We start from the raw sequence: 41785 nt of genomic DNA on the forward strand, positions 1-41785 counted from the left end.
GAGATAATTTAATAGGTACAAGTGAAGTACAAAAAATAGGGGTCTATTTACCACCTTCGTATTCCAGCTCTGATCAAATGTACCCGGTCGTTTATTTCTTGAACGGATATACTGTTGAAATTGGCGAATACCCGAAAACGGAAGCTTTTAATAGGTATATGAAATATAATGAGAATCATGAATTCATCTTAGTAGAATTGAGCGGTCATAACTTGTTTGAAGGATCGATGTACGCCAATTCCCCGGTCTTGGGAAATTGGGAGGATTTTGTCGTAAGAGATGTCATTAATTATGTTGACAGGCATTACAGAACTTTGCCAAAAAGAGAATCTCGTGGAATAAGTGGACATTCAATGGGCGGAGGTGGAACAATCAATATCAGCTTAAGGCATCCCGAGGTGTTTTCAGTAGCATATGCCATGAGTTCTGCTGTTTTTGCAAATGACGATTTATTGGATGGTATGTTTAGCAACGATTCAGTTTTGGCACAGGTTCAAGCCTTATCCGATAAAATGGAAAAAGTAAGTGATGAGGACTTTGCCACATCCTTGCAGCAAGAATTAAAATCCTACGACAGAAATGTGAAGGGCATGGTAGGTATACTTGCCTTTGGATCTGCATTCTCTCCTGATTCTTCAAAGCCTTTAAAAATTGCATTCCCGTTTACAATGAATGCTGATGGTACCTTTGCCAAGACAGAGGAAGTCCTAGAGAAATGGGTAGCTGGTTTTGGAAATTTGGAAGAAAAAGTAAAGAAATACAAAAATAATCTAACGCAGTACAAAAAATTTGTTTTGAGCTGCGGGTATCAGGACGAAATGCCCGGATTATTCGAAGGTTCAGTTTATTTCTCCAGGTTGTTAAAAGAAGAAAAAATACCACATAGCACCTGCTGGTACACTGGCAAACATAGTGACAAGGTCAGTGAACAACTCATCAGTGAGGTATTTCCCCTCATGTCAGGATACCTACTTGGTGAAAAGTAATATGATAGGTTGATTTTGAGTTAGTTTTTTTAAAGAGCGCAGCTTGTCTGCGCTTTTTCACTTTTTTTTCCAATCCCATCCATTATTGTAAAATTCAGATTATGTACCAAAACATTCGCACAATGAAACGAACAAATCCCGATAAGACCATTAAAGAGGATTACAATCCGACCTACCGCAAAGCGTTGTTTTTTTTTATTTTTTTGACATTTTTATGTATAGTTCGTAGCCAAGACGCTGAGGTGCTTTGCATCGAAAATGAATCCATAAGGGTATTAATAAGTGAAAAAGGGGCTGAGTTACAAAGTATACGGGGTAAAATCAGCAAGTTTGAATATCTATGGCAGGGCAATGGTGAATATTGGGCGGACAGGGCTCCAATAATGTTTCCAGTAAATGTCAGATTCAGGGACAACGAATTTTATTTTCGGAACGTCAAATACGATATGCCGAAAATGGGAATTATAAAAGAGAGCTTTATGACAGTAAAACATAAATCAAATGATGAGATCACATTAAGTTTTGTTCCCAACAAAGAAATATTGCACAAAAACTATCCCTTTTTGTTCAAAATCTCGGTTCGATATAAATTGACCGATAATACCATCTTGAACGAATACATTGTTACAAATAACGACACCCATAATATGTATTTTGCACTTGGGGGGCATCCTGGGTTTAATCTGTCACTTGGTCAACCAAATGATAGAAAAACGCATGAGTTATTTTTTTTCAAATCATCCTCTTTCCGAAGAGGACTAATTAAAAATAGTCTTCTGACCGATTCTGCAGTTCCCTTTTTACAAGATGAGAAAACCCTAAGGCTCAATGATGACAGGATACCTAATACTGGAATTTTCATCAAAGATTCAGCTATCACTAAAATTGGTCTGGCAAGATTGGGCAAAAAGCCATACGTAAGTTTGCTTCTGGGCAATTTTCCCAATGTCAATATTTGGAGCCCACCGGGATATCCATTTGTGTGCATAGAACCCATGGTCTCCCACCATGATTTTGAGGATTCCCCAAAGGATATCGAAAAAAAAAGTCATCTAGTTAAATTAGGCCCGGGCGAAAGCGTTACATACTATTATTCAATAGAAATAAACCAAAACCCTTAAAACTTTGACGTGTTAAATTCTGGGGAGATTTTAATTTTTGCTATAAGTTGTTTTGGTTCAACCCCACAAAAATCCTATCTGGAGCAGATTATCAATATTCTAACATCATAAACCGGTAATTTTTTTTACACATACAAGGTCAATCTATTGTTCAATCATTATACTTCAGACAACAACATCTTAACTAAGGTAACATTATGGAGCAATTTTTAAATGTAGGATTGGGTGTAGGTATCTTAATGCTGTTCGTTCTTCTTTTTAAACAGAAAAAGGAAAGGGAGGATTATTTTTTTTGTCATGGATTTCAATAGTGTTACTTCAGATTATTTTTTACGAAATAACGATTTATCAATTTCAATTGACAGGCTTGCTGGCGGTAGTTGGTTTTGCTCTTCCATTGCTGTCCGCCCCTCTTTTATTTTTGTATATCACATCGTTAACCGGACGGAAATTGAGCAAAATAACTATTTGTCTTCATTTAAGTGTTTTTGTTTTGTATGTATTAATAGTTTTTTCCATCGGACTGTTTACAGAGGCGAGTATAATGACAAATACAGGTTATCTGGAAATTGATACGAATCTCTACTTTTTTAGGGACTATTACGCTATTCCGTTGGCCATATCGGGAATAACATATGGGATTTGGGATCTTTAGCTTTTAAAACAACACAGGAAACGAATTTTTGAAGTTTTTTCATATGATGAAAAAATCAACCTAAAGTGGATTCAGTATATGGTTTACTTATATTTCTTTTTAGTACTTATTGTAAGTTTTCTAATATTTGGGGCAAGTCAGTATGGAATTTTTGAAGTTTCTGATGCCTTTGCGTTTCTTGGAATTGCCTTGAACGCTTTATTGATTACGTTCGGATTTTACGGTTTTAAACAGACCGAAGTTTTTCTAAACATGAATTCCTATCAACCTTATGAAAAGAGTAGTTTTCATCCTTTCCAATTGGGGCTATCTTATCAAAATTTTTAAATGTTTGACACAAATTTTATAAGTTTGTTTAATGTCTGAACAAAAAAACATACTTTGTCTCAAGTCCCTTAATGTTGATCATGATAGTCCTGTCCCCTTACATCTTCAAGTTGAGGAAATCCTTCGTGATATGATAAACGACCCAGAATATCAAAATGGCAAATTTCTACCTAAGGAAGTTGACCTGTCCAAACGACTTGGAATTTCCAGGAATACCATTAGACAGGCCACCAATAGGTTGGTTCAAGAAAAGTTGTTGACAAGAAAAAAAGGCGTTGGCACCAAGGTGGCAAAAAAACTGGTCGAGACCAAACTTTCCAATTGGGTCAGTTTTAGTCAAGAAATGCATGCCCAAGGCATTAATTTTAGAAATTATGAAATCAAGGTTTCAAAAATTAAGGCAGATGCTGAAATTTCGGAACAATTGGAAGTGAAAGAGGAGCAAGAACTCTTTAAACTGGAAAGACTACGCGGCTTGGACAACGGCCCTTTTGTTTATTTCATCAGTTATTTTCACCCTAGGGTAGGCATTACGGGAGATGAGGATTTTGAGCGTCACCTCTACGACATTTTGGAACACGAATACCATACCATTCCTGTTTTATCCAGAGAGCAGATCAGTGCTATTCTGGCCAATAAATTCATTGCGGTGAAATTGGGGGTTCCGGTAAATTCGCCCATTCTTCAAAGAAAGCGGGTAGTTTACGACCCTGGAAATAGACCTATAGAATACAACATAGGTTATTACAGGGCCGATCAATTTACTTACAGTATAGATATTAAACGATAACTCACCGTTCTAATGGGATTTCCAGGAACCTTGGTCGGTATAAATTAGGGTCTTTTAAAATGTCGGCCCAAAAATCAAATGAATTCACATTGTAGCTAGCTAAAAGCGTTCCCGGTTTAGATAGGTGGGGATAAGCTTTGGCATTATAAGTAAAATAGGTCTCATTAGTTTCATTTTCCGTTGTCCTATAAACTATTTCGGGTTCCCCGAATGGCCCAACGAGAGACTCTCCAATTTGTACGGCTACTTCTGGTCCCATTGTAAACCGTTGGTAAGTCAATACAATTCTACCATCAGATAAAGGGGATACGCTCATTTCATTGGAAACATCCTTGGCTATCATAATTGCTTCTTCCATTTCTTCCACCCAATCTTGACCGTTCCAAAATTTCCAGTGATCAAACTTTGTCAAATACTCGGGCAATACCCTTGCGACCAACAGGCCCTTGGTACCTTCTTGGTTGGACACCGCATATGTATAGATATGGCCATCGGGGTCCGGAGCTCCCGCTGATTCCGTGTTCACATAAATGGCACTGCCAAATGAAGTTTGGGTTGCTGAATCAAAAAATGGAGTTTCCAATTGGGTATGATCTAAATACGGAGGCGTACTGTTCTTGGGTATTTGTAATAAATTTACGCCAACTTGTTCAAAATTAAAACCTCCTATACCCGTGGTATCCTTTTCCCGAACCGGGTAAGCAAAAACATATAGGTTTTCGTCTCCCTCTGTGTTTACAAACCCATCTCCCAACCAATAATAATCATGTGGTCTGGAGTTTGGTGTTTTGGGCTTAAAAAGTGCTTTGGCCTGTTGACCCTCGCTTTCTTTCCAATGGAACGTAATATTATCTGCATTTGGTTCTTTGCCTTTCAGGATTCCCACGGAGTTATTGATCATTAAAAAATCTTCCGGCTGTAAGCTTTGCCCATCATGATGCCCGATCATGGTGTCCCCAAAAGTAAAAAGTGTGACCGTGCTATCTGTTGCGGCAACAAATTCTTTGCCATCCATAGGAATTCCAAAAATGCCATCTCCCCCAAACCATCCTTCATTTTTAATAAAGAGTTGGCTCCATTTAGGGGATGTTACAGCAACAATAGTCTCTGGTTCTTCATTATTATCCGCTATCGGTTTTTCTTTTGTTTTGTCTTTGCAGCCTACACTCGTCATAACAATTGACAAAATACTTACCCTAATTGTCATTCCATTTATCCAGTTTTTCATATGTTTTTTTTAAGTCCAGTACTCGTTTACTTATATTTTACTTTTATAAATCTAGGGTGATATATACTCGCGTCTTTTTGAATATCTTCCCAGAAGTTTAGCGTAATTGTATTGTAACTGACCAACAGTTCCCCGGGTTTTGATAAATGATAATGCGCTTTTGCGTTGTACGGGAAAAGTCCTTTTTCCTTGTATTCCGGGCAAGTATACACCTCATGGATTTCACCAAAGGGCCCCACAGGACTTGTCCCCACACGTATACCTACCTTATCGGAAAGGCCCAAAACCGTAAACGTGAGTAAAAAATTGCCGTCTTCTGTTGGAGTTACGCTGAGTTCGTTGGAAACTGCATTTGTTATTTCCACGACCTCTTCCTTTTGCACCCCCCATGTTTTACCGTTCCAGAATCGCCATTCATTTATATTCTCAATATTTTCTGGTCTGACCCTTGCGGCTATCAAGGACTTTTGCCGTTCCATGATACCATAGATGTAAACATATCCATCTGGGTTTGGGGCATTGGCTTGTTTAGTGTTCACGAAAAGTCCGCTACCGAAATATACCCGCCCTTCTGTTGGGTGTACAAACCCTAAATCGGTTGCGATTTGAGTTGACTTGGAGATTCCCTCTTTAGTAGGGTTATCAACTTTTAACAATGTTATGTTGGTCTGTTCAAAATCAAAAACATTGGGACCAGTTTTATGTACATGATAGGCAAATAGGTAGAGCGCATTGTCCTTATGATGGTTTATAACCCCATCCCCCAACCAGAAATACTCATTGGCTTTGGCATTTCTATTATTTGGAACAAAATAGGATGTTGGCTTCCCATCACCATCCAAATTGTACTCAAAATCAATGGCCGATTTCTTTGGTTCCAGCCCCTTCATCCATGCGGTGGTATTGTTCACCATAACATTACCGGGTTTTGGCACATTGTTTACAACCTCTCCAACATAGGTGTCACTAAAAATAAAGAGGGTCTCTTTTTCTCCGTCTCCTTGATTTTCCACACCATCTAAAGGAATGGTAAATATGCCATCTGCCCCAAACCAACCCGAGGTACGCTCCATTAACGCTGTCCATTCGGGGGCCGGCGCTGCCTGAAAGTCATATGAACCGATATCCTGCACCGACTTTTCTTGCGCCGAAATCCGATTAGTGGACAACAATAATACAATTAGAAAGCTTCCTATTTTATATTTAAAATGCATGGGGATCGTATTGATATGTTTTCTTGGAAGTGCCCAACTCAAAACTATCGGTTCGGAAAGGAAACGCGGGCAGTCCTTCGGCATTTGTCAAGTCCAATTGTCCGGGATTATCAGACCAAGCGTACCTTACATACTTTGGATTTTTGATATTTTCATGGTACACCTTTACCGTGTTCGTAGTTACCAACTCTGCTTTGGCCCATTTGAACTCGCCATTCTTCCCAGCTATGGCAAAGCCCCTTAAATAGCCATACTTGTCCTTACTAACCAATTTACCTCCATGGGTCTCAAACTCGACCAAAATGGATGTATCGGTTAGACTATGGGATTTGTAAACAGGGCCTCTTTTAAGTATGTCCCCATAATTGTAATGTTTGGCCAACAATGCCAATCTTCTTCCTACTTCTTTTTTATTATAAGGGTGGATGTCATTGGCCTCACCAATATCTATGGCAGTAACAATGTCAACATTTTCCAAAGCAGTAGCTTTCATTTGGGACTCGCGGAGTTCTGCCCAGTTACTATTTGTAGGTGTTTTATCCTCTTGTCGGTAATTGGCCAATTGAACTACCAAAAAAGATATTTTGGGATGGTTCCATTTTTCTCGCCAATCTTGGATCATAGCTGGCAGCAAAGAACCATATTCCACTGCTCTGGACGCATTGGATTCTCCTTGATACCAAATTACCCCTGCTATGGGCAATTTATGTAAGGGAGCTATACTGGCATTGTACAAGAGCATAGGGTGCGAGAATGGACTGCCATTGGACACTTCAGGTTGCGGAAACCGATTACTGTCTATACTCACTCCTTTTTTGTACTTCCAAGTTCCGTTGAGGATGGAATTGCCCCAAAAGGCATTGGTGTAGATTCCTCCCTTCCCGCCAACATCAAAAACACGTACGGTGAGTATATTTCCCTTTTCCCGAAGAATGTCTTTGGATGCGGAATAATTCCTGAAATTGCTTTTCCCAAAAGACTCCCCTATCTGTACCCCATTGACCCATACCCTATCATAATCATCAATTTGGTTGAGAACAATATTGAAATCATTCTTTAATTGGTCAGTATCCAAATCAAAAGTACGCTTGAACCAAATGCTCCCATCGTGTGACCCATATCCAAAATCAGACCAAAAAGCGGGCAAGGTACATTCTTCCCAATCCGAATAGTCATACCCTTGCTCGTACCACTTTTCTTCTATCCCGGGTCCTTTCAAGTAATATTTGTCATCCCATTTTTTTCTGAACTTCTTAAACTCCAAATCCAAGGTTTCAAAACTTTTATTGATTTTGGATACTTTTCCAGTGACCTCATCAAACTGAGGAAAGGTTTTAAGAACATCCATCCCCATCCATGTCTCAATGGCCGTGGCCCCAAGATTACTGCTAACCAGTCCAATGGGAATGTCTTTCTCCTTGACCAATTCTTTTCCGAAAAAATATCCGACGGCACTGAAGTTTTTAGCCGTTTCCTTGGTCACTTCCTGCCAAATTGCATTGGACACTTTTTCCCTAGGGAGATAATCCCGGTCTACCCACACAGAGCATAGCCTAAGATTGGGGACATCATAATCATCATCCGCGGTTTCGGTGTAATTTAGCATATTGGGCGTATACTGCATATTGGATTGCCCTGCACAAAGCCAAAGATCACCAACCAACAGGTTATCCAAGACCAGTTTTTCCCCATTTCCTTCTTCGATCTCCAGAATAAAAGGTCCTCCATGGGGCATTGGATCTAGTGTCACCTTCCAGGCTCCACTTTTATTGGATTTGACCCTATGGATTTGTCCACCGATGGAGACGGTCAACCCGGCTTTTGGTTTGGCTGTTCCCGTAATGGGAATATTTACATTACGGGGCAATACCATATTGGATGAAAAAACTGGCGGTAATTCTATTTGCCCCCACATCAACATGGGTATAAGTAAGAGAATTGACCACAATAGCTTTGAGCATGTTCTTATCATAATAACTTTATTTTTTCCAACCCATTTCAATTTCTTCCAAAGTCTTGCCCTTGGTCTCAGGAATCATTTTATATGTGAATCCCCATAGGAAAATGGCATTGACCATAAACAACCAAAATGTATAGGAAGGTCCTAGGTCACTCAATAAAACGGGGGTGAATTGTGATATTAGCATAACCCCTATCCATAGTACCATTACACATATGGACATGGCCACCCCGCGCACTTTTGTTGGAAAAATTTCCGAAATCAACACCCATGGGATAGGCCCTAAGGAAGATGCAAAACAAGCTACAAAACCCAATATGAAAATGAGCAGCCATGGTCCTTGAAGAGCATCAAATCGATATAAGCCCCCAATGACCAACAAACATATTATCATACCCATTATTCCCCATAACAATAGTTTTCTTCTCCCTGCTTTATCTATATATTTAATGGCTACAAAGGTGAATACGGAGTTTATCACGCCAATAAGAACCGTTTGCATAAGGGCAGAGTCCACCCCAAAACCAGCAGATTTCAATATTTCCGGAGCGTAATACATAATGGCATTTATACCGGTAATCTGTGAAAAAAGTGCAAGGACAATCCCAATAATGATCGCGGTCCTGAATCCCTTTTCGAACAATTCCGACAATTTGCCCTTTTCCTGTTGGAGGGCCGTCTTTATTTCTTGATGGACTTTTAGTGCTTCTTCCTTCGGATTCAATCTTTCCAAGATTTGAAGGGCAACTGCATTGTTTCCATTTTTGGAGAGCCACCTTGGGCTTTCGGGCACGAAAAACAAGGCCACCAAAAACAATATGGCTGGTATAGCCTCTGACCCCAGCATATAACGCCATCCATATTCAATATTCCAAGTTTCATCGCCTGATTGCGCCACTAAATAATTGCAGAAATACACTATGATAATTCCCAAAACGATTCCCAACTGGTACAGAGAGACCAAAGAACCTCTTTTTTCCGCCGGTGAAATCTCCGAAATATACAAAGGTGAAAGCATGGAAGCCGCACCAACTCCTACACCTCCAATGATCCTTGTAATCACCAAAAGTGTGAAACTTGGTGCCAACAAACAACCAACGGCAGACAGGGCAAATAGCAACGCTGTGATGATCAAGGCCTTTTTACGGCCAATCCTATCGGCTGTATACCCAGCTGTCAAGGCTCCAATAACACAGCCCACAATGGCACTGGACACTGCCCACCCTTTTAGTGAAGGGGTCAGGGAGAACTTCGTTTCCATAAAACCGATAGCTCCGGAGATCACAGCAGTGTCATATCCGAACAAAAATCCGCCCAGGGCCCCAATGGCCGTAATCTTTAAAAGGTAATTGTTTTTTTGTGCTTCCATACTCTACTGTTGATTATAGGCCCGTTTTTACTGATCTCCAGTTTAACATTGGATTGGACCACTTTGGCAGTTCCTGTACCCAAATTTTTGATGGTATAACTACCCGCGGCAGCTGGAACCACAAATGTCTCCGCATAGTGCACATCCATACTTCTTCCATTGGCCATAACATTGATTTTGGTACCCTCCACTAAATTAAGGATATGACACTGCACATTGGTCGATACGGTCATTTCACTATCTAGTTCATATCTATGGATTTCGTAAAAATGCTTAGAGTGTGTAGGCAGCTTAATCATTTTCCAGTCATCACCAGACTGCAACACCTCTGGTTTGGAGATATACTCCGCTTGCACCTTATCTCCCTGACATTCCATATTGAGGTTTTCTACACCACGCTTTATGTTCAACGGCCTTGGTTTTCCATCCAAATCCATTCGCATCCAATCATACATCTTAAATGTAAAGATGTAAGGTGTACTACTGATTTCCAAAACCAAGTTACCAATTCCGGAACAATGTACCGTTCCGTTTGGTATAAGGAAGAGGTCGTGTTTTTTTGCCTCAAAGGTTTGGACATAATCCTCAACCGGCATAGGTTTTGCTTCACTATGACTCTGTTCCAAGGCATTGCGGAATTCTTCTTTTTGAACGCCTTCGTTGAACCCTAAATAGACTTTCGCTCCAGGTTCCGCATCCAATATGTAATAGGTTTCATCCTGAGTGAAATTATGTCCAAAATTTTCTCGCATATACGCAACCGTGGGATGACATTGTAGGGATAGATTTTGTCCATTAACCGTATCCAAGTAATCAAATCGAATAGGGAATTCGGTACCAAAAATACTTGCAGCTTCACCCAAAATAGCCTGATTGTCCTGGAACATCAAAAAATCAAAGGATATTTCCAGCCTCACTCCATTTTTAGAGATTACAATTCCATTTTCCGGGGCGATCAACTCAAAGGACCAGGCATAATTAGGTACGTCTTGGGCCAACTCACCAAATCTCTCCTTCATCCAATCGCCTCCCCAAATTCCAGGGGAAAACCAAGGTCTTGGTCTAAAGGCATGTGATGCCATTTCTTGTAGTCCCTTCCTCAAGGTATTGCCGTCACACCAAGTAATGTCACTCCCAAACTGTCCATCAACAACAAAATCAATATCCTTTAAAAGTTGTTGCTTGTGTTTATTGAGTACCTGCCAATCAATAAAGTACATCCGCTTGTACTGTTGTTTGTTATCCTCAACCATGACATTGCCCAAATTGGCAACTTGTCCAGCTCTGGAACGGAACTGTATTTCGTTCTTGGGTACATCTATATAGATAATGGTCCCTTTCTGCCCACTTAAGGCCGCCCCTGGTCCATAAAAAATATTTAGTATTCCCTCCATCGGCTGGATTGAGTTTAGCTTCTGGTTATCAAAGAAATCTTTAAGGTTACCTGGATAGATTTTACCAAAAACTGGGTCGTCCCCACCCAAAAACGGTTCAACCATATTATTTATGACATCAGCTTCCTTATATGCCGAGGCCATATCATAGCTCATATGTTCCACCTTTCTTGTTTGAAGTGCTGCGGAAATCTGGGCCATGAACTCTTCCCAGTATGCGCCCATATAACCATCTATGAGAACACACCCCTCTTTGGGAAGTTCGTCAATAAGGCTTTCCACACCCATGGAAACGGTCCCTGTTGCAATTTCAAAAGAGGGGTACACCGTATAGCCTTCATCTTTTCTAGACTCATCTGCTCGCATTGGCATCACATACTGCTCCGTTTTTCTTTTTGTGTTCAATTTATTCTGTTTAATGGTTAAATGAATGACGGCACCTACTATGGCCGCGTTGGCCGTGCCTTTTGTAATTCGAATATTTTGGGGGGTCGCAAAACACGTTTCGAATGCGTTGTTGAACAAGTGATAACTTTTTGAGATACTGCCGCCAATAACAAGGGCATCCGGTTTGAACGAGCCAGAAAGTGAACACATCACTTCTCCCAAATGTTGTCCATATTGTTCAAAAATGTCTCTTGCTTTTTCAGAGGTTACCGCATGGTCTGCTATTTGTTTCACATTGTCCACGGACTCTCCAAAAGTTTTGAAAAAAGTATCCAAAAACCATTGGGTAGAAATCCAGTCCTCAACTCTTTTCCCCTTAAAGGGAAGGTTGTAAATATTGCCATCCTCGGGTATATGGTCGCTATTTGTAACCACTTTTCCATCGACCACAAATCCTGACCCAATTCCCGTGCCCAGCGTTACCCCTAGGACTTTACCGCTATGCAAATTATTGGAATAGGTCTCACCAAGTACAAAGCTATCGGCATCATTAAGGAAGGCTATCTGTTCAATAGATTCCAAGGTGTCTTGTAGATGGGACCACAAGAACAGTTTAATATTGACCCCATATAGGGAATCAAATTTATTTAGCCCAAAGATGTATGAAACACCTTGTCCATAATCGAATGGACCGGGTACGGATATTCCAATGCCCTTGATCGGTTTTTGAAAATTTGTAATGGTCTGCTTTATAGCCCGGATCAATTGGTTCAATACAGGCAGGGCCGATAATCCACTATCCACAGGAAAACGCTCTACTGTTCCTGTTAACAAAGACATCTTATCGGTATCGACAACACCCATGGCAAAATGGCTGCCACCTATATCTATACCGAGGTAGTACGTATTTTTATCCTGCATGAAGCTTTAATCTTGATTGGTTTTAAACGCTATTTCGGCATTCTTCGGCAAAACAATCTTTTTGGTGGATTGCGATAAATAACCCGCACCGTTATAGAATTCTATTTTTCTTTTTATTCCCTTTTCCAAAGTAATTGTCCCAGATTGCACATTCGCCGGAACTGCTGTTATATTGTCAAGCTCTTTCTGAATTCTATGGACTTGAAGGCTATCCATGTTGCATGAAGAAACCAAAAGTTCCCCATCTTGCCCCACGACCCTGACCAAGGCCCGGGCATTCCCATGTATTAAAAAACCAGTGGCCTTATGGTCCATAGGCACAAAGTTCCCTTTTCCATCCCCTTTTAAAACAAGCCCTAGAAAAGCATCGTTCTGCCCATAACCCACTTCGTAATCGTAGAAATTTCCAATGAGGACCGCATCGAGATTGCCATCTTGATCTAAATCAGTAATATCGGTACCCATAACCGAGGCCCATTGAGCTTCCTTTGGTAATTCCTTTAATTTGAATTTACCTTCTCCAAGGTTCTCAACATATATGCTTTTTAGCTGTCTTACTTCTTTCTTAATAGGGTTTTCCTCCATACTGTTCAAAAGAAGGTCCTTGATCTCTAGATCGGCATAGGAACGGTAGTTTTTATATCTACTTTTAATGGAAACCATTTGTTCCGCCAATAAATCCCTGGATGCCAAAGGATAACTTTTAAAGCCTCCTTCAGGACTCAAACTATATTGAGAAATAAGTGGGTCTATCTTCCCATCCCTATCAAAATCACCTACATATAGCTCCATAGGATATTCTTCTGTTGCACTATAGACACTGTTCAACCCTTGATTTCCAATGATGTAATCCGTATCTCCATCATTATCAAAATCCCCGCCATTGATGCTATTCCACCAACCTGTTGAAATGGGTAATTCTATCTTTTCGAAGCTTTCTTTTTGATTTAGATAAATAGTTATTGGCATCCACTTTCCAACAACCATAAGATCGGTCCGACCATCATTGTCCACATCCGTCCAAAGTGCCGAGGACACCATGCCCAACTCTTGTTCACCCAATCTGTCCGCAGTTACATCAGAGAATTTGCCTTCATTATTTTCCAATACATAGCTTTTGGGCGACACCCCATAACTTCCAGGAACCACCATTCCACCAACAAAAAGATCAAGGTCTCCATCCTGATCATAGTCCGAAGCAACTGCACAGCTCCCGCTTGTACTCATATTGGGTAAAGCGTCAACGGACAAGGATAAATTTCCTTGACCATCATTTAAGTACAATCTATCCTGATAATATCCCGGTTTCATCAATGAAAACTCAGACCCCCCACTAACCACGTAGAGATCATTATCACCATCATTGTCCGCATCAAACCATAAACTGCCAACATCTTCGTGTTCAGCATCCATCCCCAAAGTATTGGCGATAAATTTCCCGTCCATGATTTGTATATGCAGTTGACCGGGAAAGCCATGTGAACCCCCTATAAAAATATCATCCAGACCATCCCCATTGGCATCGGCAACTGCAAGTGAGGGTCCACTAGTAGAGAATTTCTGTGGAATAAGTGGTTCTATATCAAAATCTGAAAATGGAATTTCTTGGTGTTCAAACTGGAGCAACCCATCCACCTTTGCAAACATTCGTCCCTCTTCTAAATCCCTTTTCGGCAAGACTGTTTCGGAAGCATCGGTATATCGAAGTGTTGCGATGGAATCCATGACTGAATTGCCATAAGATTTTCTCTTTCCATCTGGCCAAACTACCACAAGACTGTCCTTTTTCTTATGCTTTTGAAAAGCAAAATACAGTGAAGGCGCCACACTGGATTGAAACCCGCGTGTGGTGTAGTTTTCCAAAAATTGAACACTACCATCTGCATAAACCCATACTTTCGCCCCTATCCCATTTGGGTTGGCTTGTGGACCTTCAAAATTTAATTTTAACCCATTACGTCTTTCATTTCCTTTATGGGACGATGTGTTTTCCAGTACACTTGCTTTTTCATTAATGTTATTGGTAACAATGTCCAAATCTCCATCATTGTCCAGGTCTGCGTACACCGCACCATTTGAAAATCCTAGCGACCCTGGTGCCCATTTTAATGATGTATCTTCAAAATTCAGGCCTCCGTTGTTCTTATAAAAGTAGTTTTGGAGTGGAACCTCTGGTAATTTGTTTATACTGGCCAAATATATACTGTCCGCTTCCTCTCGGGTCCTAAATTTGAACTGTTTCCTTCGATAAACAATAAAATCCAGATCGGTCATATCTTTCAGATAGCCCGTGGTAATGAACATATCCTTAAGACCGTCCCCATCATAATCCGCCATTAGCCCTCCCCAACTCCAGTCGGTGCTACTTATTCCCATAAGTTGGCCCACCTCACTGAACGGGGCATGCTCGCCATTGTTCAACTGGAAGGTGTTTCTCATGTATTGGGGTTGATATCCCAAACTTTTACTGAATTCAAATAAATTATAATTGGGTTTGTTCAGCATTAGCTTTCTGCGGCGATTATCCGACGGCAACATGTCCAATACTAAAATATCGGTAAGGCCATCGTTGTTGATATCCGCAATATCGTTGCCCATGCCATTATGGCTCTGATGGCTGAGATATGCCTTGGTCCGATCTATAAATGTTCCATCACCTTGATTGATGTAGAGAATATCATTGGAAATAAAATCGTTGGACACATAGATATCGGGGTACCCATCTTGATTTAGATCGCTTATCCCAACACCAAGGCCAAATCCCTCAATAGTAATACCTGCTTCTTGGGAAAACTCTGTAAACGTTGGATGCCCTAATGACCCCACACCATCGTTTCTGTATAGTTTGTCGGTACTTTCAGATTCACCGTTCAGTTTTCTTGGTACAGGATTGTTCATTCCTGTCATTTGGTGCATATGGTTGAGTAAATACATATCCAGATCACCGTCCAGATCATAATCGAAAAAGGCTGCTTGTGTGGAATAAGCGGGGTCTGCCAAACCATATTCTTGGGCCATTTCAACAAAGGTTCCATCCTTTTGGTTAATATATAGCAGGTTCTTACGTTGGTCAGGATCTAAATGCCCGGATCTGCACACATATATGTCCAACCAACCATCTGTATTAATATCCACCATGCTCACACCAGAAGACCATCCTTCTGATGCCAGACCGGATTCCTTGGTAACATCCTTAAACTTTAACCCGCCTTGATTGAGGTACAGTTGATTGGAAACTTGGTTTCCGGTAAAAAAAAGATCATCCCATCCGTCGTTATTTATATCACCCACAGCCACACCACCGCCATTGAAATAGTAGATATAGTTAAGGATATTCAAATCATCATCCAAAGGAAGATCATTGGAAAAATGGATCCCAGAGACTTTGGCCGCCACTGGCTGGAAGAGGTTTTCCCCCCGCTTTGTACCTTCTGTGCACGACGCACCCAAAATCAAGAGTACAAAAGACAAAATCCCAGATGTCACAATCCCTTTTTTCATTGTCGATCCCTTCTTTTGATGGAAGGTTCCTTTATTCTATGCGTTCAATCTTGAATTCCCCAATTGGTATTTGGTTCGGGCCCTAGCTGTAGAATGAGCTCTCCCCCTTTTTGAAATACATCGTGCGTGAACCAATACTTTTGGAGCGGCCTATTGTTCAATGTCGCCCCTTGGATATAGGTATTCTCCTTACTGTTGTCCAAAGTTTTGATGATAAACTCCTCTCCTTCGTAGTACGTTGGATTGAGTTTTATGGTTATCTCGTCAAAGATGGGACTCGTAATTTCGTAGGTCGGTGTGATGGAATTGTTCCCTGTTAAGCTAAAAAGCCCCATGGACATCAAGGCACTAACACCACTCATCTGACCTTGGTCTTCATCATGGCCTCCGTATCCTTGATCTACAGTTGTTGCTCCGTAAGCTTGCTCATTTACCCTTCTCACCCAATATTGTGTGAGCCACGGTTTTTGAACATGGTTAAAAACATGCGCATTGGAACAACCTGGTTGATTGGCATAACTGACGTAGCCATCGGAATACCCAAATACAAAATCTTCGGGAGCGGCTTGCTCAAAGGCAAAGTTGAGCTTGTCGGCAAGGGCATCGTTCCCCCCCATAAGCTGCGACAATTTGGATATGCCATGGGAGACCGACCAGGTTCCCTGCCATCCGTTGGTCTCTACCCAACCTTGACCGGATACTAAATCCGTGTGTACCCAATTACCTGACTTATCCTTGGGCAATAATAATTTTGAGTCGGAATGAAACAATTTGGTCCATCCTTCCGCTCTCTTGGAGAAATAAGCTTGGTCTTTTGTCCTGCCCATTTTTTTTGCCATTTGGGACAGGGACCAATCTTGAAAAGCCCACTCCAATGTTTTGCCAGCGTTACCTGGGCAATACCCGTTTTCTATGTAAAACTCAAGGTCTTCCGCAGAGTCGCTCATCATACCTCCGGGCATGTGATTGTTTTTCATGACCTGAAACGCTTGTCTTGGACTTGTTTTGGTCATCAAATCTTTCATGTAGGTGCTCACCAGCATATTTGTTGCCGGGTTTCCTGTCATTATATACGAATATCCACCTGCTATGGCGCCTCTAGGTAGCAACCCACCATTATCCGCATATTGGACCAAGGAGGCCGAAAAATCATCTAAAATTTCGGGCCAGGCCAATCCCCAAACAATGTTCAGGTTCCATTGGGTTAGCCAAAGGGCATCAAAATTGTACATATTGAACTTAGACTCCCCATCTTTTCCTTTTGGGAGCGACCTTACTTTTAAATCGGCCTTGGTAAAGTTTCCATGACGTTCTCCCTGGGTATAATCGGGATAATCACCACTAACATCATTAAGGATCCTTCTTCCCAAAAGTATATGCCATAAGTCGGTATAAAACTTTTCACGTTGCTGCTCGGTTCCTCCCTTAACCGCAATTCTACCCAGTTTTTCTTCCCATATTTTGAAGGCATCTTTTTTGTAACGGTCAAATTCCCAATGGGGTGCTTCTGTTTGAAGATTTTTGCGGGCATTTTCCACAGAGGTATATGAAATGGCAATTTTCATTTGAACTTCGCCCCCAGCCTCTACATCATAATTGGCAGCAATTCCAGTAGTGGGCGCATCCCAATAGCTCTGGGTAATTCCGGCAAAAACGACCGAATCCCTACGGGTCATGGTATCGCTCCCCTTTATAGAGTTGATATTGTTGAATCTTTCTTTGTCCTTCCATCCATCCAAGGATTTGAAGGATTTATCAAATTGAATCACAAAAAACACCTTGACCTTTTCCGGACCACCCCAAAACCTACCCGCTGAATCAAAGGAACCTTCCAACTCATTTTGGTTGACCTTGCGAACATCTGCATTGATCATGGTAGAGTTCCCTAGATATCCCCCTAAATTTGTCAAGATACTGGCCTTGTCCGCTTTTGTGTATTTAAACCGATATAAGGTAGTACGCTTGGTACTGGTAAGCTCTGTCCACACATGGTGCTCTTTAAGATATAGGCGTTGATATCCGGGCATGGCTATTTCATCATCATGACTAAAACTGGACTTCCAACCTTGATCACCCAAAGTGGGGTCTATGTTTCCCAATGTTGGCATAATCTGTATTCCGGAAAGACACCAACCATGAATCTGTTCGAACCCCAACACCTCTGTGGAATTATAGTTGTATCCTCCCCCATATTGATTTTTATTTCGAGTTACAGGTGCTGCAGCTACCATTCCCATTGGGTATGCCCCGGGTGTGAAGAAAAAATAACGTCCCTTGGCGGATTCTATAAACGGGTTTACCCAAAACAAAGGGTTTTCGCTATCTGTTGGTGATGCGAACACCTCTATTTCGGAAAGTCCCAGGTTAAGCCCTTCTCCATCGGTTACCTCAAAACGTACCCATTCAACAGTTTTAACAGGAAACTCAATTCTTTTGGCATTGCCGTTGTTTGGGATGGTGGTTACCCTAATAACGGAACCATCACTAAACTTAAGGACACCTCCTGCGGTATGTTCGTCCAGACCCGGCCGATCATAAATAACTATGGCATTTATGCTTCGAGGTCTGTCCCATTCCATTTGAAGCCAAGGCAATAGGTTGGCTCCCCATGCCTTTCGCTCTCCTTTACTGGCCCACTCACCCATACCGTCCAATCGAATTACACCATCAACCAATTTGGAGGCTTCACTTCCCTGTAGTTCTGAGGAAACCTTGAGTGTGGCATAACTTGCAATATTATCCGAAGCAAGCAAGCAAGGGCTTCCAAAGATGATCAAAAATATAAATGTGATCTTAAGGCCTTGAAAAAATGTTTTGTCCATATTAGTACCCAGAGTTCTGTGTCAAGTTTTGGTTGATATCCCTTTCGCGTTGTGGAATAGGAAGTAAATTATGTCTGGCCGCCACGGGCACTCCAGGTTTTGCATCGGAAACTTTCTCTTCCAACTTGCCAAATCGAACCAAATCGAACCAACGATGACCTTCCCACGTCAGCTCTTTTTTGCGTTCTTCCAATATAGCTTCCTTAAAAGCTTCGTAACCCATGGTCGATAGATCGGGAAGTACATTGCGTTCCACCCCATCAGCAAATCTTGCCCTTTTCCGCACTTGATTGATGGCATCCAATGCAGCAGGAGTGCTCCCATTGTTCTGCTCATTCAACACTTCGGCATACATGAGCAATATGTCTGCATAACGGATAAGCTGAAGGTCATTGGCCGTATTGTTCACCAAAGGTTCTGCTTCCCGATCCCAATATTTTACAATGTGTGGGGTATCAAATTCCACCAATTCCCCATTGATCATATCTTGGGTCATAAAGGTGATTTCCTTTCGTCTATCTTCATCATCAAAAGAATTGTACAGGGACATTGTGGGTATCTCAAGTCCACCACCATTCGGCCTTCCACCGTACACACCGCCAGGAAGTGTCCGGTATACAAGATGCCCTCCTTCCCAAAGGGTGGTGAACAAATCCGTACCCTCCAAAAAGCTTATGGCAAACAGTACTTCTTTTCCGTTGTTGTTCGCTATTTTGAAGACATCCGCATAATCTTCCCAAAGTCCAAACCGACCACTGGACATAATTTCTTCCAACTTGGTTTTGGCCAATTGAAGGTCTTCACCATGTTGTAGTGCCGCTTTGGCCATATAAGCTTTGGCCGTCCAACTTGTGGGCCTGCCGTTATCCAAGCCTGTTTGCTCTGTTGGGAGGCTGTTTTCGGCCATGGTCAAATCTGCAAAAATCTGGGCGTATACTTCAGATATTTCCGCCCTACCCTGGAAAGCACTGGAGGTAAATACTTTCTGTGGTTCCAATTGCAATGGAACTTCTCCAAAGAAACGCACCAATTCAAAATAAAGCAATCCACGCAAGAAATGCGCCTCTCCCAATAAATCGTCCTTGGTACCCTCATCCATATCCACGTCCGGAATATTAATTATGGCCATATTTGCTGCATTGATTCCTAAGTACAGGTTGGACCAAATCTCCAATGCTATGGTGTTTTCCGGTGTATGGGCCATCGCAGAGAGCTGGTTGTAACCATCCCCTCTATTAAAGCTGGTTTCACCTTCGTCGGATAGGAGTGCATTGGCCGTCCAATAATTGGCAAAGTACAATCCCTTGGAGTTCAGGGTTTCATCAAAAGTGGCCCCCAGGTGCCCATAAATACCATTGATGGCCAACTTGGCATCTTGTTCTGTTTGATAAAATGTATCCTCAGTATAAAAGGTCTTCACTTCTTCTTCCAAGGAGCTTTCACAACCCAAGATCAAAATCAGGGCAGCGAAGTAAATTCTATAATTTTTGAATTGTTTCATGATTTTGATTTTTTAAAAGTTTACGTTAAGACCTAATAAATAAGTTCTAGAGGTTGGATATCCTCCAAAATCCGCCCCAGCACTTAAATTGTTGTTCTGTCCTCCAAAACTTACTTCGGGGTCTACACCGCTATAGTTGGTTATGGTGAACAAATTTTTCCCAGTGAGATAAAACCTAAGTTTGTTGATTTTCATTCTGGACAGGAACTTGGTTGGTATGGAATATCCCAACGTGGCCGATTTTAACCTTAAATAGGAGCCGTCTTCAACATAATAATCCGAAAACACTATATTTCTAGGACCATCTGCTGCTCTAGTGTAGGTGTTGCTTGGATTTTCCGGTGTCCATCTATTGGAAAATGCTTCCAACAAAACATTGCCCTGCCCATTCAGGTTTTCAAGGTTTATCCGATTGAAGTTGGCAATTTCATTGCCATAAACCCCCTGCATGAATATATTAAGGTCCCAGTTCTTCCAAGTGACCGTATTGTTGATACCAAATGTGTATTCTGGAACAGGGTTCCCTATAAAAGTCCTATCGTTGTCGGCATCTATTACGCCATCGCCATTCAAGTCTTTATACTTTCGTTCCCCTGGGGTAAAAGTGTCCGTTGCAAACATCGGGGTGGTAGCGGGGTCATCATCCAGCTGAATGATTCCATCCGAAACATAACCGTAGAATGCCCCGATCTCACCACCCTCTTCCAGTAGCTGCCAATTGGTAATTCCCAAAATCCCAAAACCTGTGGGAATATTGTCCAAACCGGCCAGATCCAATATTTTGTTCTTGTTATAAGCTCCGGTTATGTTCATGTCCCAATTAAATTCCCCTTTGAACAATTGTGCATTGATGCCCAATTCAATTCCTTCGTTTCGTACACTTCCTGCATTGACCACACTTTGAATATATCCGGTTTGCGAAGGCACTTGAAGGTTCAACAACAAATCATCCGTGTTCTTTTGGTAACCATCAATGGTGAACCCCAGTCGATCATTAAAGAAACCAAGGTCCAGACCAATGTTGTACTGCTCGGTACGTTCCCATTTAAGGGCACTGTTGGCCGGTGTACTGGGCAATTGCCCCACCACTTCGTTGTCATTAAAGGAATGATAGGTAGGCTTAAATGTTGATTGTGCAGAATAGGGCGCGATAGATTCATTGCCTATGATTCCGTACCCCAGACGCAATTTCAGGTAGAGTCCGGAATCTTGAAGGAAATCTTCCTCTGAAACATTCCAAGCAAAAGCCCCCGATGGGAAAAACCCATACTTATTGCCATCCCCAAATTTGGAAGACCCATCAACCCGTGAAGTGGCCGTAAAAATGTACTTGTTGTCCAAAATATAGTTGACCCTTCCGAAATAGGAAATCAATCTGGATTCTATGATATTGGAACTGACCCCAGGGTTCAATCCAAGCCCCAAATTATTGGAACCAAAGTTTTCTGTTGGGAATCCCAAAGCATTGCCTGAGAGCGTCTCAATAGCAAAATCTTGCCATGACGCCCCTACCAAGGCATTTACGCGATGTCTATTGTTGAATGTATTGGTATAGTTCAGTGTAGATTCTGCCAAATAACTGGTGGCGGTATTCTTGGCTTGGGCAGCAAAAGCACCGGGTGAATTCCCAAAATCTATTTCCTCGGTCCTAAAATAGAATTGTTCATTGATATTCAAGTCTACCCCTAAGGTAGTCTTCAACTGTAGATTTTTGGCCAAATCCCATTTAATGGCCAAGTTATCCAATATCCTTGTGGCCTTACCCTTGCTTTCCGATAGATTTTGATAAGCCACCGGGCTTGGGAAATTGGGAATCTGTTCTTGGACGTTGCCTACTTCGTTCACAAAGGTTCCATCATCTTGAACAATGAAATTTCCTTTGGTATAATTCCCTTCAGGATCAAAAACAGGCAACAATGGATTAAACTGGTACGCCCCTGTTATGGCACTACTGGCCACTTCTACCCCGCCTGTGGTTTCTGTTCTGGCCGTATTGAAGTTGGTCCTGTTCAAGCTTAAGGAGTTTTCTATGGACAATCTCTCGGTAGCCTTAAAATCGAGGTTTACCCGAAAATTGTACCGTTTAAAATCGGTTTCGATGACGACGCCTTCCTGATCCAAATACGATCCGGAAACAGCATACTTAATATCTTGGTTCCCCCCTTTAATGGAAAGGTCGTGGCTTTTGGTAATGGCCGTCCTAAAAATTTCATCCTGCCAATCGGTACCCACACCAAAAGAGTTTGGGTTGGTATAAAATCGTGGCTCACCTGAACCATTGTACCTGGATTCATTTACATAAAATGCAAATTGCGAGGCATTCAAGAGATCAAGTTTTTGAATGACCTCACTGACCCCCACATAGGTATCATAGTTGATTTGCGCATCCCCGTTCAATCCTCTTTTGGTAGTAATAATAATTACCCCGTTGGCTCCACGGGAACCGTAAATTGCCGTGGCCGAAGCGTCTTTCAATACATCTATGGATGCAATATCATTGGCACTCAAGGTAGAGAGGGCGTTAATGGAGGGGCCTTCTGCCACACCTGCGGAAAGGTTATCACTATTGTTGTCCACTGGAAAACCATCTATTACATACAAAGGTTCGTTACTTGCATTGATGGAGCTACTACCCCTGATTCTAACGGAAGTGGCACCACCGGGCTGTCCAGAGGTCTGGGTCAATAGTAGGCCGGAGACCCTTCCCTGCACAAAATCGTCGGCCGTTGTGGAACGTACCGCTTCCAAATCCTCAGATTTAATAGTGGCAATAGAACCGGTAAGGTCTTTCTTGGTCGTGCTTCCATAACCAATGATGACCACCTCATCCAATTCGTTCACATCTGTTTTCAAGGCCACATCGATGGTGCGTTGTCCCCCAACCATAACTTCCTGGGAACTGAATCCTTGATAGCTGAAAATCAAGGTCACATTTTCGCTCGGGATTTCCAAGGTGTATTCCCCATCAAAGTTGGCAGATGCCCCAATGGCCATTCCTTTTACCACTACATTGGCCCCAGGTAGTGGTAGACCATCATCTTCCGCTGTGATCACCCCTTGGACCGTAATATTTTGTGCAAATGCCACAAGATTGCCAAGCACCAAAAAGATGACAATAAGGGCTTTTGTTCTATTTTTCATAATCGTCATAGTTTTAATTCGTACAGTTGGCTATTATTTGAAAATCTTCTCCCGTATCGGGGTTCTTTACCTCGACATCCCCATTTTGATTGGTAAAACTGAAGGTGATATCTGTAATTTCCTGACCTGGAGGCGCATTAAAAAGTTGTCTGGGCCAAATGGATATTGCCCATTGATCATTCCCCATACTACGCATTTTGGTAACGCTGGAATTGTCGCACACCTCAACTGGCTGTCCATTCACTATTGCCTTGGCACAGAGGTATACATCTACAAATCCGGAAAGAGCAGTTGGCGCTCCCTCGGGTCCTTTTGTAGCATCAAAACCAACATGGATGATGTCCTCATACGTATATTCCGCAGGTTGTAAGGTTACCGGAAAGGGAAGCGGCCCACAAAGATCCATAACAGGGTTGGATCCTCCGGTTACCTCCATGCAAGGGGTAAATCGAATATCGGTCTCGCCTTGGGTAATACCATATCCAGAAGTCCCTACGATATATCCTAACTGTGTTTTAATATTATCTGTACCGACATCCATGGAAAGTTGTATCTGACCAGAAAAGTTCACCCCATTGGCCCCAGGGACGGTTTCGTTGGAAATGAAGACGACCCATTCCACAAGGCCGTAATTTTCGCCAATTCCGGCAAGATCGGCCATAGGAGTGGCATAGTCTGGGTCGGCACCATTGGCCAGGCGCATAGTACCATTTCCGTTATCAGATGTATAGGAGACTGTGGCATTTGAAGCAATGTCCCAAGCTTCAGGGGCCAATACCCCAAAAACAATATTGTAAGCCGAATCTTCGGCCGGGGCCACATCAACATCAATGGTCACATCCATCCGCTCACCAACCCCTATGGATGACGGCTGGTTTACGTTGGTTATGGTGATACACATACTCAACAATAAAAACAACAGAAACAGTGCTTTTGGTTGAAATAGAATGCGTTTTAGTTTGTATAGTTTGTTTTTCATTTTAGTGCATATTGGTTTCTTGTTATTTGCTCAGTTTGTAGGTATAGGTATTTGATGAACATCCTAACGGGACGATTACTGTCATCTTATCCGATCCAGAAAGAACGGCTCCTTGAATATCCAAACTGGCACCATCAGAAAAATTTATTTTTGTAGGATACACAGGGTCATCAAAGGACCAATCACCACTGAGATCACTTAACACAAAGGGAACTGTCTGACTTGGAAAAGAAAAAGACGAAGGCTCTCCATTCTCATAATCCAGCTGAAGTGAAAAGGATTGAAAATCCATAAGTGCCGTTATGTCGTTTCCATTTTGGAGGACTTGGTCTATTTTCCAATCCCCCTCGATATCAACAACAAACTCGGTAAACCCTTCCGGGTTCTGCTCAGGGTCGCCATCACAGCCGATAAAGGCTAGAATCGACAAGGTCATAATTAATCGTAAGCATCTCATAACTCCAAAGTTTGATAAATAGTTAGTTTACGGTAAGGCCGCTGTGCCAAAAATGAGAAAAAAGGAAGATCGAAGGCTCATTTTACAATGTCTCCATATCACCCTTTTTTCTTTCAGAATTAAACTCAACAACTTAAATAATTATTTTTTGAACACTCTAAACAAAGAACTCTCTTACAGTCAATAAGCGGAAAATCAATATTCATATGTTCATATGTTCATACATATGATCAAATATAGATATTTGTCGGATGTCACCAAAAAAATGTTTCTTTTTTGTCATTTTATCATTTTAATGACATCCGAATTAATGATAGTCCAAATAGGGCACCAACAATAAACATGGGCTAGCCAGCATACAGAAAACCATTAAAACGTTTTCGTTTCAGCCTTAACTAATTATATGTCCATATGTTCATACATAAAATATAGTATATTTGAACGAATCGAAATATGATCAGTTTATGGACTTCTTAAATGCCGTTTTTGAGGAAATAATGAACTTTTTGGGCTTCATTGGCATTCAGGAAGCCTTAAAAACGGAAAACTACGGTTTCTTTAAAAGTTTTGATGGAGTAGTCCTGCATTTTCATAGTGCTTCCTCTTTTATTGTTTGTAGAATTTTTTATTGTCCTTTTTAGGGAAAGAGAGCAATTGAAAGCTTATCGGGTAAACTTTATCATCATTATTTTTAATAGGGTAATTGGGCGAATATTGTCTTTGGGAACCATTGTTTGGTTCATAGGTTTCTTTCAAGAATATGCGCTCTTTAAAACCACCTATACTTGGTATTGGTTTATTTATGAGTATGTAATATGGGAATTGGGCAGTTATATCTATCACTATTTTTGGCATAAAGTACGACTCCTTTGGTGCCTCCACTCTCCCCACCATGCCGCGGAGACCATGAACCTATCCGTTAACCATGCTCACTTTTTTCTTGAATTTCCTTATGCAGATTTTGTCCGTACAGCAACGTGTATGCTCTTGGGTTTAGATCTAAATTGTTTTTTCTATTCTCTTATTGGATATTACTTATGCTACACCCGTTGGGTGAAATAATTTGAGTATAGTGAACAAAAGAAGATCTTGGATAAGATACTGAAATACAGTGTCTTAAAGTTGCAAAACAAACCCAATATCTATGTCAAATAGAACGATAAATCATTTTAAAATCTTAGAGGTCATAAGTTCTTTGAATATTGAAAGTCAAGCCCGCCCAAGGGTCGGTAGGCCGAAAAAGATGAGTGATCTCGAGGTCATATCCCTGAGCCTGACCGCAAAATATATGCCGATTGATAGTGAGAACGGTCTTTTTGAAAGAATCGATGACACTTCGATAGAGAACCTATTGGAGCGTAGCCAGTTCAACAAAAGGCGCAAAGCGCCGTTCGGTCTGAACGAGATCGTTCGCCAAAAGCTGGCTTTGCGCTTTCTCAAGTTTGAGGATTGCTATCTTATCGATAGTATGCCATTGGAAATATGCAAGTTCGCAAGGCATCTGAGAATCAAGATATGCAAAAAGGATTTCAGTACTTTACCCGCAAAGGGATACTGTGCTTCGCAGGGCAGTTGGTATTATGGCTATAAATTGCATGGCGTATGCTCTTTATCGGGTGTGTTCCATTCTCTTGATATTACCAAGGCCAACGTACACGATATCCATATGCTCAAAGACGTCAAACACCAAATTGGCGACTGCATGTTATTGGGCGACAAATGATAGAAGAAACTATGCAAAATCATTTATAGGGTTCAAAACCAGGGTCTTGGCAAAAATAACGGCAATGACGGTAGTTCAATACATCAATAAATTCATATTTGACAGACCGATAAATAACATAAAAATTAAAATCACTTAATTACACCCAACGGGTTTATGCTACTTTTATCCACATATTGGAGAACATGTGCTGAAAAAAGGACAATTTGGTTTTCTTCGCAAACTCATATTGACTCCTTCGCACCATCGCGTGCATCATGGTAGAAACCCCCTGTATATGGACACCAATTTCTGTAACCTTTTAAACATATGGGACAGGAATTTGGAACATATCAAGACAAGGTAGATGAACTTCCCATCCAATATGGCATAACTCGGGAAATGGACTCTGGAAGCTTTTTTGATGTCTATTTTGGTGAATTTAAGGCACTTTACAAAGATGTAAAAAATGCTCCGGGCCTAAAAAATAAAGCTCTATACTTGATAATGCCTCTAGGGTGGAGCCACATTGGTGAGCATCAAACTGCTAAAATTGTTCGAAATCAATTTTTGAATCAAGATTCAAAATAGACACGAACAAATCTTACATAATTGTCTTCAGCTCGAATATAATCTAATCCGTTGAATTGCTAGCTAAGAGGTATAAAATTTTACCAGACCAGTGATACAGTGATGGTATTTAACCCCTTTCGGATAATGTGCACACTCAAAAAACCTGTCGGCACTATCCGAATTGGCGTTGAACGCATTGAATGGACAATCTGTAAATACAAATAACCCGGAGATGGATTCGCTGTTTATTGATGCAGCTCGGGGTCATGGCGGCACCAAACTTCAGATTGAGTCAGGACTGAAAAAATTGATTCAACATAACCAAGAATAGTAGTATGAAACGCAAACTAAAAATCGTCTTAAAGATTGTTTTGGGATTGTTTTTACTGTTCGTAATAGCAATGGGCCTTTTTATCTATAAAGCGCGCTATGGATTTAATTTTTACGAAAGCGACCCACCAGAGTTACCTGCGGATATGATCGGAAATACGATCCTGCTATTCTCTAAAACGAATGGGTTTCGACATGGCGAAGCGATTGATGCTTCCATTCCCGCTTTTGAGAAAATGGCCAAGAACAACGGATGGAAACTTTTCTCTACGGATAATGGTGCTGTTTTTAATCCAGAGCAATTGCAAAAGTTTGACGTGGTCATTTGGAACAATTGTAGCGGAAAGGTTTTGGACGAGGAACAGCGCAAAAATTTCAAATCCTATTTGGAAAATGGAGGCGGTTATCTAGGCGTTCATGCCTCTGGCGATAATTCCCATCAGTGGGAATGGTATGAAAAAAATGTAATCGGCACCCTGTTTTCCCATCATTCGTTGAATCCACAATTTCAAATGGGAACAATGTATTTAGAGGAAGGAAATGAAACACTGACTAAAGCTCTACCGACCAAATGGGATCGTGAAGAGGAATGGTACGTTTTCTATGACAGTCCGCGCGACAAGAGTTTCAAAGTTCTTTACACATTGGATGAAGGCAATATGGACATGAGCGGAAACATTCCACTTTTGGCTTCCGATAAGGATTTTGGTATGGGTGAAGACCACCCCATTGTTTGGTACAATACGGTTGGAAAAGGTCGGGTGTTCTATTCCGCCCTCGGCCATGCGGGTAGTGCGTTTGAGGAACATGAACATTTACAAATGCTTGAAAATGCGATTCAATGGGCCGGAAAATTCAATGACGAATAGAAAAATAAGAATATCCTAACTTAAAAAAAGAACACATGAAAAAATCGATTGTTAATTTGTTGGGTATGGCATTAATTATGTCAGGGGCGATCTTATCCGCCCAAACTGAAAACACCCGTGGTTGGCTTAATGATTAAGCTTTCCGTAGTCGGTTAATAGGGATTACTTAAACACATAGAAATGAAAAAAATCTTAAAATTTCTCAAATACGGCCTATTGGCCATACTAGGAATTCTAATTGTCGCTTTCTTAGTGATTTATATAAAAATGGCATTGGCATCAAGTAGTAATTTTGATTTGCTTGGCGAAGAGGCGACTTCTAGTACCCAAAACGGAATCTCGTATAGGGATTTGAATAAAAATGGAAAATTAGATGTCTATGAAAACCCAAGAGCATCCCTAGAAGAACGTGCTAACGATCTCGTATCCCAAATGACCTTGGAAGAAAAAGCAGGATCCATGTTCGTCAATATGATCGGTACGACCCCTGACGGGGAACCTATGGAAAAGCCTGTTTTTTCTACGGATCTGATGACCTTGATTATGTCCTTTATGCTGCCGTCCAATTCGGAAATGATCGCCCAAAAGAAAATGAACAGCTTTAATATTCTAACTTCCATAGATGCCGATCTTTTGGCAAAATACAACAACAGCATACAAAAAATGGCCGAACGCACGCGTTTGGGCATTCCCATAACCATTGCCTCTGACCCCCGTCACGGCACCGAAAATAATCCGGGAGCGAGTTTGTACACTCCGGCATTCTCCCAATGGCCGAGTTCATTAGGCCTAGCAGCAACAAGGGATACAGTATTGGTTCGTGAGTTTGCAGATATCGCAAGACAGGAATATACGGCTGTCGGTATACGTTTGGCGCTGCACCCAATGGCCGACTTGGCAACTGAGCCAAGATGGGGAAGGTCGAACGGCACTTTTGGCGAAGATGCGCATCTCTCTGCAATGATGACCAAAGCGTACGTCTTAGGATTTCAAGGCGATTCGTTAGATCAAAATGGGGTCGCCTGTATGACAAAACACTTTTCTGGGGGCGGCCCGCAAGAAGATGGGGAAGATGCACATTTTCCTTATGGAAAGAACCAAGTATATCCCGGAAATAATTTCGACTATCACGTAATTCCGTTTACCGAGGGGGCTTTCGAGGCAAATACGGCCCAGATAATGCCTTACTATGGAATTCCGATAGGGCAGACCAACGAGGATGTGGCTTTTGGTTTCAACAAGGATATCATAACCACATTACTTCGAGATTCTTTAAATTTTAAGGGGGTAGTTTGTACGGATTGGAACATTATTACCGATTCGCGAATGGGCGAAGGCCGTGCATGGGGCGTTGAAAATTTAACTCCCAAAGAGCGGGTAAAAAAAGTAATCGATGCGGGTTGTGATCAGTTCGGCGGCGAAAGCATACCAGAACTTATTGTGGAATTGGTAAATGACGGAACAATTTCCGAAGAGCGCCTAAATATTTCCGTAAAACGGATTATGCTCGATAAGTTTCGGTTGGGACTTTTCGATAATCCCTATGTGGACGAAAAAGAAGCTGCACAGATTGCCGGAAAAGAGGCTTTCCGCGAGAAGGGAAAAATTGCGCAAGGTAAATCAATGGTGCTATTAAAAAACGATGGATTGCTTCCCCTTAAAAAAGGAACAAAGATTTATGCCGAAGGAATGCTGACCTCGGAAGTCATCAATACAAATGGAACTTTAGTAGACAGCCCTCAAGACGCCGATGTTATCTTAAAAAAGATACGAACACCGTTCGAGCCAAGGGATGAGTATTTTCTGGAAAGTTTCTTCAATCAGGGAAGGCTATATTATTCAGATGAAGAGAAAAAGGAACTATTGGAGCTGATAAATCAAAAGCCCTCGATTGTTGTAGCCAATCTGGAACGCGCTGCTATTTTAACGGAAATCGATAAGGCCTCAAGTGCCCTTTTCGGAGAATTCGGCACAAGCGATGAAGTATTGATGGACGTACTTTTTGGAAAAGTAAATCCCTCGGGAAAACTACCTTTTGAACTTCCTTCTTCTTGGGAAGCCGTTGAAAACCAAAAAGAAGACGTGCCCTATGATTCGAAAGACCCACTATATCCCTTTGGACATGGGTTATCTTACAAGTAACTATAAATCATGATATTCTTTAATTTGAGAATTGAAGATGTTTAGACAACCTCGCCAAACCTATATGGTATTCGGGCTATGAAATCTTGATTTATAGTATCACATTTTGTGATACCCAATGTAAACTATCTTTTTGATCTCTTACTGATTACCTATATAAAGGCGAGGTATCAATATGTTAATTATTAATATCGCAAAGCCTTGTTTTAACCATTAGTGAAACGTTCATTTAATTAAGTAATGCGTGGGTTTTCCCCAAGCCTCTGCGGATATCGGGCAAAAGGACAAGCGGCCTTTTTGCCGCTTGCCTTTTTTCTACCTGACCACAAAAGGTTAGGATGTGTCTATTTAACTGATACCTCATAACGAATTAACGTGTGATTTGTCGAAATCCAAAGTCCTAGCTTAATAGAAAGCATACCTTATAGGGGTATAAATCATTTTATGGAGGTGGTCGTTTTACATAAGGAGGCTTTTTACGCGCTGTTCAAAAAGGTGGTCGAACATCTTGAAGCTGACAGGAAGGACACCGAGGATAAATGGATCGATGGTGCGGAGGTAATGTCCATACTCAGAATAAAGTCTACTACCACGTTACAGAAATTAAGGGATGAGGGTAAAATCAGATATTCCCAACCTCAAAAGAAGATTATCCTTTACGATAGGGAATCCGTTATGGAATATATCGAGAAACATGCCCGAGAAACTTTTTAATCATGGAAGAAGAAATCAAAGTTGACGAAAAATTTAAAAATTCCTTTAACCTGGGCTACCGGGTGGCAAAGGAGTTGAACCTAAAAACGCATATTCTTCAGAACCAAGAGAAGCTAATGTCAAAAAATCCGATGCATATGGGTATGCAGCAGTTCATTGATGAAGCTAAACTTTCTGTAAACATTAAAAAGACCGAATCTTTGAATCAAAGTATGGACGATACCCTTAAGAGGAAGAAGGGAAAATCAAGAGGTAAAGGACCGAGCCTGTAGTTGCTTAAAAGTTTTATGCTATCAAATTATTGCCGAACAGTAAATATCCATAACCTCTAGAATATCCTCATAGGTATATTCATCCACAGGCGACAAATCGAACTCACTGGCGAAATTACATAGAAGTACTTTGAGTTCTTCAATAGTGTCCCCTTCCAGACCGCTGAGATTGGGTTCGTAGATTTTATAGGCCAAAGACCTGCCGAATTCCCTATCGAATTCCTTTTCGGAATAAGTGTCATCGTCATGTTCGTAACCCTCCAAATTATTCAGATATTTTTGGTTAACTACCCAAAAATTTAAGCCGGTAACTTCGTCATTTTCCAGGTTATTTTTAAAACGCCGTAGCCTCTCAAATAGGGCAAGTTCAATTTCATAGGGCAGGTCAAATCCGTAATGGTTAACACTTTCGAACAAGTCGGTAATAGCCCTGCTATTTGATTGCGGTCCGAAGCAAAATTCCATCAATAATTTACGGAGTACTGTCTATTTGAAATAGGCCACCGTGGCCGAATTGACCTCTTTTGTGATGAACATTTTGTCGCTGATACTGATCAATGGGCTTTAAATTTTGAAGTTGTTTGCAGGTTGGGATTTTAAGATTACCCAAAGATACCGAGAAGAGAATTTAACCGAGTTTGTTATTCGCAATTTAACTTTTACCACCAATTATATGTTCCCCAAGCCGCTGCGGAAGTCGCACAAACCTTCCATTCCAATCCTCCCGAGCGGGCGACCTTCGACCGCCCACTTTCGGTCGTCTTTCCGTTCCAGTTTTGCCCGACACCCTCACGGCCGCCCGAAAGCCCAAGCGGCGGAAATGCCGCTTGCCCTTTTCTCCCCCTACCCACAAAAAAGAAGATATTTCCATGTCTTTCCACTATTTTTTAAACACCGTATCAGACCAGATAAATCTACTAGCTGTACCCATTTATATTGATATGGTCTTATATGATTTATCAAGTTAAATAACTGATTATAAGTTATTTATATTCAATATTAATCACTTATATTTATCCGTGAAACGGATAGCGAGGTGTATTCTAAGTAACTTAGAATTGTCTACTTCTTACGAAGTGTTTTGCATTAAAAAGCAGGAAAAATGGAACAACAGAAAAGAGGTCGAAAACGATTGGGAAAAATGAAACGGTATCACAATATCATGCTGCGTTTCAACGATGCGGAATATGATAAATTGAAAAAAATATGTGAGTCTTACAACTTGGATATTTCTGAAAGGGGAGTTATAAGTCCGCTTTTAAGAAGACTAGTTCTGCAACAAAAAACGGAAGAAAAAGATAGACTCCCCAACACCTCGAATCTTGCTTACCATATTAATAAAATTGGCAATAATATTAATCAATTAGTCAAGGTTGCGCATCACAAGAATTTGAGAAGTCCGAACAGTAGTTTGCAAAATGAAATAGGTAAAACAAACGAATTGCTTTATGCACTTTTGGAAATTACAAGGGAAGATAAATCGGGATGATAGGAAAAATCATTTATGGCGAAACCTGTACCGGAACATTGAACTATGTCTTCGGAAAGAAGGGTATGCAAATACTTGGTTACGGCAATACATTTTCCCAAAGCATATCGCCAAAATTCTTTGGAAGCTTACTTCATTTTCAGGGGCAGCGTAACGCCACCAAAAACCGCTACGCCCATATCAGTTTGAACCTTCCGCACGGGGAACACCTTGACGACAAGACCTTCCTGAAAATCTCCGAAGAGTACATGGAGAATATGGGCTACGGAGAGCAACCCTATGTCGTGGTAAGGCACACCGATACCGAACACGAGCATGTCCATATTGTGACTACCAATGTAAAGGAAAATGGAAAAGTACTCAGAATCTTCAATAGCCATCGAAGGAGCATGGCAACACGGCAACATCTCGAAAAGAAATACGGCCTGAAACCTGCTCCGATAACGAAACGGAAAGAGCAACTGCCGATTCACCGATTGCCCGAGCTTCAAACAGGTGCGGACGCAACCCAAGGAACACGGTATTATTTACAGGATGTACTCAACAGTATTAACCAAAAATACAAGGTGCGCAGTTTCGAGGAACTCGCAAGATTGGTCAAACCCTATCATATTCAAGTAAAAACTACTAAAACCGAATCGGGAAGGGTAGGAGTTAAGTACGGACTGAACAATCAAAAGGGCTACCAAACGAGTTTCATCAACGGCTCCGAGGTGCACCGCAACCTGAGCGGTCCGAAACTGCAAAAGGTCTTCGATATACATTCCAAGTCGAAACTTTTGCCCATGAACCGTAAACGTCTGTTGAAACAGATAGAGACTACCTACGACCTTTTTCAGACCATCCATCCGCATGACCTAGAAGAAGTAGTCAAGGAATATCAGGACATCGACATCAAACTGGACAAAAACGAAAATGGCATCGAGGGATATACCATCCATGACAAATCGATGTATGTTTTCAGGGCAAGGGAACTTTCTCCAAAAATCCGAATGCAAAAGCGTTTGGATATTTTCGGAAACGGCAACGAACCTACGCGGATCGATACCGAGAGCAAGCAGTTCAAATTGGAAGTACAAAAAACGATAAAAGAGGCACTCATAACATCTTATCTGAAATCCCCGAAAGAGAACGGACTATTATCGGAACATATAATGACCAAGGGCTTCGGTAATATCGTTCCAAGTTTGAAGGCCTCTGAAAAATTTCGTTTTTTGGAACGCTACGTCCCAACAACAAAACAAGAGGAATTCAGGAAGTTGCTATCTACCGTCTTTCCCATTGTCAAAGAAAGATTGTGCGAAGTTGAGACCAAAAAAGAAAAGGCCGTGCTGCAAGGTAAATTCGACCTGATAGGAAAGGTATTGAAAAACAAGATTTTCGATGTTGGCACTGAGCAGGGGAGCGTTCGTCTATTGTTTCAATCTTTGGGAGTAAAGTATAATGACAACCAATTGTCCTTTACGAATTCCAATAGGCATACGGTTCCCGTAGAATTGGGCAAACTGTCTTTTCCAAAGGAGATGGAGAACTATGTGTCCTCTGGATTCGTACGTCAGAACCATTTGATGCTCGAAACGTTGTCCGAAAAGTCTTCCGAAAACAGTACTAAGCTGACGGCGACCGCAATGTTCCTGCCGATGATATTCCCGAAGCTCTACAATAGAATGAACCCGGAACACAAAAAGCGGTATGAAAGCTTGGCCTTAAGTGCCTATGTAAAAAGTGCCGAACGGACGCACGCCCCATTTGAAAAATCGGCAAAGGATTATATCGCTCTTTTCAATGGAAAGGGATTCTATTTTACGCGAGGTGAGAAAGGGTTCAAAATCAAATCCATTTATACGGGCAACGAATCGAGTCATACCCTGTCCAAGAGAACGAGTCTTTATTTAAATGCGATTCCCGATTTAGCTAAAGTCTTACTGGAACAACAGCCCGTTATCAAAAATTTATTGGAAGAGGGCAGGAACGATTTAAAAAATCTCTGGGTAGGACATCTTTTGGAAAAAGGACTTTATGACAAAGTCACTTATATGCTAACGGCGGAAAATGTACGACCTAATTTGCACCGCAAGGTAATTCAGCATCATATGGATAATGGATTTCGGCGGAGTCTCGTGCAAGTATCCCAAAGGCAATCCAGTATCAAACGGAACCGTGCGCTCAGAAAAGGAGTGTATGTCATTGACAACTTATTGGGTGGTAGCGGCTATAAAGAGGAAGAATTATTCAACGGGTTCAAGGACGAGTTTACGGATTTTACAAAACCGAGGAGTAAAGGCATGGGGCCATCTTTATAGCATGAATACAAAATTTAGCGCCCTAAAGGGCGCTTTTTTTTGTGGATAGGGAGAGAGAAGAAAAAATCTATTTAAAGGAAAAAAGGAAAACCGAAAGTTGTTTAGTAGCTATGCGAATAATCCCGACATGAACCCCGACATTTTAGCGGAAACCCCCGTTTTATAAGGGATTAATCCCGACATGAATCCCGACAAGATAACACTCTTAAAGCTCGTAGCCACTGGTATCGATAACGTATTTAGTGCTCCTTCCTTCGCCCTCTTTTTTTAATATGGAAAGTTCAATAAGCTCATCAATGTCCCGTAGTACCGTTCTATCAGCAATATCGAATAACGCCCGGTACTCACTATTCGTAATATATCCGGCTTTTTTTACGGCTTTAATAGCAGTTTTTTGTCTATCGTTTAAATTCAACTTAGACAAATACTTTTCATTGTATATATCTTTAAAAATGGTAACAGAGAGGCCACCACCTTGTTCTTGAATGAGCGGTTCGATAAGCCCATGTTTTTTACACTCTTCAATAATCTTTAATGTTCCACGCCCCCAGGATTCGATGTGGCCACCTTTATAAAAAGCATTGGCAAGCAGTTTATTTCTTGGATAAGACCCGTGTTCTTTTTTTAAATCTTCGACGGATAGTTGTTCTGGAAGTTCGCCGATATTCCAAAGGGTTATCCTATCCTCATAAATTCTAATTGTGATTGGAGTAACTTGATAAGAACGATGGACGATGGCATTGAACAAAGCCTCGCGAAGCGCTTCAAATGGATATTCGGAAGTTTCGATTCTTTGTAGACCTTCATAACTTATATCCCTAACAATGTATTTATTGTTTAGGACTTCAATTGTTGCGTCGGCAAGTTCAAAGGCGTTACTTTCAATAACGTCTTGCGAAAGCAGTTCAGTAGGGGAATCCCCAAACTTTCCAATTTTCAGATAAGCACTTGTAAAGAATTTCGTTGGTTCTTTTCCAAAAAGAAGGATGGCAGCTCGATTTAGATTCCCATTATCATCTATTAATCCAAGATTTCTTAAAATAAAATCATCGGTCGTTGATTCCTTGATAGAGGGGATGCGACCTGTTTTTATGGCGCTTTTTTTAAAACTCTCAACGGCGTTAAGGTCAATATCATCGATTGTTGCGTTGGGTACAGTTACCTCGTCCCAACTTAAATTACCTTTTTTGAGGATAAAATCTTCTAAAGCAGAACCATTGAGCAACTGATTGGTACTACCACTCCTCAAATAGAATTTGCCTCTGTAGGAAACAGGGGAAGAAAACGTATCTACAAGTATTTCAATAAAAAACTTACCATCTTCTTCATGAAGGTTTATCTCGCATACTATGCCCGTAGTATCCCTGATTTTATTGGGCAACTCATCAAGTAAGTTTTTGTAATTACTTACCCCGACTACTTCTCCGCTATCATTTTTTCCAATATAAATTGCGCCACCATTTGCATTCGCAAATCCAGAGACCCATTGTAGATATTCGTCTCGCCAAGATTGTTTCCATTCTATATTTTGTTGTTCGGGCATCTATATAATGTAGGACTGTTTTCTTATGAATATCAAAGTTAGGCCATTAAAATATTATTAAAGAATCAATTTTAGGAAATAGCGGCTAAGTTGTTTGAGGAGTCTTTGAACTATTGTCTACTAATAAGACATTCCATTAGGAAATGGCACAATTTGTTTTACCTATGTTTTACCCATTCAATAAAAAAAGCCTCTCAATTTCTTGAAAGGCTTGGTTTACTAGTAGCGGGGACTGGACTCGAACCAGCGACCTTCGGGTTATGAGCCCGACGAGCTACCTACTGCTCTACCCCGCGGTTTATATTTTAAGGTTGCCTGCGATTGCAACTGTATTCCAATCTTTCAATGCGAGGAGCCCGACGAGCGGACCCTGTGCTGAGCACTTCGACATGGCTCAGCGTAAACTAAACCGAAGCATACTGCTCTATCTCGTAATGGACGGCAAATATACAACGTTTTTCGGGTCATTTCCAAACGAATGTCAATATTCCTAATTAGATTTAAGTCAATCCAACCTAAAATCCATAAATTCGACCTTTTTGACTTTATGAAAGCTATCAATGACGTTTTATCTGCGATGTTGCCGTATACCGAATGGGCCATGCTCATTCTACTTATCGGTGGTGGATTATTTCTGGTGTTTCAATCCAAATTTTTGCCCTACAGATATTTTCGGCATGCCATAGCCATTACAGCAGGTAAGCATGACACCAAAGATGCAAAAGGGGATGTAAGCCACCTGCAGGCATTGTCTGCCGCAGTGGCGGCCACTGTTGGACTCGGGAATATCTCTGGAGTGGCCATTGCCATTTATATGGGTGGACCAGGTGTTGTATTTTGGATATGGATGACAGCATTGATAGGCATCTGTATAAAATTTTATTCCTGTAGCTTGGCCATTATGTTTCGGGGAACCGATTCTAATGGCAAACTCCAAGGAGGACCCATGTTCTACATTACAAAGGGAATTGGACCCAAAGCCAAACCGTTGGCCATTTTTTTCTGTATAGCAGGATTGTTCGGATTTTTAGGGGTCTTCACTGCAAATCAATTTACGCAAACATTTATGAATGTGGTAAACCCCAATGAAAATTTGGCCATGTTGGGTGATTTTAATTGGAAGTTGATCATAGGCATTTCATTGGCAGTGATTACCTCATTGGTCATTTTTGGAGGATTGAATAAAATTACCAAAGTAGCCACAGCAATAGTTCCATTTATGGTTTTGCTATATTTTTTGGCAGTCATTGTGGTAATGGCCACCAATGCTGCCCAAGTTTTACCGTCTCTGAAACTTATTATCACCGAGGCTTTCAATTTTAAAACTATGGTAGCCGGTGGTTTTTGGGGATTGGTGATTTTGGGTGTGCGACGAGCCATGTTTTCCAATGAAGCGGGTTTGGGAAGTGCACCTATGTACCACGGTCAATCCAAAACAGATGAACCTATCCAAGAAGGATTGGTTGCCATGCTGGGCCCCTTTATAGACACCATAATTGTTTGTACCCTCACGGCTGTCGTAATTATTCTGAGCGGAGCCTATCTAGAAGCTGAAAGCAATGGTATTTTAATGACGCTCATTGCTTTTGAAAAATCCTTATTTGGTTATGGCGATATATTGTTGATGGTCATAGTGTCGGCATTTGCCTTATCAACATTGTTCACCTATTCCTATTACGGTGTAAAATGCCTTTCTTTTTTGACCAATGCCAATATTGGAAAATACTACAATTGGTATTTTGTGGCCACAATTGTTTTTGCTGCCGTCGCTTCGGTGGATTTGGTCATCAACCTTATAGATTTGGCTTACGCCCTTATGGTGATTCCCAATATGATAGCCGTACTTTATTTATCACCTAAAGTAAATGTTGCGGCAAAGAAATATTTCGCAACTTTGAAGCGTGAAAAAACATAAAGCAGGTTTCGTAAATATTATTGGCAACCCCAATGTGGGCAAATCCACATTGATGAATGCCTTTGTGGGCGAAAAATTGTCCATTATCACCTCAAAGGCACAGACTACACGCCACCGGATTTTGGGAATTGTGAATGGTGATGATTTTCAGGTGATACTTTCGGATACCCCCGGAATCATAAAACCGGCTTACGAGCTCCAAACTTCCATGATGGATTTTGTGAAATCCGCTTTTGAAGATGCCGATGTGCTGGTCTATATGGTGGAAATAGGAGAAAAGGCATTGAAAGATGAGGCTTTTTTCCAAAAAATTCAGAACAGCAAGATTCCCGTATTACTTTTACTGAACAAAATTGATACCTCAGATCAGGAAATATTGGAAGAACAGATGCAATATTGGCAAGGTTTGTTGCCCAAGGCAGAGATTCATCCCATCTCCGCGTTGAAAAACTTTAATGTGAAGGAGGTGTTCAACCGTATTTTGGAATTGCTGCCCGAAGCACCACCTTACTATCCCAAAGACCAGTTGACCGATAAACCGGAACGCTTTTTTGTGAATGAAACCATCCGCGAGAAAATATTGATGCACTACAAAAAGGAAATTCCCTATGCCGTTGAGGTGGAGACCGAAGAATTTTTGGAGGATGACAAGATTATCCGCATCCGTTCCGTGATCATGGTGGAACGCGACACCCAAAAAGGTATCATCATCGGACACAAAGGAAGTGCCTTAAAAAGAGTAGGGGTAGAGGCCCGAAAAGACTTGGAGAAATTCTTTGACAAACAAGTTCACATCGAACTTTATGTGAAAGTCAACAAAAATTGGCGCAGCAATGCCCAACAGCTCAGACGTTTTGGTTACAACGGATAAACCGTTATTGTTTTTGGAATCCAGAAATCTTTTGTCGGATAAAATCCTTTAACTGCTCCGTTTGGGGTTTACCCTTGGCTCTTCCCATGCGGCCAAAAGCGTATAGGGCGAACCAAATCACTGTCAAAAAAAACATGCCCACCAACCAAAAAGTAACATCCTTGCCCAGTGAATGGTTGGAGTAGGCAAAAATGCCCAAGATGATAAAAAGGGTGCCAACCCCAAAATGCAGGAACATAAAAAACGTCCAAAGGGTTGGGTTGGGGCCAAAGACCCCGTGGATTTTGCTCACACCTTCCTCAAAAGAAGTAAGTTCCAAATGAAGCTGCGGTGACCAAAAGGTGATCTCTGATTTTCTGAACTTAATATAGATATGCTCATCCAGCCGTTTCACGACAAAACGACCCTCTTCAGACTGGTCAAAAACCTGCTTTAAATGTTCAAGATCGGTTTTCAAAGCGACTTGAAAACGGGGTCGCAATACAATTTCGTTGGTGAAATCGCTCATAACATATTGAAATAGATGAAAAAAGGTATCATTTTTTCTTCATAATAAATGGTACTTTTGCCAAAAATTAAGGCAGATGGGAGCTATTGTGGCCATTGTGGGGAGACCCAATGTAGGAAAGTCTACGTTTTTCAATCGATTGATCCAGCGTCGCGAGGCCATTGTGGATGCCACAAGTGGTGTTACCCGGGACCGTCACTATGGAAAAAGCGATTGGAACGGCAAGGAATTTTCCGTTATCGATACCGGAGGGTATGTCTTGGGAAGTGATGATGTCTTTGAAAAAGAAATCGATAAGCAAGTGGAATTGGCCATCGATGAAGCCGATGCCATCATCTTTATGGTGGATGTGGAATCTGGGGTCACCGGAATGGATGAGGATGTGGCCAAATTGTTACGTAAGGTGGACAAACCCGTTTTTTTGGCCGTGAACAAAGTGGACAACGCCCAACGAATGGCCGATGCCGTTGAGTTTTATGCCTTGGGATTGGGAGAATACTATACGCTATCCAGTATCAATGGCAGTGGAACCGGAGAACTGTTGGATGCCTTGGTCAAGGTGCTCCCGGAAAAAATTGAAGAGGAGAGTGAATTACCACGCTTTGCAGTTGTGGGAAGGCCCAACGCCGGAAAATCATCCTTTATCAATGCCTTGATCGGGAAAGACCGATACATTGTTACGGATATTGCAGGAACGACCCGGGACAGCATCGATACCAAATACAATCAGTTTGGATTTGAATTTAATTTGGTGGATACCGCAGGAATCCGAAGAAAATCCAAGGTCAAGGAAGATTTGGAGTTTTACTCCGTAATGCGTTCTGTACGAGCTATTGAGCATTGTGATGTCTGTATTTTGATGCTGGATGCCACCCGAGGCTTTGACGGACAGGTGGAAAATATCTTTTGGTTGGCCCAGCGCAATAACAAAGGCATTGTGATTCTGGTCAACAAATGGGATTTGGTGGAAAAGGAAACCAATTCGGTGAAGGAATATACCGCCAAAATAAAAGAAGCCATTTCGCCTTTTGAGGATGTTCCCATTCTTTTTGTTTCGGTATTGAACAAACAACGGATTTTCAAGGCCATTGAAACGGCTGTGGAGGTCTATAAAAACCGTTCAAAGAAAATCGTGACCCGAAAATTGAATGATATTATGCTGCCCATCATTGAACATACGCCACCTCCGGCCTACAAGGGAAAATATGTAAAAATCAAGTTTTGCACGCAATTGCCGACACCTTATCCGCAGTTTGCCTTTTTCTGTAATTTACCGCAATACGTTCGGGACCCCTACAAACGGTTTTTGGAGAACAAACTCCGAGAAAATTTTGATTTTACCGGGGTGCCCATCACTATTTTTATGCGGAAGAAATAGGGGTGAATCCTAAAATTATAAAATAGAGTGTTTTGAAATCCAATAAATTGGGCTTGATTGCTTAAATTGTGAATATACGATAAAGGCAAAAGATTTAAATAAGATAATTGAATGGCATGCCAGAAAAAGGTAAAGGATTACCAGCTTTATTTATAAAAAATGGCTAACCGGACAATTAAATTTTTTTAAATGAATACTCTAATTATTATTGGGAATGGCTTTGATTTAGCTCATGATTTACCAACATCGTATGGCCATTTCCTTGATGATTTTTGGTCAAAGCTTAGGTTCAGATACGAGGAGCCTTTAATAAGGGATATCATTTATGTCAACCCAGAATTTTTTAGAGTGCTAACAATTAATACTATATTAAATTTTGATAGCTTCATTAAAAATTTAAAAGAGTATTCGAAAGAATATGGT

Annotated in this window: 32 protein-coding genes, 1 tRNA gene and 1 pseudogene; 18 read left to right on the forward strand and 16 right to left on the reverse strand. The window is 41.2% G+C overall.

Annotated elements, in window-relative coordinates:
• The 3 genes from A7D14_RS03890 to A7D14_RS03910 all read left to right on the forward strand — a co-directional run.
• A partial coding sequence (locus A7D14_RS03890) for an alpha/beta hydrolase (RefSeq protein WP_067030262.1) occupies positions 1-986 on the forward strand: 986 nt, incomplete at its 5' end.
• Between the two features lie 122 nt (positions 987-1108).
• On the forward strand, positions 1109-2107 hold the full coding sequence (locus A7D14_RS03895; protein WP_176712357.1) for a hypothetical protein: 999 nt from the start codon (positions 1109-1111) through the stop codon (positions 2105-2107).
• Between the two features lie 1013 nt (positions 2108-3120).
• Entirely contained in the window at positions 3121-3879 is a 759-nt protein-coding gene (locus A7D14_RS03910) for a GntR family transcriptional regulator (protein ID WP_067030274.1), read from the forward strand.
• A 1-nt stretch (position 3880) separates the two neighbouring features.
• Here A7D14_RS03910 and A7D14_RS03915 read toward each other — a convergent pair whose 3' ends face one another.
• The 11 genes from A7D14_RS03915 to A7D14_RS03965 all read right to left on the reverse strand — a co-directional run bounded on the left by A7D14_RS03915 (position 3881) and on the right by A7D14_RS03965 (position 24753).
• Positions 3881-5107, reverse strand: coding sequence for a DUF4185 domain-containing protein (locus A7D14_RS03915; RefSeq protein ID WP_067030277.1), 1227 nt, complete (start codon positions 5105-5107; stop codon positions 3881-3883).
• A gap of 26 nt (positions 5108-5133) precedes the next feature.
• Positions 5134-6321 (reverse strand): DUF4185 domain-containing protein, encoded by a 1188-nt coding sequence (locus A7D14_RS03920; RefSeq protein WP_067030280.1) that lies wholly within the window; start codon positions 6319-6321, stop codon positions 5134-5136.
• Positions 6311-8236 carry a sialate O-acetylesterase gene (locus A7D14_RS03925; protein ID WP_176712358.1) on the reverse strand — a complete coding sequence of 642 codons (1926 nt, stop codon included), beginning with the start codon at positions 8234-8236 and terminating at the stop codon, positions 6311-6313. The genes A7D14_RS03920 and A7D14_RS03925 overlap by 11 nt, the downstream gene beginning before the upstream one ends.
• Positions 8237-8300: 64 nt before the next feature.
• Positions 8301-9650, reverse strand: a complete 1350-nt coding sequence (locus A7D14_RS03930) for a sugar porter family MFS transporter (RefSeq protein ID WP_067030286.1) — start codon at positions 9648-9650, stop codon at positions 8301-8303.
• Complete coding sequence (locus A7D14_RS03935; protein WP_067030289.1) at positions 9620-12352, reverse strand: ROK family protein; 2733 nt, start codon at positions 12350-12352, stop codon at positions 9620-9622. The genes A7D14_RS03930 and A7D14_RS03935 overlap by 31 nt, the downstream gene beginning before the upstream one ends.
• A 6-nt stretch (positions 12353-12358) precedes the next feature.
• The gene (locus A7D14_RS03940) at positions 12359-15853 is read right to left on the reverse strand and encodes a VCBS repeat-containing protein (RefSeq protein WP_067030291.1); all 3495 of its coding nucleotides are present in this window, start codon (positions 15851-15853) and stop codon (positions 12359-12361) included.
• Between the two features lie 44 nt (positions 15854-15897).
• Positions 15898-18675, reverse strand: coding sequence for a GH92 family glycosyl hydrolase (locus A7D14_RS03945; protein ID WP_067030294.1), 2778 nt, complete (start codon positions 18673-18675; stop codon positions 15898-15900).
• Between the two features lies 1 nt (position 18676).
• Positions 18677-20176, reverse strand: coding sequence for a RagB/SusD family nutrient uptake outer membrane protein (locus A7D14_RS03950; protein ID WP_067030297.1), 1500 nt, complete (start codon positions 20174-20176; stop codon positions 18677-18679).
• Positions 20177-20188: 12 nt separating this feature from the next.
• Positions 20189-23317, reverse strand: coding sequence for a SusC/RagA family TonB-linked outer membrane protein (locus A7D14_RS03955; protein WP_067030342.1), 3129 nt, complete (start codon positions 23315-23317; stop codon positions 20189-20191).
• 13 nt (positions 23318-23330) lie between these two features.
• Positions 23331-24296, reverse strand: coding sequence for a DUF4961 domain-containing protein (locus tag A7D14_RS03960; RefSeq protein ID WP_083157971.1), 966 nt, complete (start codon positions 24294-24296; stop codon positions 23331-23333).
• A gap of 22 nt (positions 24297-24318) precedes the next feature.
• Entirely contained in the window at positions 24319-24753 is a 435-nt protein-coding gene (locus A7D14_RS03965; protein WP_083157972.1) for a DUF5004 domain-containing protein, read from the reverse strand.
• A 437-nt stretch (positions 24754-25190) separates the two neighbouring features.
• Between A7D14_RS03965 and A7D14_RS19960 the strand changes: the two genes are divergently transcribed.
• The 9 genes and pseudogenes from A7D14_RS19960 to A7D14_RS04000 all read left to right on the forward strand — a co-directional run bounded on the left by A7D14_RS19960 (position 25191) and on the right by A7D14_RS04000 (position 31355).
• Positions 25191-25394 (forward strand): hypothetical protein, encoded by a 204-nt coding sequence (locus tag A7D14_RS19960; RefSeq protein WP_176712356.1) that lies wholly within the window; start codon positions 25191-25193, stop codon positions 25392-25394.
• Positions 25348-25815, forward strand: a complete 468-nt coding sequence (locus A7D14_RS20540; protein WP_409552664.1) for a sterol desaturase family protein — start codon at positions 25348-25350, stop codon at positions 25813-25815. The genes A7D14_RS19960 and A7D14_RS20540 overlap by 47 nt, the downstream gene beginning before the upstream one ends.
• Positions 25816-25948: 133 nt before the next feature.
• Positions 25949-26615, forward strand: a pseudogene (locus A7D14_RS03975) (IS982 family transposase).
• A 48-nt stretch (positions 26616-26663) separates the two neighbouring features.
• Positions 26664-26822, forward strand: coding sequence for a sterol desaturase family protein (locus tag A7D14_RS20340; protein WP_255307382.1), 159 nt, complete (start codon positions 26664-26666; stop codon positions 26820-26822).
• Positions 26786-27046 carry a hypothetical protein gene (locus A7D14_RS03980; protein ID WP_067030307.1) on the forward strand — a complete coding sequence of 87 codons (261 nt, stop codon included), beginning with the start codon at positions 26786-26788 and terminating at the stop codon, positions 27044-27046. The genes A7D14_RS20340 and A7D14_RS03980 overlap by 37 nt, the downstream gene beginning before the upstream one ends.
• A gap of 317 nt (positions 27047-27363) precedes the next feature.
• Positions 27364-28227 carry a ThuA domain-containing protein gene (locus A7D14_RS03985; RefSeq protein ID WP_067030309.1) on the forward strand — a complete coding sequence of 288 codons (864 nt, stop codon included), beginning with the start codon at positions 27364-27366 and terminating at the stop codon, positions 28225-28227.
• 180 nt (positions 28228-28407) lie between these two features.
• Complete coding sequence (locus tag A7D14_RS03990; RefSeq protein WP_067030312.1) at positions 28408-30369, forward strand: glycoside hydrolase family 3 protein; 1962 nt, start codon at positions 28408-28410, stop codon at positions 30367-30369.
• 444 nt (positions 30370-30813) lie between these two features.
• On the forward strand, positions 30814-31083 hold the full coding sequence (locus tag A7D14_RS03995) for a helix-turn-helix domain-containing protein (protein WP_067030315.1): 270 nt from the start codon (positions 30814-30816) through the stop codon (positions 31081-31083).
• Between the two features lie 2 nt (positions 31084-31085).
• A complete protein-coding gene (locus A7D14_RS04000; RefSeq protein WP_067030318.1) occupies positions 31086-31355 on the forward strand; it encodes a hypothetical protein in 270 nt (89 codons plus the stop codon).
• Between the two features lie 21 nt (positions 31356-31376).
• On the opposite strand, the gene A7D14_RS19815 is transcribed toward A7D14_RS04000, so the two are convergent.
• Positions 31377-31619: a hypothetical protein gene (locus A7D14_RS19815; RefSeq protein WP_141673210.1), complete on the reverse strand. Its 243-nt coding sequence runs from the start codon at positions 31617-31619 to the stop codon at positions 31377-31379.
• A gap of 395 nt (positions 31620-32014) precedes the next feature.
• Positions 32015-32236 (reverse strand): hypothetical protein, encoded by a 222-nt coding sequence (locus A7D14_RS04010; RefSeq protein WP_141673211.1) that lies wholly within the window; start codon positions 32234-32236, stop codon positions 32015-32017.
• 221 nt (positions 32237-32457) lie between these two features.
• Between A7D14_RS04010 and A7D14_RS04015 the strand changes: the two genes are divergently transcribed.
• A complete protein-coding gene (locus tag A7D14_RS04015; protein WP_067030326.1) occupies positions 32458-32844 on the forward strand; it encodes a plasmid mobilization protein in 387 nt (128 codons plus the stop codon).
• Entirely contained in the window at positions 32841-35147 is a 2307-nt protein-coding gene (locus A7D14_RS04020; RefSeq protein ID WP_067030328.1) for a relaxase/mobilization nuclease domain-containing protein, read from the forward strand. The genes A7D14_RS04015 and A7D14_RS04020 overlap by 4 nt, the downstream gene beginning before the upstream one ends.
• Positions 35148-35352: 205 nt before the next feature.
• On the opposite strand, the gene A7D14_RS04025 is transcribed toward A7D14_RS04020, so the two are convergent.
• Together A7D14_RS04025 and A7D14_RS04030 are read right to left on the reverse strand one after the other, a co-directional pair.
• A complete protein-coding gene (locus A7D14_RS04025) occupies positions 35353-36690 on the reverse strand; it encodes an ATP-binding protein (RefSeq protein ID WP_067030331.1) in 1338 nt (445 codons plus the stop codon).
• Positions 36691-36913: 223 nt separating this feature from the next.
• Positions 36914-36986 (reverse strand) — tRNA-Met (locus A7D14_RS04030).
• A gap of 251 nt (positions 36987-37237) precedes the next feature.
• Here A7D14_RS04030 and A7D14_RS04035 point away from each other — a divergent pair.
• Together A7D14_RS04035 and era are read left to right on the forward strand one after the other, a co-directional pair.
• Positions 37238-38605, forward strand: coding sequence for an alanine/glycine:cation symporter family protein (locus A7D14_RS04035; protein ID WP_067030333.1), 1368 nt, complete (start codon positions 37238-37240; stop codon positions 38603-38605).
• Positions 38592-39476, forward strand: a complete 885-nt coding sequence (gene era / locus A7D14_RS04040; RefSeq protein WP_083157974.1) for a GTPase Era — start codon at positions 38592-38594, stop codon at positions 39474-39476. The genes A7D14_RS04035 and era overlap by 14 nt, the downstream gene beginning before the upstream one ends.
• Before the next feature lie 4 nt (positions 39477-39480).
• On the opposite strand, the gene A7D14_RS04045 is transcribed toward era, so the two are convergent.
• Positions 39481-39984, reverse strand: coding sequence for a GTP-binding protein (locus A7D14_RS04045; RefSeq protein WP_067030336.1), 504 nt, complete (start codon positions 39982-39984; stop codon positions 39481-39483).
• Between the two features lie 76 nt (positions 39985-40060).
• Between A7D14_RS04045 and der the strand changes: the two genes are divergently transcribed.
• Positions 40061-41362: a ribosome biogenesis GTPase Der gene (gene der / locus A7D14_RS04050; RefSeq protein ID WP_067030339.1), complete on the forward strand. Its 1302-nt coding sequence runs from the start codon at positions 40061-40063 to the stop codon at positions 41360-41362.
• A gap of 189 nt (positions 41363-41551) precedes the next feature.
• The coding region (locus tag A7D14_RS04055) for an AbiH family protein (protein WP_218058503.1) at positions 41552-41785 on the forward strand (234 nt) is incomplete at its 3' end.

It is taken from the genome of Allomuricauda sp. CP2A (genome assembly GCF_001683915.1).
In the GTDB taxonomy this organism is placed as follows: domain Bacteria; phylum Bacteroidota; class Bacteroidia; order Flavobacteriales; family Flavobacteriaceae; genus Flagellimonas.

Excerpts from the sequence above, each read along its gene's own strand:
- A7D14_RS03990 (WP_067030312.1), top strand. The coding sequence starts at position 28,408 with ATGAAAAAAATCTTAAAATTTCTCAAATACGGCCTATTGGCCATACTA.
- A7D14_RS03965 (WP_083157972.1), bottom strand. The coding sequence starts at position 24,753 with ATGAGATGCTTACGATTAATTATGACCTTGTCGATTCTAGCCTTTATC.
- A7D14_RS04020 (WP_067030328.1), top strand. The coding sequence starts at position 32,841 with ATGATAGGAAAAATCATTTATGGCGAAACCTGTACCGGAACATTGAAC.
- A7D14_RS03925 (WP_176712358.1), bottom strand. The coding sequence starts at position 8,236 with ATGTGGGGGCAAATAGAATTACCGCCAGTTTTTTCATCCAATATGGTA.
- A7D14_RS04035 (WP_067030333.1), top strand. The coding sequence starts at position 37,238 with ATGAAAGCTATCAATGACGTTTTATCTGCGATGTTGCCGTATACCGAA.
- A7D14_RS03995 (WP_067030315.1), top strand. The coding sequence starts at position 30,814 with ATGGAGGTGGTCGTTTTACATAAGGAGGCTTTTTACGCGCTGTTCAAA.
- A7D14_RS03895 (WP_176712357.1), top strand. The coding sequence starts at position 1,109 with ATGAAACGAACAAATCCCGATAAGACCATTAAAGAGGATTACAATCCG.
- A7D14_RS03920 (WP_067030280.1), bottom strand. The coding sequence starts at position 6,321 with ATGCATTTTAAATATAAAATAGGAAGCTTTCTAATTGTATTATTGTTG.
- A7D14_RS04015 (WP_067030326.1), top strand. The coding sequence starts at position 32,458 with ATGGAACAACAGAAAAGAGGTCGAAAACGATTGGGAAAAATGAAACGG.
- A7D14_RS03940 (WP_067030291.1), bottom strand. The coding sequence starts at position 15,853 with ATGAAAAAAGGGATTGTGACATCTGGGATTTTGTCTTTTGTACTCTTG.
- A7D14_RS04025 (WP_067030331.1), bottom strand. The coding sequence starts at position 36,690 with ATGCCCGAACAACAAAATATAGAATGGAAACAATCTTGGCGAGACGAA.
- A7D14_RS04000 (WP_067030318.1), top strand. The coding sequence starts at position 31,086 with ATGGAAGAAGAAATCAAAGTTGACGAAAAATTTAAAAATTCCTTTAAC.
- A7D14_RS04045 (WP_067030336.1), bottom strand. The coding sequence starts at position 39,984 with ATGAGCGATTTCACCAACGAAATTGTATTGCGACCCCGTTTTCAAGTC.
- A7D14_RS03935 (WP_067030289.1), bottom strand. The coding sequence starts at position 12,352 with ATGCAGGATAAAAATACGTACTACCTCGGTATAGATATAGGTGGCAGC.
- A7D14_RS03930 (WP_067030286.1), bottom strand. The coding sequence starts at position 9,650 with ATGGAAGCACAAAAAAACAATTACCTTTTAAAGATTACGGCCATTGGG.
- der (WP_067030339.1), top strand. The coding sequence starts at position 40,061 with ATGGGAGCTATTGTGGCCATTGTGGGGAGACCCAATGTAGGAAAGTCT.
- A7D14_RS03960 (WP_083157971.1), bottom strand. The coding sequence starts at position 24,296 with ATGAAAAACAAACTATACAAACTAAAACGCATTCTATTTCAACCAAAA.
- A7D14_RS03980 (WP_067030307.1), top strand. The coding sequence starts at position 26,786 with ATGGGACAGGAATTTGGAACATATCAAGACAAGGTAGATGAACTTCCC.
- A7D14_RS03955 (WP_067030342.1), bottom strand. The coding sequence starts at position 23,317 with ATGAAAAATAGAACAAAAGCCCTTATTGTCATCTTTTTGGTGCTTGGC.
- A7D14_RS03985 (WP_067030309.1), top strand. The coding sequence starts at position 27,364 with ATGAAACGCAAACTAAAAATCGTCTTAAAGATTGTTTTGGGATTGTTT.
- A7D14_RS03910 (WP_067030274.1), top strand. The coding sequence starts at position 3,121 with ATGTCTGAACAAAAAAACATACTTTGTCTCAAGTCCCTTAATGTTGAT.
- A7D14_RS03915 (WP_067030277.1), bottom strand. The coding sequence starts at position 5,107 with ATGAAAAACTGGATAAATGGAATGACAATTAGGGTAAGTATTTTGTCA.
- A7D14_RS03950 (WP_067030297.1), bottom strand. The coding sequence starts at position 20,176 with ATGAAACAATTCAAAAATTATAGAATTTACTTCGCTGCCCTGATTTTG.
- A7D14_RS03945 (WP_067030294.1), bottom strand. The coding sequence starts at position 18,675 with ATGGACAAAACATTTTTTCAAGGCCTTAAGATCACATTTATATTTTTG.